This window comes from Flexivirga sp. YIM B11880 (assembly GCF_058148645.1).
The window spans coordinates 114,158-170,081 of sequence record NZ_JBMAMH010000007.1 but is presented as its reverse complement, the minus strand read 5'-3'; the positions used below and the strand labels follow the sequence as shown (position 1 = coordinate 170,081).

57 protein-coding genes (2 of these 57 cut by a window edge) are annotated in these 55,924 nt (G+C 68.7%); 17 read left to right on the top strand and 40 right to left on the bottom strand.

Translation table 11 applies throughout. The features are described from left to right. The 11 genes from infB to ACN8HC_RS12335 all read right to left on the bottom strand — a co-directional run. Positions 1 to 1,795, bottom strand: the 5' portion of a protein-coding gene (gene infB, locus ACN8HC_RS12385) for a translation initiation factor IF-2 (protein ID WP_490075145.1). It extends 1,103 nt beyond the left edge of the window; 1,795 of the gene's 2,898 nt are visible here — the first part of the coding sequence; it begins with the start codon at positions 1,793 to 1,795; the stop codon falls past the left edge of the window. A 204-nt stretch (positions 1,796 to 1,999) separates the two neighbouring features. Continuing rightward, on the bottom strand, positions 2,000 to 2,362 hold the full coding sequence (locus ACN8HC_RS12380; RefSeq protein WP_490075144.1) for a YlxR family protein: 363 nt from the start codon (positions 2,360 to 2,362) through the stop codon (positions 2,000 to 2,002). Next, positions 2,343 to 3,353: a transcription termination factor NusA gene (nusA, locus tag ACN8HC_RS12375; RefSeq protein WP_490075143.1), complete on the bottom strand. Its 1,011-nt coding sequence runs from the start codon at positions 3,351 to 3,353 to the stop codon at positions 2,343 to 2,345. The genes ACN8HC_RS12380 and nusA overlap by 20 nt, the downstream gene beginning before the upstream one ends. Further along, positions 3,353 to 3,892: a ribosome maturation factor RimP gene (rimP, locus tag ACN8HC_RS12370; protein ID WP_490075142.1), complete on the bottom strand. Its 540-nt coding sequence runs from the start codon at positions 3,890 to 3,892 to the stop codon at positions 3,353 to 3,355. The genes nusA and rimP overlap by 1 nt, the downstream gene beginning before the upstream one ends. A 134-nt stretch (positions 3,893 to 4,026) precedes the next feature. Then, on the bottom strand, positions 4,027 to 4,905 hold the full coding sequence (locus ACN8HC_RS12365; protein ID WP_490075141.1) for an ABC transporter permease: 879 nt from the start codon (positions 4,903 to 4,905) through the stop codon (positions 4,027 to 4,029). Beyond that, positions 4,892 to 5,683, bottom strand: coding sequence for an ABC transporter ATP-binding protein (locus tag ACN8HC_RS12360; protein WP_490075140.1), 792 nt, complete (start codon positions 5,681 to 5,683; stop codon positions 4,892 to 4,894). Before ACN8HC_RS12360 ends, ACN8HC_RS12365 begins: the two co-directional genes overlap by 14 nt. Next, positions 5,680 to 6,777, bottom strand: coding sequence for an ABC transporter substrate-binding protein (locus tag ACN8HC_RS12355; RefSeq protein WP_490075139.1), 1,098 nt, complete (start codon positions 6,775 to 6,777; stop codon positions 5,680 to 5,682). Before ACN8HC_RS12355 ends, ACN8HC_RS12360 begins: the two co-directional genes overlap by 4 nt. A gap of 27 nt (positions 6,778 to 6,804) precedes the next feature. Then, on the bottom strand, positions 6,805 to 8,103 hold the full coding sequence (locus ACN8HC_RS12350) for a sulfate adenylyltransferase subunit 1 (RefSeq protein WP_490075138.1): 1,299 nt from the start codon (positions 8,101 to 8,103) through the stop codon (positions 6,805 to 6,807). A 2-nt stretch (positions 8,104 to 8,105) separates the two neighbouring features. Then, a complete protein-coding gene (cysD, locus tag ACN8HC_RS12345; RefSeq protein WP_490075137.1) occupies positions 8,106 to 9,020 on the bottom strand; it encodes a sulfate adenylyltransferase subunit CysD in 915 nt (304 codons plus the stop codon). Between the two features lie 44 nt (positions 9,021 to 9,064). Beyond that, on the bottom strand, positions 9,065 to 9,757 hold the full coding sequence (locus tag ACN8HC_RS12340) for a phosphoadenylyl-sulfate reductase (RefSeq protein ID WP_490075136.1): 693 nt from the start codon (positions 9,755 to 9,757) through the stop codon (positions 9,065 to 9,067). Beyond that, a complete protein-coding gene (locus ACN8HC_RS12335) occupies positions 9,754 to 11,397 on the bottom strand; it encodes a nitrite/sulfite reductase (protein ID WP_490075135.1) in 1,644 nt (547 codons plus the stop codon). Before ACN8HC_RS12335 ends, ACN8HC_RS12340 begins: the two co-directional genes overlap by 4 nt. 117 nt (positions 11,398 to 11,514) lie before the next feature. On the opposite strand from ACN8HC_RS12335, the gene ACN8HC_RS12330 reads away from it, so the two are divergent. Then, the gene (locus ACN8HC_RS12330) at positions 11,515 to 12,441 is read left to right on the top strand and encodes a DUF4439 domain-containing protein (protein ID WP_490075134.1); all 927 of its coding nucleotides are present in this window, start codon (positions 11,515 to 11,517) and stop codon (positions 12,439 to 12,441) included. Then, on the top strand, positions 12,438 to 13,355 hold the full coding sequence (locus ACN8HC_RS12325) for an aminoglycoside phosphotransferase family protein (RefSeq protein ID WP_490075133.1): 918 nt from the start codon (positions 12,438 to 12,440) through the stop codon (positions 13,353 to 13,355). The genes ACN8HC_RS12330 and ACN8HC_RS12325 overlap by 4 nt, the downstream gene beginning before the upstream one ends. Positions 13,356 to 13,436: 81 nt before the next feature. On the opposite strand, the gene ACN8HC_RS12320 is transcribed toward ACN8HC_RS12325, so the two are convergent. Continuing rightward, complete coding sequence (locus ACN8HC_RS12320; protein WP_490075132.1) at positions 13,437 to 14,207, bottom strand: DsbA family protein; 771 nt, start codon at positions 14,205 to 14,207, stop codon at positions 13,437 to 13,439. Between the two features lie 81 nt (positions 14,208 to 14,288). Continuing rightward, positions 14,289 to 14,801 carry a MauE/DoxX family redox-associated membrane protein gene (locus tag ACN8HC_RS12315; protein ID WP_490075131.1) on the bottom strand — a complete coding sequence of 171 codons (513 nt, stop codon included), beginning with the start codon at positions 14,799 to 14,801 and terminating at the stop codon, positions 14,289 to 14,291. Between the two features lie 126 nt (positions 14,802 to 14,927). On the opposite strand from ACN8HC_RS12315, the gene ACN8HC_RS12310 reads away from it, so the two are divergent. The 4 genes from ACN8HC_RS12310 to ACN8HC_RS12295 all read left to right on the top strand — a co-directional run bounded on the left by ACN8HC_RS12310 (position 14,928) and on the right by ACN8HC_RS12295 (position 16,957). Beyond that, the gene (locus tag ACN8HC_RS12310; protein ID WP_490075130.1) at positions 14,928 to 15,779 is read left to right on the top strand and encodes a DUF929 family protein; all 852 of its coding nucleotides are present in this window, start codon (positions 14,928 to 14,930) and stop codon (positions 15,777 to 15,779) included. 6 nt (positions 15,780 to 15,785) lie between these two features. Next, positions 15,786 to 16,298 (top strand): vitamin K epoxide reductase family protein, encoded by a 513-nt coding sequence (locus ACN8HC_RS12305; RefSeq protein ID WP_490075129.1) that lies wholly within the window; start codon positions 15,786 to 15,788, stop codon positions 16,296 to 16,298. Positions 16,299 to 16,406: 108 nt separating this feature from the next. Further along, positions 16,407 to 16,658, top strand: a complete 252-nt coding sequence (locus ACN8HC_RS12300; protein ID WP_490075128.1) for a ribbon-helix-helix protein, CopG family — start codon at positions 16,407 to 16,409, stop codon at positions 16,656 to 16,658. Further along, a complete protein-coding gene (locus ACN8HC_RS12295; RefSeq protein WP_490075127.1) occupies positions 16,655 to 16,957 on the top strand; it encodes a type II toxin-antitoxin system RelE/ParE family toxin in 303 nt (100 codons plus the stop codon). Before ACN8HC_RS12300 ends, ACN8HC_RS12295 begins: the two co-directional genes overlap by 4 nt. Before the next feature lie 129 nt (positions 16,958 to 17,086). On the opposite strand, the gene ACN8HC_RS12290 is transcribed toward ACN8HC_RS12295, so the two are convergent. Together ACN8HC_RS12290 and ACN8HC_RS12285 are read right to left on the bottom strand one after the other, a co-directional pair. Beyond that, positions 17,087 to 17,326, bottom strand: a complete 240-nt coding sequence (locus tag ACN8HC_RS12290) for a hypothetical protein (RefSeq protein WP_490075126.1) — start codon at positions 17,324 to 17,326, stop codon at positions 17,087 to 17,089. A 408-nt stretch (positions 17,327 to 17,734) separates the two neighbouring features. After that, entirely contained in the window at positions 17,735 to 18,067 is a 333-nt protein-coding gene (locus ACN8HC_RS12285; protein ID WP_490075125.1) for a hypothetical protein, read from the bottom strand. A 125-nt stretch (positions 18,068 to 18,192) separates the two neighbouring features. Here ACN8HC_RS12285 and ACN8HC_RS12280 point away from each other — a divergent pair, with 125 nt between their 5' ends. Then, positions 18,193 to 18,777: a hypothetical protein gene (locus tag ACN8HC_RS12280; protein WP_490075124.1), complete on the top strand. Its 585-nt coding sequence runs from the start codon at positions 18,193 to 18,195 to the stop codon at positions 18,775 to 18,777. 325 nt (positions 18,778 to 19,102) lie between these two features. Here ACN8HC_RS12280 and ACN8HC_RS12275 read toward each other — a convergent pair whose 3' ends face one another. Both ACN8HC_RS12275 and ACN8HC_RS12270 read right to left on the bottom strand, forming a co-directional pair. Beyond that, entirely contained in the window at positions 19,103 to 19,804 is a 702-nt protein-coding gene (locus tag ACN8HC_RS12275) for an HAD family hydrolase (protein WP_490075123.1), read from the bottom strand. Beyond that, complete coding sequence (locus ACN8HC_RS12270) at positions 19,801 to 21,576, bottom strand: proline--tRNA ligase (RefSeq protein WP_490075122.1); 1,776 nt, start codon at positions 21,574 to 21,576, stop codon at positions 19,801 to 19,803. The genes ACN8HC_RS12275 and ACN8HC_RS12270 overlap by 4 nt, the downstream gene beginning before the upstream one ends. Before the next feature lie 236 nt (positions 21,577 to 21,812). Here ACN8HC_RS12270 and ACN8HC_RS12265 point away from each other — a divergent pair, with 236 nt between their 5' ends. From ACN8HC_RS12265 to ACN8HC_RS12255, 3 genes are read left to right on the top strand one after another with little or no spacing between them, the layout of a single operon-like run. After that, a complete protein-coding gene (locus tag ACN8HC_RS12265) occupies positions 21,813 to 22,976 on the top strand; it encodes an imelysin family protein (protein ID WP_490075121.1) in 1,164 nt (387 codons plus the stop codon). A gap of 2 nt (positions 22,977 to 22,978) precedes the next feature. Next, the gene (locus ACN8HC_RS12260) at positions 22,979 to 24,202 is read left to right on the top strand and encodes a Dyp-type peroxidase (protein WP_490075120.1); all 1,224 of its coding nucleotides are present in this window, start codon (positions 22,979 to 22,981) and stop codon (positions 24,200 to 24,202) included. Between the two features lie 37 nt (positions 24,203 to 24,239). Next, positions 24,240 to 25,886 (top strand): phospholipase C, encoded by a 1,647-nt coding sequence (locus tag ACN8HC_RS12255; protein ID WP_490075119.1) that lies wholly within the window; start codon positions 24,240 to 24,242, stop codon positions 25,884 to 25,886. Here the strand turns inward: ACN8HC_RS12255 and ACN8HC_RS12250 are convergent. Beyond that, on the bottom strand, positions 25,880 to 27,532 hold the full coding sequence (locus ACN8HC_RS12250) for an acyl-CoA dehydrogenase family protein (RefSeq protein WP_490075118.1): 1,653 nt from the start codon (positions 27,530 to 27,532) through the stop codon (positions 25,880 to 25,882). The genes ACN8HC_RS12255 and ACN8HC_RS12250 overlap by 7 nt on opposite strands. Positions 27,533 to 27,580: 48 nt before the next feature. Between ACN8HC_RS12250 and ACN8HC_RS12245 the strand changes: the two genes are divergently transcribed. After that, positions 27,581 to 28,228, top strand: a complete 648-nt coding sequence (locus ACN8HC_RS12245) for an MSMEG_1061 family FMN-dependent PPOX-type flavoprotein (RefSeq protein ID WP_490075117.1) — start codon at positions 27,581 to 27,583, stop codon at positions 28,226 to 28,228. Between the two features lie 7 nt (positions 28,229 to 28,235). Continuing rightward, positions 28,236 to 29,579 carry a CoA transferase gene (locus ACN8HC_RS12240; protein WP_490075116.1) on the top strand — a complete coding sequence of 448 codons (1,344 nt, stop codon included), beginning with the start codon at positions 28,236 to 28,238 and terminating at the stop codon, positions 29,577 to 29,579. 9 nt (positions 29,580 to 29,588) lie between these two features. Here the strand turns inward: ACN8HC_RS12240 and ACN8HC_RS12235 are convergent, their stop codons facing one another. Further along, complete coding sequence (locus tag ACN8HC_RS12235; protein ID WP_490075115.1) at positions 29,589 to 30,431, bottom strand: GNAT family N-acetyltransferase; 843 nt, start codon at positions 30,429 to 30,431, stop codon at positions 29,589 to 29,591. An 84-nt stretch (positions 30,432 to 30,515) separates the two neighbouring features. Between ACN8HC_RS12235 and ACN8HC_RS12230 the strand changes: the two genes are divergently transcribed. After that, positions 30,516 to 31,079 carry a DUF402 domain-containing protein gene (locus tag ACN8HC_RS12230; RefSeq protein WP_490075114.1) on the top strand — a complete coding sequence of 188 codons (564 nt, stop codon included), beginning with the start codon at positions 30,516 to 30,518 and terminating at the stop codon, positions 31,077 to 31,079. On the opposite strand, the gene ispG is transcribed toward ACN8HC_RS12230, so the two are convergent. After that, positions 31,066 to 32,226, bottom strand: coding sequence for a flavodoxin-dependent (E)-4-hydroxy-3-methylbut-2-enyl-diphosphate synthase (gene ispG / locus ACN8HC_RS12225; protein ID WP_490075113.1), 1,161 nt, complete (start codon positions 32,224 to 32,226; stop codon positions 31,066 to 31,068). The genes ACN8HC_RS12230 and ispG overlap by 14 nt on opposite strands. Before the next feature lie 305 nt (positions 32,227 to 32,531). Here ispG and ACN8HC_RS12220 point away from each other — a divergent pair, with 305 nt between their 5' ends. Further along, positions 32,532 to 34,076, top strand: coding sequence for a nucleobase:cation symporter-2 family protein (locus ACN8HC_RS12220; protein WP_490075112.1), 1,545 nt, complete (start codon positions 32,532 to 32,534; stop codon positions 34,074 to 34,076). A gap of 63 nt (positions 34,077 to 34,139) precedes the next feature. Here ACN8HC_RS12220 and ACN8HC_RS12215 read toward each other — a convergent pair whose 3' ends face one another. From ACN8HC_RS12215 to ACN8HC_RS12155, 13 genes are all read right to left on the bottom strand, one after another. Next, complete coding sequence (locus tag ACN8HC_RS12215) at positions 34,140 to 34,892, bottom strand: class I SAM-dependent DNA methyltransferase (RefSeq protein WP_490075111.1); 753 nt, start codon at positions 34,890 to 34,892, stop codon at positions 34,140 to 34,142. Between the two features lie 46 nt (positions 34,893 to 34,938). Further along, positions 34,939 to 35,526: a mycothiol transferase gene (locus ACN8HC_RS12210; RefSeq protein ID WP_490075110.1), complete on the bottom strand. Its 588-nt coding sequence runs from the start codon at positions 35,524 to 35,526 to the stop codon at positions 34,939 to 34,941. Between the two features lie 92 nt (positions 35,527 to 35,618). Then, positions 35,619 to 36,950 carry a M50 family metallopeptidase gene (locus tag ACN8HC_RS12205; protein WP_490075109.1) on the bottom strand — a complete coding sequence of 444 codons (1,332 nt, stop codon included), beginning with the start codon at positions 36,948 to 36,950 and terminating at the stop codon, positions 35,619 to 35,621. A gap of 24 nt (positions 36,951 to 36,974) precedes the next feature. Next, a complete protein-coding gene (gene dxr, locus ACN8HC_RS12200) occupies positions 36,975 to 38,213 on the bottom strand; it encodes a 1-deoxy-D-xylulose-5-phosphate reductoisomerase (protein ID WP_490075108.1) in 1,239 nt (412 codons plus the stop codon). Then, positions 38,210 to 38,965 carry a hypothetical protein gene (locus ACN8HC_RS12195; protein ID WP_490075107.1) on the bottom strand — a complete coding sequence of 252 codons (756 nt, stop codon included), beginning with the start codon at positions 38,963 to 38,965 and terminating at the stop codon, positions 38,210 to 38,212. The genes dxr and ACN8HC_RS12195 overlap by 4 nt, the downstream gene beginning before the upstream one ends. After that, positions 38,962 to 39,627: a WXG100 family type VII secretion target gene (locus tag ACN8HC_RS12190; protein ID WP_490075106.1), complete on the bottom strand. Its 666-nt coding sequence runs from the start codon at positions 39,625 to 39,627 to the stop codon at positions 38,962 to 38,964. The genes ACN8HC_RS12195 and ACN8HC_RS12190 overlap by 4 nt, the downstream gene beginning before the upstream one ends. Further along, entirely contained in the window at positions 39,624 to 39,911 is a 288-nt protein-coding gene (locus ACN8HC_RS12185; protein ID WP_490075105.1) for a hypothetical protein, read from the bottom strand. The genes ACN8HC_RS12190 and ACN8HC_RS12185 overlap by 4 nt, the downstream gene beginning before the upstream one ends. Positions 39,912 to 39,995: 84 nt before the next feature. Continuing rightward, positions 39,996 to 41,453 carry an NAD-dependent succinate-semialdehyde dehydrogenase gene (locus tag ACN8HC_RS12180; RefSeq protein WP_490075104.1) on the bottom strand — a complete coding sequence of 486 codons (1,458 nt, stop codon included), beginning with the start codon at positions 41,451 to 41,453 and terminating at the stop codon, positions 39,996 to 39,998. A 71-nt stretch (positions 41,454 to 41,524) separates the two neighbouring features. Further along, positions 41,525 to 43,438 (bottom strand): M3 family metallopeptidase, encoded by a 1,914-nt coding sequence (locus ACN8HC_RS12175; RefSeq protein WP_490075103.1) that lies wholly within the window; start codon positions 43,436 to 43,438, stop codon positions 41,525 to 41,527. 10 nt (positions 43,439 to 43,448) lie between these two features. Continuing rightward, positions 43,449 to 44,339: a bifunctional DNA-formamidopyrimidine glycosylase/DNA-(apurinic or apyrimidinic site) lyase gene (gene mutM / locus ACN8HC_RS12170; RefSeq protein ID WP_490075102.1), complete on the bottom strand. Its 891-nt coding sequence runs from the start codon at positions 44,337 to 44,339 to the stop codon at positions 43,449 to 43,451. Further along, a complete protein-coding gene (rnc, locus tag ACN8HC_RS12165; protein WP_490075101.1) occupies positions 44,332 to 45,108 on the bottom strand; it encodes a ribonuclease III in 777 nt (258 codons plus the stop codon). The genes mutM and rnc overlap by 8 nt, the downstream gene beginning before the upstream one ends. A gap of 20 nt (positions 45,109 to 45,128) precedes the next feature. Further along, positions 45,129 to 45,323: a 50S ribosomal protein L32 gene (rpmF, locus tag ACN8HC_RS12160; RefSeq protein WP_183319201.1), complete on the bottom strand. Its 195-nt coding sequence runs from the start codon at positions 45,321 to 45,323 to the stop codon at positions 45,129 to 45,131. 1 nt (position 45,324) lies between these two features. Next, complete coding sequence (locus tag ACN8HC_RS12155) at positions 45,325 to 45,897, bottom strand: YceD family protein (protein ID WP_490075100.1); 573 nt, start codon at positions 45,895 to 45,897, stop codon at positions 45,325 to 45,327. 154 nt (positions 45,898 to 46,051) lie between these two features. On the opposite strand from ACN8HC_RS12155, the gene ACN8HC_RS12150 reads away from it, so the two are divergent. Further along, positions 46,052 to 47,143, top strand: a complete 1,092-nt coding sequence (locus ACN8HC_RS12150; RefSeq protein ID WP_490075099.1) for an ABC-2 transporter permease — start codon at positions 46,052 to 46,054, stop codon at positions 47,141 to 47,143. Here ACN8HC_RS12150 and coaD read toward each other — a convergent pair. From coaD to ACN8HC_RS12130, 4 genes are read right to left on the bottom strand one after another with little or no spacing between them, the layout of a single operon-like run. Beyond that, on the bottom strand, positions 47,082 to 47,576 hold the full coding sequence (gene coaD, locus ACN8HC_RS12145; RefSeq protein WP_490075098.1) for a pantetheine-phosphate adenylyltransferase: 495 nt from the start codon (positions 47,574 to 47,576) through the stop codon (positions 47,082 to 47,084). The two genes, ACN8HC_RS12150 and coaD, sit on opposite strands and share 62 nt — an antisense overlap. Positions 47,577 to 47,601: 25 nt before the next feature. Then, entirely contained in the window at positions 47,602 to 48,177 is a 576-nt protein-coding gene (gene rsmD / locus ACN8HC_RS12140; RefSeq protein ID WP_490075097.1) for a 16S rRNA (guanine(966)-N(2))-methyltransferase RsmD, read from the bottom strand. Continuing rightward, the gene (locus ACN8HC_RS12135; protein ID WP_490075096.1) at positions 48,174 to 50,381 is read right to left on the bottom strand and encodes an ATP-dependent DNA helicase RecG; all 2,208 of its coding nucleotides are present in this window, start codon (positions 50,379 to 50,381) and stop codon (positions 48,174 to 48,176) included. The genes rsmD and ACN8HC_RS12135 overlap by 4 nt, the downstream gene beginning before the upstream one ends. Next, on the bottom strand, positions 50,382 to 51,884 hold the full coding sequence (locus ACN8HC_RS12130; protein ID WP_490075095.1) for a DAK2 domain-containing protein: 1,503 nt from the start codon (positions 51,882 to 51,884) through the stop codon (positions 50,382 to 50,384). A gap of 234 nt (positions 51,885 to 52,118) precedes the next feature. Between ACN8HC_RS12130 and rpmB the strand changes: the two genes are divergently transcribed. Next, a complete protein-coding gene (gene rpmB, locus ACN8HC_RS12125) occupies positions 52,119 to 52,313 on the top strand; it encodes a 50S ribosomal protein L28 (RefSeq protein WP_166118878.1) in 195 nt (64 codons plus the stop codon). A 256-nt stretch (positions 52,314 to 52,569) separates the two neighbouring features. Here the strand turns inward: rpmB and ACN8HC_RS12120 are convergent, their stop codons facing one another. The 3 genes from ACN8HC_RS12120 to ACN8HC_RS12110 all read right to left on the bottom strand — a co-directional run bounded on the left by ACN8HC_RS12120 (position 52,570) and on the right by ACN8HC_RS12110 (position 55,683). Continuing rightward, positions 52,570 to 52,887 (bottom strand): hypothetical protein, encoded by a 318-nt coding sequence (locus ACN8HC_RS12120; protein ID WP_490075094.1) that lies wholly within the window; start codon positions 52,885 to 52,887, stop codon positions 52,570 to 52,572. A 27-nt stretch (positions 52,888 to 52,914) separates the two neighbouring features. After that, the gene (locus tag ACN8HC_RS12115; RefSeq protein WP_490075166.1) at positions 52,915 to 54,582 is read right to left on the bottom strand and encodes a sodium:solute symporter family protein; all 1,668 of its coding nucleotides are present in this window, start codon (positions 54,580 to 54,582) and stop codon (positions 52,915 to 52,917) included. Between the two features lie 123 nt (positions 54,583 to 54,705). Then, positions 54,706 to 55,683, bottom strand: coding sequence for a thiamine-phosphate kinase (locus ACN8HC_RS12110; RefSeq protein WP_490075093.1), 978 nt, complete (start codon positions 55,681 to 55,683; stop codon positions 54,706 to 54,708). A 125-nt stretch (positions 55,684 to 55,808) separates the two neighbouring features. On the opposite strand from ACN8HC_RS12110, the gene ACN8HC_RS12105 reads away from it, so the two are divergent. Continuing rightward, positions 55,809 to 55,924: the 5' portion of an Lrp/AsnC family transcriptional regulator gene (locus ACN8HC_RS12105; protein WP_490075092.1), read on the top strand. 118 nt of this gene lie beyond the right edge of the window; only the first 116 of its 234 coding nucleotides appear in the window; its start codon is at positions 55,809 to 55,811; its stop codon lies beyond the right edge, outside the window.

Sequence of the window (55,924 nt, the reverse complement as noted above, 5' to 3'; positions counted from 1 at the left end):
CGCCATACTCCTCGGCGATCAGGTTGTACTCGGTGAGCTGCTGACGGACCTTGTCCGGGTTGGCGCCCTCGACGTCGATCTTGTTGACCGCGACGACGATCGGCAGATCGGCGGCCTGCGCGTGGTTGAGCGCCTCCACCGTCTGCGGCATGACGCCGTCGTCGGCGGCGACGACCAGGATCGCGATGTCGGTGACCTTCGCGCCACGGGCACGCATGGCGGTGAACGCCTCGTGACCAGGAGTGTCAATGAAGGTGATCGCGCGGTCCTCGTCCTCGTGCTCGACGTGCACCTGGTAGGCACCGATGTGCTGAGTGATGCCACCGGCCTCGCCGGACTGCACGTCCGCGTGCCGGATGGCGTCCAGCAGCCGGGTCTTACCGTGGTCGACGTGACCCATGACGGTCACCACCGGCGGCCGCGGCCGCAGGTCCGCGTCGTTCTCCTCCGCCTCGAGGTCGATGTTGAAGGAGTTGAACAGCTCCTTCTCCTCGTCCTCCGGGGAGACGATCTGGATGTCGTAGCCGAGTTCGGAGCCGAGCAACGCGAAGGTGTCCTCGTCCAGCGACTGCGTGGCCGTGGCCATCTCGCCGAGGTGGAAGAGCACCGTCACCAGCGACGCCGGGTTGGCGTCGATGCGGTCGGCGAAATCGGTCAGCGACGCGCCGCGACGCATCCGCACCACGGTCGAACCGTCACCGTGCGGAACCTGCACACCACCGATGGTGGGTGCTTGCATCTGCTCGAACTCTTGACGCTTCGCGCGCTTGGACTTGCGACCGCGGACCTTTCCGCCGCCTCGACCGAACGCACCCTGCGTGCCGCCACGACCACCCGGGCCACGACCGCCGCCGCCGGGACGACCGCTGAAGCCGCCACGAGGACCGCCGCCACCGGGACCGCCGCCCGGGCCACCACGGCCGCGAGCCGGGCGCTCACCGGGACGAACCGCCGAACGGTCTGGCATCATTCCGGGGTTGGGGCGCGGCGCGCCGGGACGCGGCGCCGCCGGACGGGGACCGCCGGGACGCGGTGCGCCAGCCGGACGGGGACCCGCCGCCCCGGCATTGCCGCCACGAGCGGAGGCCGGACGCGGCATGCCCTGGCTCGGGGCGAACGGGTTGTTGCCCGGACGTGCCGGACCCCCCGAACGCATGCCCTGGCTGGACGAGAACGGGTTGTTGCCCGGGCGCGGAGCGCCGGGACGCGGTGCGCCGCCACGCTGGCCGCCGGGGCGGGCAGCGGCGCCGCCCTGAGCGGCAGGACGCGGACCGGGAGCCGCCGGGCGCGGACCCGCCTTGCGAGCGGCGGCAGGTGGCGGCGTCTCCGCGGGCTTGGCCGCCGGGGCGGCAGGAGCCGGAGCAGCCGGTCCCTGCCGTGCGGCGGGCGCCTGCTGTGCAGCCGGTGGCTGCTGTGCGGCGGGTGCCTGCTGTGCGGCCGGTGCCTCGGGCGCCGTCGACTGAGGTGCGGCCTTCGGGCCGGGCTTGGGCGCAGGCCTGCCCGTCGGCGCCTTCGGCCCCGGTGCCGGAGCCGGTGTCGTCGTCGTGGAACTGGACTTCTGGGCGGTGGGCGGCTTGGCTGCCGCCTGCTTCGCCGGAGCCTTCGTCTCCGTTGCCCCGTCGCCGCCAGCCTTCGCGCCGGCGGGCGGGTTCTCCTTGATCTTGCGCACCACTGGAGCCTCGATGGTCGAACTCGCCGTCTTGACGAACTCGCCCTGCTCCTTCAGGTAGGCAAGCAGATCCTTGCTTGGCATTCCGAGCTCTTTCGCGAGCTCGTGAACCCGAACCTTAGCCACACTTCTCCTTGTCGGAATTTGCGGCGGTCCGGGTCGGCCGGCCAGGTCAGCCGGGCAGCACGAACCGCCAGTTTGGGTGCTTCATCGCTGAGTACTCATCGGGTGCTCATCAGCGTCAAAACCCGCCTTCGGTCGTTTGCTTCCGACAGGAACGTCGCCGCTCCTGCCACAGTTCACTCGTCATACCGGTCTGTATGCCGGGTGTCATCGCCCGGCGATCCGCTCCCGCAGCCGCGTCAGGTCCACCCGGTGGGTGATCCGCAACGCCCGCGGAAAGGCTCGCCGCTGGTCCGCCAGATCGAGGCAGTCCAGCCGGGGGTGCAACCAGGCCCCTCGGCCCGGCAACCGGCCGCGCTCATCGGGGACGAGCAACGCAACGTCGGTCTGTGCTGCGTCATTCCCCGGGAGTGCGACCACCCGCAGCAATGCTGATCGTTCGTCGCGAGTCCGGCAGCCCACGCAGGTCCGCAGCCCGGCGTGCCGGGGCAGGCGAACAGCAGGATTGCGGCGGCCTCGCGTGCGACCGCTCACCACCAGCCTACCGCAGTCAGCGGGCGGGCCCGGCATCGCCGGCCGCGGCGGTGTCGGGTCGTATGTCGATGCGCCACCCGGTCAGCTTCGCCGCCAACCGGGCGTTCTGCCCTTCCTTGCCGATGGCCAGGCTCAGCTGGAAGTCCGGCACGATCACCCGTGCCGAACGCGCGCGATCGTCGACGATCTGGACCGACTCCACTCGGGACGGCGACAGCGCCGCGGCGATGAACTGCGCCGCGTCGTCCGAGTAGTCGACGATGTCGATCTTCTCGCCGCGCAACTCGGTCATCACGGCGCGCACCCGGGAGCCCATCGGGCCGATGCACGCGCCCTTGGCATTGACCCCCTGCTGCTTGGCGTGCACCGCGATCTTGCTGCGGTGCCCCGCTTCCCGGGCGAGCGCCGAGATCTCGACAGTGCCGTCGGCGATCTCCGGCACCTCGAGCGCGAACAGCTTGCGCACCAGGTTGGGGTGCTTGCGCGACAGCATGATCTGCGGCCCCTTCGGGCCGCGCTTGACGCTCACGACATAACAGCGCAGCCGCTCGCCGTGCACGTAGCGCTCCCCCGGGACCTGCTCCGCGGACGGCAGCAGGCCCTCGACCGTGCCGAAGTCGACGTGCACCGCATGCGGGTCGCTGGACTGCTGGATCACCCCGGCGACGACGTCGCCCTCGCGACCCCGGAAGTCGCCGAGGATCGCCTCGTCCTCCACGTCTCGCATGCGCTGCACGATCACCTGTCGTGCGGTCGCTGCGGCCACCCGGCCGAAGTCGCTCGGCGTGTCGTCGAACTCGGGGCCCGGCTCACCGCGGTTGCCGTCCTCGTCGACGGGCGCGTCCTCGCGCGCCCACACCACGACATGACCGGTCTTGCGGTCCAGCTCCACCCGGGCGTTGCGGTAGGTGCCGTCCTCGCGGTGGTATGCCGTCAGCAGTGCCTGCTCGATCGCCGGCACGATCACGTCCATCGGGATGTCCCGCTCGCGTTCGAGCGCCCGCAACGCGGCCATGTCGATGTCCATCAGTCGTCCTCTCCTTCTGAGTCGCTGCTGCGGCCCCACTCGACCTGCACCGCGCCGCGCGGGCTGTCGTCATACGAATAGGACTGCTCGGTCGTGGCACCTTTCGGGCCGCTGACCGTGAGTGTGAAACCGGTGTCGTCGGCGCGGGCGATGCGGCCGGTCACCGGCGCCTGCTCGGCGACGGTGACCTCGACCAGCCGGCCGACGTTGCGCCGGAAGTGTCGTGGCAGCGTGAGTGGACGGTCGGTGCCGGGTGAGCTGACCTCGAGCACGTAGGGCTGCTCCCCCATCGCGTCGGTCTCGTCGAGCCGGTCGCTGATCACCCGTGTCACCTCGGCGACCTGGTCCAGGTCGAGCGGAGGTACGACGTCCGTCGGCCCGGCTGCGTCGGGCACCGTGCGGTCGACGAGCACCCGGACCAGCCGGCGCTTGCCCGCCGGCATCACGGAGAGGTCTTCGAGGACGAGATCGAGCGGACCGAGGGCCTCGGCAAGGTCGGCGGCAACGCGTTCGGCGCGGGCGGACTGGTTCGCGGTCATGGGTCGCCGGCTCCTGCTGTTCTCGATTTGGGAAGTCTCACCTTAGCGTGCGTCAGGCACTGCCCCGTGGACCCTTCCCGTCGGGATCACCCACCGAGAGACATCCCAGGGTTTGAGATGTCAAGCGGCAGCGGTCAGACGCCCGTGGGGGCCAGCCCGCGGTCGCGGAGCACCTTCCGTTCGATCGGCGCGAAGACGCCGAGCTCGACGGCGATGCCGACGCACAGGATCAGCACCATGGCCGCGATGACCGTCGGCATGTCGCTCATGTCCCGGCCGTTCTGCATCACCTGGCCGAGACCGGTGCCGAGCTTCGGACTGTTCACGATCAGCTCCGCGGCCATCAGGGACCGCCACGAGAAGGCCCAGCCCTGCTTGAGCCCGGTGAGATAGGTCGGCAGTGCTGCCGGCACCAGCACGTGGCGGATCAGCGACAGACCCTCTGCCCCGAGGACGGTGCCGGCCCGCCGCAGGATCGGCGGGGTCTGGTCGAGGCCGCCCATCAGCCCGTTGGCGATCGACGGGACGGCGCCGAGCAGGATCACGACATACAGCGCCGAGGGGTTGAGCCCGAGCAACAACACGGCGAACGGCACCCAGGCCACCGACGGCATCGACTGCAGCGCGCTCAGGATGGGCCGGAAACCTTTGCGGAGGAACGAAACGTGGCTGATGACCAGCCCGAGCGCGGTGCCGATGACGAGCGCGAGGAGGAACCCCAGCGCGCCGCGCCGCAGACTGGTCCACGTCGCCGTCCAGGCGGTGCCGTCGGAGACCATGTCCCACAAGCTGCCGCCGACCGTGGACGGCGAGGGTATGACGTACTCCGGCTCGATCGCCGACGCCCAGATCGCCTGCCAGATCCCGACGAACGCGACAACGACGACGACCGGCGCCACGATCGCCACCGGGTCGATCCGACGACGCGGCGTCGGCTGGTCCTCGAGGGCATCCAATCCGTCGCTGATCCGGGCGAATCCGGCTTCCGCGCGATCCTCTTCACGCACCGGCATGGCGACCGATCTCCGCTCGTAGGTTCGTGGTGATCTCCGCCGCCAGGTCGAGCACCGCCGCGTCCTCCAGCGACCGTGGACTCGGCAGGTCGACGTCCCAGGTGCGCAACACACGTCCGGGCCGCGACGAGAGCAGGACGACGCGCTGGCCCAGCCGCACCGCCTCGCGCACGTTGTGGGTCACGAAGACGACGCTGAGGTCGCTCTCCTGCCACAGCTGGGTGAGTTCCTCGTGCAGCACGTCACGGGTGATGGCGTCCAGCGCGGCGAACGGCTCGTCCATGAGGAGCAGTCGCGACCCCTGGGCGAGACTGCGAGCCAAGGCGATCCGCTGCCGCTGCCCACCGGAGAGCTCGTGCACCCGCCGGTCACCGGCGGACCCGAGCCGGACCAGCTCGAGCAACTCCTGGGCACGTTCGGCCCGCTCGCTCTTCGCGACCTTGCCGAGCTTGAGAGCCAGTTCGATGTTGCCGCGCGCGGTGAGCCACGGGAACAGCGCCGAGTCCTGGAACATCAGCGCCGGACGCTCGGTCGTCCGGATCTGTCCGGAGGTCGGGCGGTCGAGCCCGGCAATCAGTTGCAGCAGCGTGGATTTGCCGCATCCGGACGCCCCGAGCACGGTCACGAACTCACCGGGCGCGACGGTCAGGTCGACGCCGTCGAGCGCGGTCACGACCCGGTCGCGTTGGCGGAACTCCTTCCGGACGGCACGGACGACAACCCGTGCATCGGTCTGCGCACCGGGCGTCGGGCGGTCGATCGTCAACAGGTCGGTCATGTGGTCCCCTGTCCCAGCCCCGCATCCGAAACTTGTTGCAGTCCCTGGGACTTCAGCACGCTGTTGAGGATGGAGAGGTCGTAGATGCCCTTCAGGTCGGTCTTTTTCAGCAGACCGATGGATTCCGCGTGCTGCGCGGTGGAGCGCAGTGTGGCGGCATACGGGTTCCAGCCCGGCGTGAGGTTGCGCAGCGCCGCCGCGGTCACCCCTGGCGGCAGGGCACTGCCGGTCAGCTTGGTCAGCGCGGCGTCGATCAGCTTCGCCGAGCCGGAGGGGTCGTCGGCGATCCGCTGGGCCGTCTTGACCTGGCCGAGAATGAGCGCCCGGACGGTCTGCGGATGCTCGGTGAGGAACTTGGTCGAGACGAGCAGGTTGGTGGTCACGAACTGCCCCTGCGGCCAGCGGCTCTTCTCGTTGACCAGGATCTTGCCGCCGCCCTGCCGCACCAGCCGGGTGGCCCAGGGCTCGGGCAGCCACGCACCGTCGATCCGGCCCTGCCGGAAGAGCTGCAACGTCTGGGAGTTGTCCTGCGACACGACGTCGACGTTCTTGGCGCCGTGGCCGTTGACGGTGAAGCCTTCCTGCTTCAGGAAGTACTTCAGGGCGACGTCCTGAGTGTTCGCCAGTTGCGGCGTGGCCAGGGTCGTGCCGGCCAGCTTCGAGACCGAGTTGATGCCTGGCTTGACCACCAGCGCCGCACCTCCGGAGGCGCCGCCAGCGACGATGCGGACGGCACCGGGGCCCGCCTTGGCGAACGCGTTGATCGCCGGGTTGGGACCCAGGTAGACGGCGTCGACCGAGCCGCCGAGCAACGCCTCGGTCGCGGCCGGCCCGGCGTTGAACAGCTGGGTGGACAGCTTCGTGCTGCCCAGGTCCTTGGCGAACTCGCCGTCGGCCACCCCGAGCACCGGCACGGCGTGCGTGACGTTCGGGAAGTAGCCCAGGCGCAGGGTCTGCGCCGGAGTTCCGGCGTCGCTCGCCGACGCCGGAACGTCGGCCGCGACGGCTCTTCGGGAGCAGCCGCTGAGCGACGCGATCGCGAGCGCAGCGACGACGGGCACGGTGACCACAGTCACCCTACGAGACGGATTCATCAGGATGTCCTTGCAAGTCGCCGGGGTTCAGTCGGCGAGCGTGCCGAGCTCGGAGCCGGTCAGTCCGGCTGCCAGCGTGGCGCCGGTGTCGGGGTCGATCACGACGAACGCGCCGGTGGCCCGGTGTGTCGCGTAGTCATCCACCGCGACCGGCTCCGCGAGCTGGATCCGGATCCGCCCGATGTCGTTGAGTTGCAACGGTTCCTCGCTCTGCTGCCACTGTAGGTCGTCCACGTGCCACAGCGCGTGCGGTGCCGCCAGCAGCGCGCGGACCGTCTTCGTCCCCGCCTTGACCAGCACCCGCTGGCGGGGAGTCGGCGGTCGCTCGTCGAGCCAGGTGAGCACTGCGTCGAGCTCCTGAGTCGTCCCGAGCGGCTGTTCGGTCGCCAGCACCTCGCCGCGGCCGACGTCGAGTTCGTCGGCGAGCCGGACCGTCACCGACTCACCGGCCGACGCCGTGTCCTGGTCGCCGGTCGCGCCGTCGATGCCGACGATGGTCGAGCACTTGCCACTCGGGTATGCCGTGACGACTTCTCCGACGCGCACGGTCCCCGAGGCAACCCGACCGGCCAGACCCCGGTAGTCCGGATGCTCCGCCGTCCGCGGCCGGATCACCAATTGCACCGGCAACCGGAAGGGTTCGTCGTCCGCGGCGCTCTGCGCCGGCAGTTGTTCCAGCACGTCGAGGAGTGGCAGACCGGCATACCAGTCCGGACCGGGCGTGGCGACGTTCTCACCGGTCAGCGCACTGACCGGGATGATGTGCGTGGCCTCCAGGCCGACCCGCTCGGCGACGGCACGCACCTCGTCGGCGACGGTTGCGAACCGCTCCTCCGACCAGTCCACGGCGTCCATCTTGTTGATGGCGAAGACGACGTGCGGCACACGCAGCAGCGACAGCACGGCTGCGTGCCGGCGGGTCTGCACCGAGACGCCGTTCCGTACGTCGACGAGCACCACCGCAGCCTGCGCGGTGGACGCACCGGTCACTGTGTTGCGCGTGTACTGCACGTGGCCCGGGGTGTCCGCGAGCACGAAATTCCTTCGTGGCGTCGCGAAGTAGCGGTATGCGACATCGATGGTGATGCCCTGCTCACGTTCGGCGCGCAGTCCGTCGGTGAGGAGTGCGAGATCGAGCTCGGTCGCGCCGCGGCCCTGGCTCGCGTGGAGTGTCGCCTCGAACTGGTCGGCCAGGATCGACTTGGTGTCGTGCAGCAGCCGGCCGACGAGCGTCGACTTGCCGTCGTCGACCGAGCCGGTGATCACCAGTCGCAGCTGGTCCCGCTCGGTCGCGGTCGTCGTGGTGGTCGTGGTGTCGATGGTCATGTCTAGAAGTAGCCTTCCCGCTTCCGGTCCTCCATGGCGGCCTCCGACAGTCGGTCGTCGGCCCGGGTGGCACCACGTTCGGTGAGGGTGCTGACCGAGATCTCCTCGATCACCTGGCTCACCGTCGCCGCGGTGCTGAGCACCGCGCCGGTACATGATCCGTCGCCCACCGTGCGATAGCGAACGCTCAGCGTTTCCAACGACTCTGCGCCACGCGGCCCACCCCACGGCCCGGGTGTGAGCCACATGCCGTCGCGCTGGAAGACGTCACGCCGGTGCGCGTAGTAGATGCTGGGCAACTCGACGTCCTCGGCCTCGATGTAGCGCCACACGTCCAACTCGGTCCAGTTGGAGATCGGGAAGACCCGCGTGTGCTCCCCCGGTGCGTGGCGACCGTTGTAGATGCGCCAGAGCTCCGGACGCTGCTTGCGCGGATCCCATCCGCCGAAGGCGTCACGGACGGAGAAGATGCGCTCCTTGGCCCGCGCTCGGTCCTCGTCGCGGCGCGCGCCGCCGAGCAGGGCGTCGAACTTCTGGCTCGCGATGGTGTCCAGCAGCGGCACCGTCTGCAACGGGTTGCGGGTGCCGTCCGGCCGTTCGGTGAGCCGGCCGTCGGCCAGCCACTCCTCGACCGCCGCGACAACGAGCCGGTGGCCTCCCTCCGCCACGACCCGGTCACGGAACTCGATGACCTCGGGCAGGTTGTGCCCGGTGTCGACGTGGAGCAGCGTGATCGGCAGCGGGGCGGGACTGATCGCCTTTCGGGCCAGGTGCAACAACACCGCCGAGTCCTTGCCGCCGCTGAACAGCAGTGCGGGTCGGTCGAACTCGGCGATCACCTCACGGATGATCTCGATCGACTCGGCCTCCAGCTCCCGCAGGGACACATCGGTGGCGGACAGCGCCGTGGTGGTCATGGAACAGCTCCTCGAAGGTGCTCGGTGTGGTGGTGGACGGGCTGCTAGAGGTGGATGCCGCACTCCGTCTTGCCGATGCCGGCCCAGCGGCCGGAGCGGGAATCGTCGCTGCTTCCGACGCGTCGCGTGCACGGTGCGCAGCCGATGGAGGGATAACCCTGCGAAAGCAGCGGATTCGCGACCAGCTCGTGCTCGGCCGCATAGGCGGCGACATCATCGTCGGTCCACGCGGCGAGCGGCGCCAGCTTGATCATGTCGCGTCGTTCGTCGAACGAGACGACCTCGGTGTCGCGCCGCGACTCCGATTCGGCACGACGCAAACCCGTTGCCCACGCGTCATATTCGTCGAGCACCTCGTCGAGCGGCTGGGTCTTGCGAAGCGCGCAGCACAACTCCGGGTCACGCTCGTGCAGCGCCACACCGTAGTCGGCGTCCTGCTCGGCAACCGTCTGCCGTGGCGTGATGGTCCGCACCCGCACGGCGTATGACGCGGCCGCCCGATCGCGCGTCTGCAGCGTCTCCGCGAAGTGGTAGCCGGTGTCGAGGAAGATGACGTCCACGTCCGGCACGATCACACTGGCCAGGTGCACGAGCACGGTGTCCTGCATCGAGGCCGCGACGGCGATCCGCAGCCCGGAGGCGGCCGCCCACCGAAGCACTTCCGCCGCCGACGCGTCGGCGAGCTGCGCCGCGCCCTCGGCCGCGAGCTCGCGCAGACCGACCTCGGTGACGGTCACAACAGCACTTCCTCGTCGGCGCGGACCGCCCACTCCGAGAAACTCTCGCCCGCCGCACGACCGGCGAGGAAGTTGCGGGTCACCCGCTCGATGTAGTCACCGAGCTCGGCGGAGGTCACCTTGTGGCCACGTAGCTTGCGGCCGAAGTCGGCCTCCTGCCCCAGGCGGCCACCGAGGTGGACCTGGAACCCCTCGACCCGGTTGCCGTCCTGGTCGGTGACGATCTGTCCCTTGAGACCGATGTCCGCCACCTGGACGCGGGCGCAAGAATTGGCGCAGCCGTTGAGATGCACGGTGATCGGCGTCTCCGGCGAGAGATCGGCCAGCCGCCGCTCGAGCTCCGGCAGCAGCGAGTGGGCCCGCTCCTTGGTCTCGACGATGGCCAGCTTGCAGTATTCGACGCCGGTGCAGGACATGATGGTGCGTCGCCACGGAGTCGGATTCGCGCTGAGCCCAAGCGGTTTCAGGGCGTCGACGAGCTGTGCGACGGCGTCATCGCGGACATCGGCCACGATGAGCTTCTGGTATGGCGTGAAGCGGATGCGCCGCGATCCGGCCGCTTCGGCGGCGTCCGCGACGGCGGCCAGCTTGGTGCCGCTGAGCCGGCCGGCGACCGCGGTGAAGCCGGCATACTTGCCGCCGCCGCGCTGCTCGTGAACCCCGACGTGGTCCATGGTGACGCTCGGCTTCGGCGCCGCGGGACCGTCCGGCAGCGGCGCCTTGAGGTATTCGGTCTCCAGCACCTCGCGATACTTGGCGACCCCCCAGTCGGCGACCAGGAACTTCATCCGGGCCCGGTTGCGCTGGCGGCGGTAGCCGTAGTCACGGAAGAGGCGCACGACCGAGACCCACACATCGGGCAGCTGCTCGAGCGTGACGAAGACGCCGAGCCGTTGTGCCAGAAAGGGATTGGTCGACAGTCCGCCGCCGACGAGGAGGTCGAAGCCGGGCCCGAGCTGGGGGTGCTGGACGCCGACGAACGATACGTCGTTGATCTCCGGCGCGGAGTCGGGCAGCCAGGCGATCGAGGTCTTGAACTTGCGCGGCAGATTGGACAGGTCCGGGTCGCCGACATACCGGCGGTTGATCTCCTCGATCGCGGGTGACACGTCGAGCACCTCGTCGACGCTGAGCCCGGCGACCGGTGAACCCATCACCACCCGGGTGCAGTCACCGCACGCCTCCGTGGTCTCCAGACCGACCGCTTCGAGCCGCCGCCAGATCTCGGGGACGTTCTCGATCTCGATCCAGTGGAACTGCACGTTCCCGCGGTCGGTGAGATCGGCGGTGTCACGGCCGAACTCCTGAGAGATACCCGCGATGACGCGCACCTGCTCGGTCGTGAGCTTCCCGCCGTCGATGCGCACGCGCATCATGAAGTACGGCGCCTCAAGTTCCTCTGGGGTCAGCGTGGCGGTCTGGCCGCCCGGAATCCCTTCTCGCCGCTGGGTGTAGAGACCCCACCAGCGCATCCGGCCGCGCAGGTCGTCCGCCGGGATGGAGTCCCACCCCTTCTTCGAGTAGGTCTCCTCGATGCGGGCCCGCACATTGAGGCCGTCGTCCTCGCGCTTCAGCTCCTCGTTCGCGTTGAGCGGCTCGTGCTCGCCGAGCGCCCACTGGCCATTACTCTTCGTCGCCACGTCGCATAACGTTTCATTTGGGCACGCAAAACGTCAAATGATGTTCGCGGAGTGACACACGGTACCGCCGGCGCCGCGGCCCGCGGCCCGTCGGGCACCGCATGCGAGGATGCGAGCATGCCGAACGCCGAACAGCGTGCCGACCTGCGCCGACGCACCGTTCTCGGCGCCGCGCTCGGCGCCGCCGTCGTCGGCCTCACCGGCTGCGGCATCCGGCTGGAACGTGATGCACCTCACATTCCCGGCATCGAGACCCAGGGGCCTCCTGCCGACCAAGCCGTGCTCCGCACGCTGCTGACACAGGTGGAGGCGACGATCGCCGCCGCCACGCTGTCGTCCTCGTCCTGGGCGAAGAGTCTGGCGCACATCCACCGCGCGCAGCGCAGCCGTCTCATCCAGGTGATGGCCACGCAAGGTATGACGCCCGCCCCGACGCGCACGGCGTCCGCGTCGACCGGGACGGTCACCACCCCGGCACACCTGCCGCTCGCCGCCGAGGAGCAGCACTTGGCCGTCCGCATCGGCTCCCTGTCGGCGGTCTCGACGCGGAACCTACCGATGGCCGCCGCCATCGGCGTCACACACTCCGCCGCCGCACAGGTGCTCGGCAAGGCGGTCGGCATCGCCGGAGGTGCAGTGCCGAGAACCGCCGAGGCGACGGCGGTCCTGCCATCGCTGCAGGCGGCCGTCTACGCCTTCGAGGTGATCGTTGCCAAGACGCCACTCCACGCTCGCAAGCAGGCGGAGGCGACGCTCGAGGCGCTGCGCCCTACCCGCAGCGCGTGGGAGGCAGCACTCGGCGACCAGGCACCGCTCCAGCCGGACGGTTACGCGCTGCCGGTCCAGCCGACGACGACCGCCACCCGCACCGAGCTGGCGCGACGCGTGCTGACCGACCTGATCGACGCCTGTGCCGGCCAGGCCGCCGCCACCCACGGCGACCGGCCCTCGTTCCTCGGCCTGACCGGGTTGTGGTCCGACGCCACCGCGCAGCTGTGGCGCTCGGGCGCCGCGCCGGCACCGTTTCCCGGCTTGGTCACGTGACGGATCTGCGCGACTTCGGCCGCAGCATTCCGCCGGCGTTCCGCGAGCTGGTGCAGGGCCGGCCGAGCGAGCCGGAGATCAGCGGCGACGACTGGTTGGACCGCCTCCCGCGTCTGGTGGCGGAGTGCGCGGAGCAGTGGCGCCTGCGCGCCGACGGACCGGTGTGGCACGGCGTCTGCGCCGTCGTCATACCGTGCCACCGCGGCGACGAGCCCGTCGTGCTCAAGATCTCCTGGCCGCACGAGGAGGCGCGGCTCGAGCACCTCGCGTTGCAGTCCTGGGCCGGCGACGGAGCAGTGCGGCTGCTCGCTGCGGACCCAGCACGCTGGGCACTGCTGCTGGAGCCGCTGCAGCACGACCGGCACCTCACCGACGTCGGGCTGCTCGAAGGGTGCGAAGTGACCGGCGGGCTGATGCGACGCCTCGACCGGCCGGCCGGCCCGCAGTTCACCCGCCTCAGCGACGAGATCGGGCGCTGGATCTCGTTGTGCCGCACCGGCTCTCCGCTCGTGCCGCGCCGGCTGACCGATCAGGCGGCCAGCACGCTCGGCTCGCTGCGGGATGACTGTGACGGCCGGCTCATCCACCAGGACCTCCACTTCGACAACGTGCTCGCCGCCGACCGGGAGCCGTGGCTGGCGATCGACCCCAAACCGCTGTCCGGCGAATGGGCCTTCGCCGTCGCGCCGGCGCTGTGGAACCGCTGGGACGAGGCGACGCGTGCCCACAACGTCCGCACCCACTTGCGACTGCGCCTCGGGATCATCGCTGAGGCAGCCGAGATCGACGAAAACCGCGCCCTGGCTTGGAGTTTCGTGCGCATGGTGACGAACGCGATCTGGGAGACACAGGAGAGGGTGCCCGACAAGGACACCCTCTCCCGGTGGATCACCGCCGCGAAGGCGATGACCTAACCCCACGAAGTTCCTCCCCCGCTTCGCTCCTCCGGATACTTCGCGGGGACCCCGGTCGCATTCAGGGCTGCTCAGTAACGATCACTTGTGCTTGGCGAGGACGGTGTCCCAGCTGTCCTTGGTCTGCAGCAGGGTGCTGTAGTCGGCCGTGCTGTTCTTGATCTCCTTGCCGTTGATGAAGATCGTCGGGGTGCCGGTGACGCCGGCCTTACCTGCGTTGTCCATCGTCGCCTTCACGTACTTGTCGTACGTCCCCTTGCCGACACACGAGTTGAACGTGGTCAGCGCGGCACCGGTGATACCGGCCTGTTTGCCGTAGGCCTTGATGTTGGCGATGGTGAAGCTGTCGCCGTTCATCTCCTGGCTCTCGGGGCGCTGCCCCGCGAACGTCGCCTTGTGATACTCGGCGGCCTTGCCGGCGTCGGCTGCGCAGTAAAGGCCGTTCGCAGCGATCGTCGAAGCGGGTTGGTTGTGGAAGTTGTCCTCCAGGAACGTCATCAAGTGCCAGACCAGCTTGATCTTGCCCGCTTTGGCGTCCGCGAGGATCTGCTCACCGTTGGCCTTCTCCAGGTCGTTGCAGATCGGGCACTGGAAGTCCTCGTAGAGGTCCACCGTCGGCGCACCGGACTTCAACTGCACGGTCGGGTAGGCACGCAGACCCTGCGCGTTGCTGGTGCCGCCCTTCGGCACCGGCCCGGAGTAGGCGCCGCTCCCGTTCGCCTGGGTCACGAAGACCGCGACGACGACGATGACGACCAGGACCGCGGCGATGATGCCACCGATCAGGCCCTTGGACGGTCCGTCCTTCGGCTTGCTGGCCGCGAGTCTCTGCGATGCATCAGGGCGTGGCATGAAGTCACCTTAACTAGGGAGTTACTTGAACCTGAAACGACTGTGGGCTGGGAGCGGTTCCGCGCAGCGCGACGGGCCCGGTCACCCCCAGAGCGCGCGATCGGCGCTCAGTCTGGTGCGGGGCCAGATCACCAGCCAGCCGGCGCAGATCAACAGCCCGACGTCGCGCAAGATGTCCCATTTGTATGCCGCAGTGGTCGGCAGCTTGCCGTTGCTGCCGAAGCAGCCGCACTGGATCACGATGCCGCGAGCCCACACCGAGCTGATCCCGATGATGAACGCGATCATCAGCAGCCCGCCGAGAACGGCCGTCATCCGAGTCATCAGGCCGGCGATCAGCAGCAAGCCGAGAAGGATCTCCACGAACGGCATGACCGTGCCCCAGATGTTGCCCAGATCGTAGGGCAGGATTCGGAACGCGCGCGTGTCGAGCCGGGTCGCGTCGAGCTCCCGGGCCTTGAGGACGCCGGCCACCAGATAGGTCACGCCGAGGATGAGGCGAGCGGCGACGCCGATCCACTCCATCGCCGGGTGCTGCTGCCACGGGGTGCGTGCCGCCACGCCGGATGACGCCGAGTCGATCTGCTCTGTCACGCCGGACAGGGTAAACGACTAGTCTGTCGGCGCCGCGTGGCCCACGGCGGCGAACCGTCCGGAGACGCCGGGCGCCTGGCCGTCATACAGCGCGATCCCGATCAATGGAAAGGTCCGCACACCACCATGGCAACACCCACCGGCCGCGAGAAGCTCGCCGCCCTGCAGGCGCAGCAGGCGCGCGCAAACCGCCAGAAGAAGCTGCTCGCCATCACGTCTGCCGCAGTCGTCGTGGTGCTCGTCGCCGTCGCGGTGTTCTTCGTGGTCGGCCAGAACAAGAAAGACTCGGAGAACAAGAAGGCGGTGTCGGCCGCCACCAATGCGGCTTACCTCAACACCGTGCTGTCGATCCCGGCTTCGACGTACAACGCGGTGGGACGCGGCTCGGCCAACACCGCCCCGAAGCAGGTCAGCGGTTCCCTGTTGACCAAGAACGGCAAGCCGGAAGTGCTCTACATGGGTGCGGAGTACTGCCCGTTCTGCGGCATGGAGCGCTGGGCGCTGACCGCGGCACTGTCCCGCTTCGGCACGTTCACCGGGCTCAAGTCGGCCGTGTCGACCGCGAACGACAACCCGGCCAACATCCCGACACTGACCTACCTGGACGCGAAGTACACCAGCAAGTACCTCACCTTCACCACCTTCGAGATGGCGGACCGCGCCGGCAACAAGCTGCAGACGCCGGACAAGGCGTCGACCGCGCTGTTCAGCAAGTACGACGCCGGCGGATCGATCCCGTTCATCGACTACGCCAACCAGGCCGTCTCGGTCGGTGCGACGTTCCAGGGCGCGGGCTTCATGCAGAACGTGCCTGGCGCGTCGATCGCGGACGCCCTCAAGAACCCGAACTCGACTGCCGCGCAAGCGATCATCGGCGCGGCCAACGTGATCACCGGCCGGCTGTGCAGCCTCACGAAGGGCGAGCCCTCCGACGTCTGCGCGTCGACCGGTGTCCTCAAGGCTCAGGCAGGGGTCTAGCGGTCGATGGCCGACGACCTGTTGCACCTGCGCCACCCACGGTGGCTGCCGCCGGTCTCCCTCGTGCTCGCCGTGCTCGGCCTCGCCGACGCCGCATACCTCACCTTCGAGCACTACAGCGGCTCGACGTCGCTGGCGTGCTCCGACAGCGGCGCGATCGACTGCGCCAAGGTGACGACAAGTCAGTGGTCGTCGATCGCCGGGGTGCCCGTTGCGCTGCTCGGCCTGCTGTTCTTCGTGGGTATGACGATCCTCTGCCTGCCGGTCGTCTGGCGCCGTACGACGGCCGCGCTCGACACCGCGCGGATCGCCGCTGCCGGCATCGGGCTGCTGATGGTCTTCTACCTGCTGTGGGCCGAATTCGTACAGATCCACGCGATCTGCCTGTGGTGCACCGGCGTGCACGTCATCACCTTCGTGCTGTTCTTCGCGCTGGTCTTCGGGCAGATCCTGCGCGTGCCGATGGACGACTTCTCATCAGTCGGTGATCCAGCTGCCGACGATCTGCAGGCGCCTTGATGATCCGGAGCTCTGACGCTCCAACTCGAGACGTAGGCACTCGTCAGCCACGTGCGAACCAGCCCACATCTCGGGTATGATTTAGTCATACCAGGTGGAGGTGCTGTTGTGGTTCACAAGGTGGCGATCACGTTGCCCGAGGAGCTCTACGACCTGGTCGAACGGGCCCGAGGCATCGAGCACCGCTCTCGCTCCGAGGTCATCCAAGAGGCGCTGCGGACGCACTTCGGCGAGTCGGTCTACGTTCCGTCCGACGCGGAGCGTCGTGCCCTTGTCGAGGCCCTCGACGAGTTCGACCAGCACCCGGGCGCGCGACGTGAGTGGGACGACGTCCGCCGTGAGCTGTGGCCGAACGAGTGACGGTCGCCCTCGGCGAGCTCGGAGTCGAGGATCTGCGGCGCGCCCGGGACCACTACGCGCGGATCGATCCCGCATTGAGTCAGAACTTCGCCGACGCGTTCGACACCGTGATCTCCCGCATCAGGGCCTTTCCGCACGGCGCGCCACCAGTCGAGGGGTTCGCCGGCCTGCGACGGGCTCGAATGCGGCGATTCCCGTACGGCGTGTTCTACCGTGACGCCCCCGATCAGGATCCCGTCATCCTCGTTGTCCGCGTGCTGCACAGCTCCCGCGATACCAGCGGACACCTCGACGACTGACGGCGGTGCGCTGATCCGGGCCTGACCAGCAACAGCCCCCTCAGCAGCGATGGCCGGCTGTACGCAGGAGTCCGGCTCCGTCGGATCCCTAGGACGCCGCCCCGCATGCCGATCGTTTGCCGGGACGCATCACCTCTCTGCGTCGCGGTTGTGTCTGGCTGTGATCACTTGACGCGCTTGCTTACGGTAGAAGCGCCTAGTCGCCCCCTCTGTGGTGTCCCACGATTTGAAAAACTCGGAGCGCACCTTCGACGACAGAAGAGAAATGCCCCAGCCGTCGACGCGGGATGCCGCGTCGAGTCTAAACAGGCGGCGGGCGAGGTCTTCTACGTCTTGGTCGACCTCGACCTCATCGCCGTTGTCATCCATCCAGTGACTGTGGACTGCAATGCCACCAGCGTCAACGCCGTCTCGCATGAGGATCGCTCGTCGGGACGTTCGTGCGGTATTCACTGCCGACCGCTGTGAGCTCCACATCGGGGCTGTGATCGGTGTCAGTGTGTGACGTGCTGGGCGCGGTGGCTGCGTCGGGTCAAGACAACAGCGGACCGCAGACACCAGAGTGCGATTGCGCCGCTCACAAAGGCCGCGAACGCGATTCCTACCTGTGCCCCGGTCTCGTCGATAATCAGGCCGTACACCGTGTATGCGAACCGTGAGGTCATCAAGACCGCGAACGCCCAGACGAGTACAAGGCGCAAGAAAGTGGGCACAGACTGAACCGCACCGGGAGGGGTGGCCGCTGCCGACCGGTGCAGCACATTCGGCGCAGCTCGGTCAGCAATCGTGTGTTGTGGCACGCTCCCGGGTGACGATCGTTGTATGGTCACCGGGTGGGGTCCAGGATGCCGTCGCATCGTGCACATCCCGCAGCAGCACTCCCGCCGAACGCACACCATCCAGCGATGTGCAATGCCGCCAAGACTCTTCTCCGGCATCACCAGGTACGTAGCGCAGATACTCATACCCACCAGCGCACTCCAGGGGTTCTGGCACACGCAAACCTCGGTCGCGCAGGTGAGACAGCAACCGATGCAGCGTCGGCGTCCACGGGAACGCCGGCCGCCGCACCACATCGCCCGTAATCGTCACCCGCTCGTCGAACGCCATGTTCTGAGGCTAGGCGGCGTCGACACCTCGGGGGTCATTGGACGATCGTCGTACAGGCACACGTTTCGTGGTGTTGAGTTGGCGCTATGTCCTGCGATTTTTGCGGTACGACCCCGGCAGAGGTCGTGCACCATCTCGACGAAGAAAAGACATCGTTCTCGATCTACGGCAAGGGAACGGTCTTCGCCTCATGGATTTCGTACTGCGAACAGTGTGAGGCTCTCTACCGTGATGGTGACGATGAGGCCTTGGTGGCCCGCCAAGCTCGCTGGGAGGAGACCGATCCTGAAGACATCGACGAGACGGTGCGGAATCCGCTAAAAGTCCTACGCGCGGCTGACCTTGGCACGTTTGCGGTCGACGACCTATTGCCGCCCGGCGTGACGCCGTTGCGGGCTCAGGGGTTCACCCCCGTTGAAGAACTCGCCGGCCTCGCCTGCATCGGAGAACTGTGGCCTGTCGATCATCGCAGAGGGCTCCCAGAGACCCGTCCGGACCGGGAAGACGCCTCTCCCGGCGGCGTGTTTTGGCTCGTTCGCTCTCCGTGGGAATGGATCGGCACTGCTGACTTGATCCGCACCATGATGCGATGGGTGGACAGTGGTCTTCCGCCCCAAGGTGGCCAGATTGGCTTGCTGATCCGAGACCGTGTCGCCCGATTTCTTGCGTTCGACGAAGAAACCATCCACCAGATCTCTGACGCCCACTGAGATGACCCCTGACCGCAAGTTCGTGCCAAGTCGCGGTACCACTTCCCGAGTCCCGATAGACGTTCCCTGTACGGCAACGCCGCAGGCCGCCGGGCCATCCAGGCGCGCGACCACGGTGGCTGTCCCGCAGAGGCAGTCCGCCTGGGATCCCGGGACAGGGACCTCAACCGAACACATCGTGGCGCGCCCGATGGCTGTCGCCGATGGCGACGGTCTGAGGATTTGGACAGGTTCATGAGAATGCCTTCTCGTCCATAACTTGTCGCGCCGCAGGTCAGAGCACTGCGCAGGCCGACAGATCGCGACGGAATATATGCACCTCGCCTCAACCGGTCCAGTCGCGGACGACGCGCAGCACGTCGAGTAGTTCGTGGGCGACCGCGTCGGGCGTCGCCTCGGTCGCGACGATCTGTGCCTCGGGGAGCACCGAGTGCGGGATCCAGATCGCCCGCATGCCGACCTGTTGCGGTCCGTGGATGTCCTCGAAGAGGCGGTCCCCGACGTACACACACGCCTCCGGCGATGCGTCGACCGCCTTCGCCGCCGCCAGGAACGCCTCGCGGTGCGGCTTGGTCCACGGGATCTCACTGGAGTAGACGTCGCCGTCGATCAGGTCGAGGACACCGTCGCGCTCGAAGATGCCGCGGTGGTAGTCGCGGTCCCAGATGGTGTTGGACAGCACGCCGACCCGAATTCCATTGTCATGCAAGCCCTCCCAGAGTTGCCGCACCTGCGGGTCGGTCATCGTGTGCGGCTCCCAGAAGCTGCGGTATGCCGTCAGACCGTCCCGGTGTGCGCGCCCGACGAGGTCGGCGCCCGCGTCGCGCAGGATCTGCTCCAGCGTGGCGCTGCTGTGCTCGTCGCGAGCCCGCGCCCAGGCAGCACCGGCCATCTCGAGAAAGCGCGCGGCGAGCCGCCGGTCGCCATACGCCTCGGCATACGACATCGCTTCGGCCTCGAAGTCGATGTCGTGCCACGGGGTCAGCGTGCCGCCCCAGTCGAAGATGACGGCTTCGACGTTGCTCACAGGGTCGGTTGGGGCTCGGCGATCTCGCGAGTCACCTCAGCGACCACGTCGTCGAGGGCGATCTCGCGGCGATTCCCCGAACGGCGGTCCTTGAGTTCGACCTTGCCGTCCGCGAGGCCCTTGCCGACCACCAGAATCGTTGGCACCCCGATGAGCTCGGAGTCCTTGAACTTCACGCCCGGCGACACCTTGCGGCGGTCGTCGAAAAGCACCTCGACGCCGGCCACCTCCAACTGGCGGACGATCTCCTCCGCCTTGACGAAGACCTCCTCGTCCTTGCCGGTGGCCACCACATGCACGTCGGCCGGCGCGACGTTGCGCGGCCAGATGAGACCGGCATCGTCCACGTTGTCCTCGGCGATCGCGCCGACCGCACGGGTCACGCCCACGCCGTACGAACCCATCGTGACGGTGACGAGCTTGCCGTGCTCGTCCAGCACCTTGAGCCCGAGCGCCTCGGCATACTTCGTGCCCAGCTGGAAAATGTGCCCCATCTCGATGCCGCGGGCCAGTTTGAGCCTGCCGTGCCCCGTGGGCGACACGTCCCCCTCGCGGATCTCGGCCGCCTGGATGGTGCCGTCGGCGGTGAAGTCGCGGCCGTGGACCAGGTCGAGCACGTGCTTGCCGTGCTCGTCCGCGCCGGTGACCCACGCCGAGCCGAGGGCGACCGAGGGATCGAGGAGGTAGCGAATCTTGCTGGCCTTCTCCTCCCCCAATGTGCCGGGACCGATGTAACCCTTGGCGAGCATCGGGTATGCGGCGAAGTCCTTCTCCTCGAAGGCTTCCACCTCGGCGGGAGCGACCTTGACCTCCAGCCTCTTCGGGTCGACCTCGCGGTCGCCGGGCAGTCCGATGGCCAACGGCTCGCGGGTGCCGTCCGGATGGACGAGCATCACGATGACGTTCTTGAGGGTGTCGGCAGCGGTCCAGGCCCGGCCGTCGGCCCGCGGGTGGTCCTTGTTGAGCGCGTTGACCAGGGTCTCAATCGTGGGCGTGTCCGGGGTCGGCTCGACATGCGCCGGTCCGGCGGTCACCTCCACCTCGGGTGCCTGCGGGATCTCGACGGCCTCGACGTTGGCCGCGTAGCCGCTCTCGTCCCGCACGAACGTGTCCTCGCCGTGCGGGCTGACCGCGAGAAACTCCTCGGAAGCCGAGCCGCCCATCGCTCCAGAATCGGCCTTGACGATCACGTATTCGAAGCCGAGCCGCTCGAAGATGCGGATGTAGGCCTCACGGTGGGCGTCATACGCCTTCTGCAGTCCAGCGTGGTCGACGTCGAAGGAGTAGGAGTCCTTCATGATGAACTCGCGACCGCGCAGGATGCCCGCCCGCGGACGTGCCTCGTCGCGGTACTTGTTCTGGATCTGGAAGAGCGCGAGCGGCAGGTCCTTGTATGACGAGTACATGTCCTTGACGGTGAGACAGAACATCTCCTCGTGCGTCGGACCGAGCAGCAGGTCGGCGTCCTTGCGGTCCTTGAGCCGGAAAAGGTTGTCGCCGTACTCGGTCCAACGGTTCGTCGCCTCGTAGGGCTCCCGCGGCAGCAGGGCCGGGAACTTGACCTCCTGGCTGCCGATGCGCTCCATCTCCTCGCGGATGATGCCCTCGACCTTGCTCAGGACACGCATGCCGAGCGGCAGCCAGGTGTAGATGCCGGGCGCGACACGACGGATGTAACCGGCGCGCACCAGCAGTTTGTGGCCCGGCAGCTCCGCATCGGCCGGGTCCTCGCGCAGGGTCCGCAGGAACAGGGTCGACATACGCAGTGCCACGGGGGCTCCTTCGGGTGTTTCGAACAGATGTGAAGACACCGCAGGATATCCGTCAGCACCCGGCGGCGCCGAACGCAATAGCGAGCCACGACAGCCGCCGGAAGCTGGGAAGCTCCTGACAGCTCGGCAACGGCCAGGTAAAGCGCTGGGGCGTCTCGCTGAACTTCTCGCAACGGCAACAGATCCGACGGCGCCGACGCCACATCGGAGGCGCTGCCCGTCGATACGTTGGTGCGGTGCCCTGCCGCAGGAAGACGCTGCTCGCCACGACCGGACTTGCTCTCGTCGCGGTGACCGGCTGCAGCACCGGCCAGGCGGCGCGGCCGGGCAACTCACCCGACTCCGCGGTGCCGATGGTGCAGGCGTCCCGCAGCCACTGCGGTCAGGGCTGGACCCGTGCGGAAGCCGGCGAGGTGCAGGTGACGGTGCGCAACACCGACGTCAACGCCGAGGAGGTCTATCTCGCCGACGACGCCGGGAAGCTCTACGGGGAGGTGGACCCGCTCGGCCCGGGCGCAAGCGCAGCGCTGCGGACCTCGCTCGCCGCGGGCACCTACCACCTGGTCTGCTCGGTGAACGACGGCTCTCCGGTCCACGGCCCGGACATCTCGGTCACCGGCGACGCCGCCGGCGCGCCGGGGGTGCAGCCGGTCACGTCGGCGCAGCTGGCTCCGGCTGTCATCGGATACCAGCGCCGGGTGACGGCGCGACTGAAAACCCTCCAAGGCGAGGCGAAGACGCTGACCGCGGCACTCCGGCGAGACGACGGCGTGGCGGCCCGGAGCGCGTGGCGCGCAGCGAACCGGACGTGGAACACCATGGGCGGCGCGTATGGCGCATTCGGTGCCCTCGGCGAAGCGGTCGCCGGCACCGCGTTCCCGTTGCCGGACGGGGTTCATGACGCGCACTGGACCGGCCTGCTGCGCATCGAATACGGGCTGTGGCACGGTCAGTCACCGGCATCGCTGGCCGCCCTCGGCGGCGTGCTCCAGCGGGACCTGACGACACTGCGGAATCAGCTGCAGACAACGCAGTTCCAACCGATCGACGTCGTGAACCGCACCCACGAGATCACCGAGGACACCCTGCAGCAGACGCTCACCGGCCACCACGATTACGGCGCGCACGCCCAGCTATCCGATGCCCTCGCCCAGCTGGACGGCACCGCCGAGTTGCTCGACGTGCTCCATCCCCTGCTGGCGCCCCGGTTCCCCGGACTCGCCGCGGCTGACCGATGGATCGTCAAGACCCGCAATGACATTGACGCGCAAGGCCGATGGAACGCGACTCCACCGAACTCGGTGCCCACCGCCGGCCACCAGCTCGTCGACAGCGACATCTCGCAGCTCGCCGAGCTGCTCACCCCGGTCCCCACCATCCTCGAGCCGAGAACGTATTGACCATGAGTGAAGTCAGCCGCAGATCGATGTTGCGCGCCGGGTTGCTCACCGGCGGCGCGGGCGCAGTTGCGGTCGCCGCGACCGCGGGGCACGCCGTCGCCGAAACATCGGCGCCGCAGGCTCCGGCGCGGCGCGCACTCGCGCCGTTCCACGGCACGCACCAGAGCGGAATCGTCGGCGACCCGCTGTCGGCGGCAACCATTGTCGCGTTCGACCTCACAACCGCCGACCGAGCCGGCCTCATCACACTGCTGCGGACGCTCACCACCACCCTGCGCGCGCTCACGGCGGGCGGCGTCTTGCGATCGCCCGGCATCAGCACGACCGGTGACAACGGGATCCTCGGACCGTCGACTCCGGCCCGCGCCCTCGAGTCCGTCGTCGCGCTCGGATCCGGCGTCTTCACCGACAGATTCGGACTCACCGATGCCAAACCCCGGCGGCTGCGCGCCATGGACACCTTCGCCGACGATCAGCTCGATCCGGCGTGGTGTGGTGGCGATCTGCTGCTCACGCTGCAAGCACACGACCGCGACGTGGTGATCAACGCATTGCGGGAGGTATGCCGGGCCACGCGCGGTGCGATGCAGATCCGTTGGAAACAGGACGGGTTCACCTCCGCTCCGCGGCCGGCCGGCCACCCGCGCAACCTGCTCGGCTTCAAGGACGGCATCGCCGGACCCAATCCCGCGGATGCCGCACAGCTGGACTCGCTCGTCTGGGCAGCGCCGGGCGAGCCGGCCTGGGCCGCCGGCGGCAGCTACTACGTCATGCGCCGGATCCGCATGCTGGTCGAGTTCTGGGACCGTGTGTCGACCTCCGAGCAGGAGCGAATCTTCGGTCGCCGCAAGGACTCCGGCGCCCCGCTGACCGGTGGCTCAGAGCTCACGGCGCCGAACTACACGAACGACCCGAGCGGCAGCGCGATCCCGCTGGACAGCCACATCCGGCTGGCCAATCCGCGCACGTCTGCCACCGCCGGCTCGCAGTTCCTCCGGCGCTCCTATTCGTACGACGCCGGCGTGGACTCCGTCGGCAACCTCGACATGGGCCTGATGTTCGGGGCGTTCAACGCCGACCTGGACCGGCAGTTCGTGACGGTGCAGCGCCGGCTCGCCGGCGAACCGCTCGCCGATTACATCACCCCAGTCGGTGGCGGCTACTTCTTCGCGCTGCCCGGCGTCCGCAGCCCCACCGATTTCTACGGGAGCGCCCTGCTCACGTGACCCAGCCCCCGCAACACCCACCCCGGAAGGAAGAACTGTGCACAAGAAGCCCGCTCTGCTTGCCGCGTCGGCAAGCGCCGTCATTCTCGCAGCCGGAACGACCGTCGCCATACAGTCCAGCGCGCATGCCGCGGACGCATCGCATCCGCGCCCTCATCCGCCGCACACCCGGACCACGACACCGATCAAGCACCTCGTCGTGCTCTTCGACGAGAACGTGTCCTTCGACCACTACTTCGGCACCTACCCCCACGCCGCCAACACCGACGGCACGACGTTCACCGCTGCCCGTCACACACCGCGGGCGAACACCGAGCAGAACGTGGGCCTCATCCGGTCGAATCCCAACCTGTACAAGCCGTTCCGGCTCTCGCCGGACCAGGCGGTCACCTGCGACCAGAACCACGCCTATCTGCCGGAGCAGAAGGCGGTCGACGGCGGCACGATGGACAAGTTCATCGAGAACACCAGTGTGGACACCTGCACCGGCGAGTTCGGTGCGCCGGGACTGGCGATGGGTTACTACGACGGCAACACGGTCACGGGGCTGTGGAACTACGCGCAGCACTATGCGATGAGTGACAACTACTACGGCTCCAACTACGGCCCCTCGTCACCGGGAGCCGTCAATCTGGTGTCGGGCAACACGTGGGGCATCCACGCGGTCGATCCCAAGACCGGCGCGCCCACCTCGGACAGCTATGTCGTGTCCACGCCGAACGCGCAGGGCGTCGGCACCATGACGAACGACCCGGACCCGGCATACGACGACTGCTCCGGCCACAACCACACGTCGACCAACAACCTCGGCGCCATGGAGGGCAAGAACATCGGCGACGAGCTGAACGCAGCCGGTGTCTCGTGGGGATGGTTCCAGGGTGGCTTCACGCCCAACACCCCGTACGCCGGGGACGGCACGTACGCGCAGTGCACCACCTCCCACGCCAACGTGGGCGGCGGCACATCGGTGGACTACAGCCCGCACCACAATCCGTTCGAGTACTACAAGTCGACGTCCAATCCGCATCACCTACCGCCGAAATCGCTCGCGGAGGTCGGGCACAACGGTCAGGCCAACCACCAGTACGACCTGAGCTGGTTCAACGACGCGCTGAAGGCAGGTGACCTCCCGGCCGTGTCGTTCCTCAAGGCGCCGTCCTACCAGGACGGACACGCCGGCTACTCCGACCCGATCGACGAACAGCACTTCCTGGTCGACGAGATCAACGCGATCCAGCAGTCACCGGACTGGAAGAGCACCGCAATCGTGGTGACGTATGACGATTCGGACGGCTGGTACGACCATCAGTTCGCGAAGATTCGCACCGGGGCGCGCGACGCGTCGCTCAACGAGCCGATGTGCACCAGTGTCCCCGAGCCGGTCACGAGCACGGGACCGCAGGACGACCGGTGCGGGCCCGGGCCGCGGCTGCCGTTCCTGGTGATCTCGCCGTACTCCAAGGTGAACGCGGTCGGTCACCAGCCGCTCGAGCAGGCCTCGGTGATCAAGTTCGTCGAGCAGAACTGGCGGCTGCCACAGCTCGGCAACGGATCGTTCGACGCGCGGGCGAAGTCGTTCGCGTCACTGCTGAGCTTCCGGCGGCCGACGGCGTCGACGGTGCTGCTGAAGCAGGATGGTTCGGTCGCCAGCGTGACGCCGCCCCGCCGGCACCAGGGTCACTGAGGGACGCCGGCGCGTTCCACGATCGCGGCAGCGTCGAGCCCGGCCGGCAGGGTGCCGAACACCCCCGCGTGCTGCCCGAGCACCCGGGAGGCGAGGAACGCGTCGGCCACTGCCGCCGGGCTGTGCCGGATCAGCAGCGAGGCCTGCAACAGCACGGCCATCCGCGCGGCGAGCCACCTCGCGACATACTCGGCGGATGATGGATCCGTAAGACTGGCAATCGTCTTGAGCACCTCGACGGCCCCGTCGTGCAGCTCCGGCGAGTCCGCCGTCTCCACCTCGTCGCGCCAGGCGTCGACGCCTTCCGGCTGCCGCTGCAGCACCCGCAGCACATCGAGCGCGTTGACGTTGCCACTGCCTTCCCACACGGAGTTGAGCGGCGACTCGCGGAACAGCAACGGCAGGCCGGACTCCTCGACGTAACCGTTGCCGCCGAGCACTTCCAGCGCTTCGGCGACGTGGAACGGCGTCCGTTTACAGACCCAGAACTTCGCCAGTGGCAGCCCGATCCGGCGCAGTGCCCGTTGCCGGGGGTCGTCGGGAGACTCCACCGCGCGTGCCAGGCGCAGACCCAGCGCCGTGGCCGCCTCGGACTCGATCGCCAGATCTGCCAGCACGTTTCGCATCGCCGGTTTGTCGACGAGCAGCCCACCGAACGCGCGACGGTGCTTCGCGTGCCAGATCGCCTCGGCCAGACTGCGGCGCATCAGGGACGCCGACCCCAGCACGCAGTCCAGCCGGGTGGCGGCAACCATCTCGATGATGGTGCGCACACCGTCGCCCTCCCCGCCGAGGCGCTGGGCGAACGCGTCGACGAACTCCAGCTCGCTGGACGCGTTGGACCGGTTACCGAGCTTGTCCTTGAGCCGCACGATCCGCAGCCCGTTGCGGGTGCCGTCCGGCAGCACCCGCGGCACGACGAAACAGCTCAGCCCGCCGGGCGCTTGCGCAAGCACCAGGAAGAGGTCGTTCATCGGCGCCGAGGTGAACCACTTGTGCCCGGTGAGCCGGTAGCCGTCGGCGGTCTGCGTCGCGACCGTCAGGTTGGTCCGCACGTCGGAGCCGCCCTGCTTCTCGGTCATCCCCATGCCGGCCAGCAGGCCCTGCTTCTCGGCCATGGGCCGCAGCCCGAAATCGTAAGTCTTCGAAGCCAACCCGGGGGTCAGCTGCTCGGCCAGAGTCGCGTCGGCACGGAGCGCCGGCACGGCGGCATACGTCATCGTCATCGGGCACGCGTGCCCCGGCTCCACCGCGGTCCAGGCGATGTATGCCGCCGCCCGGCGCACGTGCGGCATCGGCTCGCCGGACGTCCAGGGCGCGCCGGTCAGACCGAAGCCGACCCCCTGTTGCAGCATCCAGTGCCAGCTCGGGTGGAAGTCCACCTCGTCGATGCGTGCGCCGTAACGGTCGACCGGGCGGAAGACCGGCTCGTGCTGGTTCGCGAGCATCCCGTGCTCGCGAGCCTCGGCCGAACCCGCGCTCTCCCCCAGCGGGAGCAACGAATCGAGGACGCGGTCGGCTGCGTCACCGGCCTGGGCCCGCACCGCCGTGAGAAGGGCGTTGTCACCGGTCACGGTGTTGTGGCCGGTCAGCGGAGGCGGCTGATTGCCCGGAACGTGCGCGACGGAGTCCGACGGTGGCGCCATACAGCTCAGGGTACGCACGAGGACTGCGGCACGCGTTACGGTCGACGGGTGCGAGCAGCCAATCCCTACCGCGATCTCCCGACCGTCACCACGGTGCAGGAGCTCGAGACGTTCGGAACACCGGACCCGCCGATCCGCGACAAGGTGCGCGACCGGCTGCACCCGTTGGACAAGGACTGGCTGGCGGCCTCGCCATTGGTGTTCGTCGGCACCGCCTCCCCGGACGGCCGGTGCGATGTCTCGCCGAAGGGCGATCCCGCCGGCATCGGCCGCGTGCTCGACGATCACACCCTGGTGCTGCCCGAGCGAGCCGGCAACAAGCGGATGGATGGCTTCCGCAAGCTCCTGGCCAACCCGCACGTCGGCCTCAACTTCGTCATTCCCGGCCGCCCTGACACCTTGCGCATCAACGGAATCGGCCAGCTCGTCACCGACGGACCGTTCTTCGACGACCTGGTCGTCAAGGGCCATCGGCCGCGACTGGCCCTCATCGTGCACATCGAGGAGGTCTTCTATCACTGCCCGAAGGCGTTGCTGCGTTCCGGCGCGTGGCAGCCGGAGACCTGGCGACCCGAGTCGGTCACCCGGTATGCCGATGTCGCCAAGCAACTCTGGCGCGCTGATGACGACCCGACGGTGGTCGAGGAGCACTACCGCGAGGACCGCTACGCCGCCTCGCTCTACCCGGGGGCGTGAGCGGGCGATGAGCTGGCCGGCGCTACCGCTGCCGTGGGCCACTGACGATCTGGTGCGCGGCCCGCGTCGCTGGTGGCCAGGACCCCTCGACGTCGAAGGCCTCGCGGTCGGCAGCGTGGCGGCCGCGGCCTCGGCGGCCAACGCCATTGCGCGGGCGCGAGATTCGTCGTGGCGGTGCTTCGTTGCCAGCGGCCTGGTCGGTGCGTCCTTCGGCTCGATCGGCCGGCTGCGGATCGACGGCGAGCCGGTCCGGCCCTGGGGCGAGCTGTCCGGGTTCTTCCGCACGCGGGACGGCTGGATCCGGCTGCACGGCAACTACCCGCATCACGCGGAGGTGATCCGTGCCGTGCTCGGCGCCGCGGACCGTGCGCAGGCGGTGGCCGCCACCCGGGACAGGGACGCCGAGGAACTCGAGCGGACCGTGCGCGCCGCAGGAGGTATCGCCGGGGCGCTGCGAACGCCGGAGGTATGGCGCTCTCATCCGCACCACGTCGCAGCCGTGGCCGATCGACCGCTGGTCACTCTCGGCACCCCGACCGGTGCCGGACGACCGCTGGATGGGTCGAACTCGTTGCCCTTGCAAGGGATCCGGGTCCTGGATCTGACGCGCGTCATCGCGGGACCGACCGCAGCACGCTTCCTCGGTGCCCTCGGTGCGGACGTGCTGCGCGTCGACCGCCCGGCGCGACCGGAACTGCTCGACCAGCACCTCGACACCGGCTTCGCGAAGCGCACCACACTGCTCGACCTCGGACAGCCGGAGGAACTCGAGGTTGCCCGGCAGCTCGCCGGCAGCGCGGACATCGTCCTCACCGGTTACCGGCCGGGCGCCATGACCCGCTTCGGCCTGGACCGGGCGACGCTGCTCGCGGAGCACCCGCACCTCGTCGTCGTCGAGCTCTCGGCCTGGGGCGACTCGGGACCGTGGGGCGCGGAACGCGGTTTCGACAGCATCGTGCAGTCGGTCTGCGGCATCGCGACGACCTATGCCGACGCGGAGGGCCGCCCCGGTGCACTCCCGGTGCAAGCTCTCGACCACGCGACCGGTTATCTGATGGCGACGGCCGCCATGCGGCTGCTTGCCCGCCGCCCGCACGAGGGCGGCTCCGGCGCACGGCTGGCCCTCGCGCGCACCGCCGAGTGGCTGTTGCAGCATCCGAGCCCCGACGTAGCCCTGGCGGACACCTTCGAGGCACCCGAGTCACCACTGTGGCTCGCGTCGAGCGAATCGCCATACGGCAGAATCGATTACATTCGGCCGCCGCTCTTCGCCGAGGACGTGCCGCTCGACTTCCCCTCCGCTCCCCGGCGCTACGGGCAGGATCCGCCGGAGTGGTGGAGCGCCGACTGACCGGCCCCCTCAGAGGATGATGGTCGCGAACTTGCCCACCTGCCGGAACCCCGCGGCGTGGTAGGTCCGCAGCGCCGGCTCGTTGAACGAGTTGACGTAGAGCGTCACGGTCGGTGCCACGGTCTCGATGATCTGCTGCACCACCGCGCGCATGGCCGGCGTCGCCATCCCCTGACCGCGTCGTTCCGGAGCGACCCAGACGCCCTGGAGCTGGGCGACCCCCGCCGCGAGCGATCCGATGTCGGCCTTGAAGACCACCCGGTGCCCCTCGGTCACCACGAACGTGTGGCCCGCACCGATCAGCGCGGTGACCATCCGCCGGTAGTCGCGATCCGAGCCGACATACGGCGGGTAGCCGATCTCCTCGGTGAACATCGCCGCCGACGCCGGCAGCACCTGGTCGACCTCGTCGAGGCGGGCCCGGCGCACCCGCCGGTCGATGGCGCCGGAGCCGGGGGTGGGAACGGTCGAGACGGCCATCATCGGCTGGTCCGGCCGCACCGAGCGTGCCTCTCCCCAGTGCCGCTCGAGGCGCGCCCAGAGGCCGAGCACCTGGTCGGCGTCACCGAAGATGGAGGAACATCTGCGCCGTTTGCGGCGCAACCGGGACGCGAACGAGTCCAGCGCAGCGCCGTCCGCGCCGATCGGCACCACATTGGCCGACGTCCAGCACATCGAGCGCAACCGATGGCCCTCTTCCACGCCGAGCAGGGCGCCGGCGAACGCCGGCCCACCTTCCAGCAGGCGCGCCGCGACGAAGACGTTGGCCAGCGGGTCGACCGCACACAGATCCAACGCCGCGGAGAAATCACCCGGCCCGAGGGACCGCGCGCCGCTGAGCGTCCGTAACACGGCTCCAGCCTTTCATCCACCGCCGGGCGGCACACCGAAAACCACCGATCGATTCGTCGTACTTCACCGATACAGTGCGTCCTGATGACTGCCCCGGATCGGACCACTCCCCGCGGAACGATCGTCCACGCCGACTACCGCAAGTGGGACGGCTCCCCGCACTGGCAGAGCGTGGGCTTCCTGCTCGGCGTCGACGAACACGGCAGCTGGGTCGCCTATCCCGAAGGTACCCATTTCGAGCGGCCCGGTGCCGCGTTCGACCTCGAGTGCGACTCGGTATCACTCTTCCCCGACGCAGGCTTCACCCCGGCGTTCAACGCCGCCACCGGCGCCGACCAGGTGCAGGTGTATGTCGACACGACGACCCGGCCGCGGTGGTCGCGTGCCGGTGGCGAGCTGCGCGTCACGATGATCGACCTCGACCTGGACGTGATGCAGCGCAAGAACGGCTTCAGTTACGTCGACGACGAGGACGAGTTCGTCGCACACCAAAGGAGATTCGGCTATCCGCCCGAAGTCGTCGCTCGTGCCGAGGCGGACACCCGGATGGTGTTCGCGGCCCTGCGCGACGGCCGCGGGCCCTTCGACGGCACCGGTCTGCGGTGGCTCGACCTGGTCCGCGAGCGCGCAGATCTCAGCCGACGCTGACGCTCGGGCCGCCTGCTGCGTCCTCGTCGATCGGCTCGCCCATCTCCTCGGCGATCCGCATCGCCTCCTCGATGAGCGTCTCGACGATCTGCGACTCCGGCACGGTCTTGATGACCTCGCCCTTGACGAAGATCTGGCCCTTGCCGTTGCCGGAGGCGACGCCGAGGTCGGCCTCACGCGCCTCCCCCGGACCATTGACGACACAACCCATGACGGCAACGCGCAACGGCACCGTCATACCCTCCAGGCCCGCGGTCACCTGCTCGGCCAGCGTGTAGACGTCGACCTGGGCGCGGCCGCACGAGGGGCAGGAGACGATCTCCAGCTTGCGCGGCTTCAGATTGAGCGACTGCAGGATCTGGTTGCCGACCTTGACCTCCTCGACCGGCGGAGCGGACAACGAGACCCGGATGGTGTCCCCGATGCCCTGCGACAGCAGCGCACCGAAGGCGGTCGCCGACTTGATCGTGCCCTGGAAGGCGGGCCCGGCCTCGGTGACCCCGAGGTGCAACGGCCAGTCGCCGCGCGCGGCGAGCAACTGGTAGGCGCGCACCATGACGACCGGGTCGTTGTGCTTCACCGAGATCTTGAACTCGTGGAAGTCGTGCTCCTCGAAGAGACTGGCCTCCCAGACGGCGGACTCCACCAGAGCCTCCGCGGTCGGCTTGCCGTACTTCTCCAGCAGTCGCCGGTCGAGCGACCCGGCGTTGACGCCGATGCGGATGGACACCCCGGCGTCCTTGGCCGCGCGGGCGATCTGCTTGACCTGGTCGTCGAACCTGCGGATGTTGCCGGGGTTGACCCGCACGCCGGCACAACCGGCGTCGATCGCGGCGAAGACGTACTTCGGCTGGAAGTGGATGTCGGCGATGACCGGGATCTGGGACTTCTTGGCGATCGCGGGCAGCGCGTCGGCGTCGTCCTGACTGGGGCAGGCGACCCGCACGATGTCGCAGCCGGCCGCGGTCAGCTCGGCGATCTGCTGCAGGGTCGCGTTGATGTCGGTGGTCGGGGTGGTGCACATCGACTGCACCGAGATCGGGGCGTCACCCCCGACCTCCACCTTGCCGACCTTGATCTTGCGGGACTTGCGGCGGGGAGCGAGCACCGGCGCCGGGGCGCTCGGCATACCGAGGGAAACAGTCACCCTCTCAGTATTACTCGCGCAGCGCGGGCTGATCGCACCGGCCGTCCTGCAGCGCCGACCACATTTTCAACAAACTGTTGACGGATGGTATGTGCTGTGTCACCCTTTCACGTACTGAAATGAATATTCCACATTGCGAGAAAGCGGGCCCTGTCTCCCGAACAGGGCGGGCCGTTGCGCCACCCGCTCCTTTCACGTCATCGTTGTTCATCCAACAGAGGGAGCCCATCCTCATGATCGACAAGCTCAAATCCCCGCCCCGCGCCCGGCACCGCGTGCCGCGCGACTGCTGAAGGGTGAGCGCCGTGAAACTCCTACGACGCGCGGGTGATTCCAGGTATCAAGGTCGTCCCGAGGACACGATGTACGGTCCCGGCCGCCTGCTGACCTACGGCACCCAACACATCCTGACGATGTATGGCGGAGTGATCGCCCCACCCCTCATCATCGGCGGAGCTGCGCACCTCAAACCGACCGACATCGGGCTGCTCGTGACCGCCGGTCTGTTCATCAGCGGCGTGGCCACTCTGCTGCAGACGCTCGGTGCCGGACCGGTCGGCAGCCGGCTGCCCATCGTCCAGGGCGTGTCCTTCGCCAGCGTATCGACGATGGTGTCGATCGCCAGCAAGGACGGACTTCGGCCGGTCCTCGGCTCGATCATCGTGGCCGGCCTCATCGGCGTCATCGCATCGACCTACTTCGCACGCATCGTGCGGTTCTTCCCAGCGGTTGTGACCGGGTCGATCATCACCGTCATCGGAGCCTCCCTGCTGCCGACCGCGTTCATGTGGTGCAGTGGCGGCAACCCGGGAGCGAAGGACTACGGCTCACCGACGAATATCGGCCTCGCGGCGATCACCCTGCTGATCATCGTGCTGATCAGCAGACTCTTCCAGGGTGCGATCTCGCGGCTGTCGATCTTGATCGGCATGGTGATCGGCACGCTGATCGCCGTCGTGACAGGCCACGCCGACTTCTCCTCCGTCAAGGACGCCAAGGTCGTCGAACTGCCCCAGTTCCTGCATTTCGGCTCCCCCCAGTTCCAGATCGGCGCGATCATCTCGATGACCATCGTGATCTTCGTGATCATGACCGAGACCACCGCCGACATCCTGGCCATCGGCGAGATCGTGGAGACCGAGGTCGACGACAAGCGGGTGGCCGCCGGCCTCCGTGCGGACATGGCAGCCACGACCGTTGCCCCGCTGTTCGGCAGTTTCCCGGCCAGCGCCTTCGCGCAGAACGTCGGGCTGGTGGCGCTCACCGGGATCAAGAGCCGGTTCGCCGTCGCCGCCGGTGGTGGCGTGCTGGTCGTGCTCGGCCTGCTGCCGGTGGTCGGTGCGGTGATCGCCGGCATCCCGTTCCCGGTGCTGGGTGGCGCGGGAATCATTCTGTTCGGTTCGGTGACCGCGAGCGGTATCCGCACGCTGGCGAGGGTCGACTACAAGAACGGCCTGAACCTGGTGATCGTCTCGGTCGCCTTCGCCTTCGGCATGATCCCGGTCGGTATGCCCACCTTCTGGGACAAGTTCCCGGACTGGTTCGGCGTCATCATGGACTCCGGCATCAGCTCGGCCGCGATCAGCGCGGTGTTGCTCAACATCTTCTTCAACGAATGGAAGTGGGGCAACAAGCCGGGGGCGTCCGTCTTCGCCGAGCGCGAGGACCGCGTCGAGCAGTTCGGTGACCGCCTCGAGGACGACATCCGCCGGTCGGAACCGCATCGTCGCCACCGGTCCGGCGCCGACGAGGCCGGCGTCGAGCCGGGCTCGGCTCAGGGCTCCGCGCTCGCGGGCGAATCAGCAGGTGGCGCCGAGAGCTCTGCCGGCGGTGGAGTCACCACCGAATAACGGCGGAGCACCGTTGAACCCCGTCATGCCGGTCCACCTGGAGTGGGCCGGCATGACGGCATTTCAACGACCGGAAGATCGTCGGCCCGGCATGCGCCACACCGACACGTGCGACTCGCTCTCTGCGGTGAACTGGCTGCCGTGCCAGTCGGCGACCCGCTGCTCGAGCGTCATACCGGCGAGCTGTGCCATCAGGTCGCATTCGGCCGGCCAGACGTAGCGGAAGTTGCTGGTGCCGTAGCGAAAGCTGCCATCGGCGGCCCGCGTGTAGTGGTGCGACGTGCCCTGTTGCGTCACCAGGTCGTAGGTGTCGAAACCGGTGTGCTGCTCACTGACGTGGAACGGCACCGCGGTCTGGCCCGGTGGCATTCGCCTGATCCCGGGGATCCACAACTCGATCACGAAGCGACCAGCCGGCGCGAGATGTCGCGCGGCATTCCGGAACACCTCGACCTGCTCGGCCTGGGTCCGCACATTGCCCAGGCTGTTCCAGACCAGATAGACCAGCGAGAACTCACCGTCGACGACAGCGGTCGCCATGTCGCCGACAACCACCGGCAGGTCGGGACGTTTCGCGTGGAGCTGCTCGACCATCGCTGCGGACAGCTCGATGCCGGAGACCGGGATCCCCTGGTCCAGCAAGGGGATCGCGACGCGCCCGGTGCCGATCGCGAACTCGAGCACCGGTCCTTCGCCCGCCAGTCGGGCGAGAAAGTCGACCGCCGGGTCCAACACCTCCGGCGCGAACATGAAGGAAGAGCTCTCGTCATACCGCTCCGCGGTGTCGGCGTCCCACAGGTCACTGCTGCTCGTCATGACCACGACCTTGCCGTGACCCGCGGGTCGGCGCCGGCCGATTTCGTTACGCGCCAATAGTGCCCGGCGCCGCGACGAAGGGCTGGAAGAACTGCGACGGCGCAGCGCCCTCGAGCGTGAGCACCAGCGCGGGCACTGAAGCGCCGTCGATCTGTTCACGGATGATGTCCGCGTGCCCGGCATGCCGAGCCAACTCCTCGACCACGTGCACGAGCAGATAGCGCGTCTTCGCCGGGCGCGCGTCGAAGATCCCGTCCCATGGAGCCGGCGGTTCGGTGATGCTCGCGTCGGGGTCGGTCTCCGCCAGTTTCGCGGCGAACGCTGCACGGGCGGCGTCGAACTCCTCCAAGACGGCATTCACGGACTCATCCTCGCCGACGACCAGACTGCCCATGTATGCCGAAAACCCTTCCTGATCAAGGGCTCTGGTGTTCCCATCCAGCCGGTCGACATTGCCGCGCAGCACGTACGCCGCGTGTTTGACCAGGGCCGCGACGGACAGCGTGCTGCGGCACGGGGTCGACTTCGCCTCCGCCTCGGTCAGCCCGTAGACCGATGCCCGGAGGTGGTCGAGCTGCTGCTCGATGTAACCGGTCAGTCCGGTGATCTCGTCGTGCTCAGCAGGTGCGTACATGGGCTGGCTCCTGAAAATTCGTCGGCGGTGTTGCGAACGGAATCAGCCTGCCGGCCCTTGCGGACAGGACCGGTCCGCTGTGCCGGCAGGGCTCAGCCGAGTTTCACCGGGTTCACGATGTCGGCATAGGCCAACAGCGCGAACATGACGAGCAGCACGATCGACACGCCGTACGCCAGCGGGAGCGCCTTCGCGACATCGACGTAGACGGGACCACGGATGCCCCTGGCCCGCGCGATCGGCCGCTTCACCGCCTCCCACAGCGCACCGGCGATGTGCCCACCGTCCAGCGGCAGCAGCGGCACCATGTTGAAGACGAACAGCGCCAGGTTGAGCGACGCGATGATCATCAGCAGGACGACGATCTTGTCCTGCGTCGTCGTGTACTTCGACTCGGCGACATCGCCCGCCGCGCGACCGACCCCGACCACCGACTGCGGGCTGTTCTCGTCCCGGGTCCCCCCGCTGAAGGCGGCGTTCCACACGCCGATCATCTTTTGCGGGATCTTCAGGAAGACCGACGACGTCTGCTTCAGGGCGCTGCCGAACGTGCCGAACGCCTCGGGGATCGACTGCCGCTCGTCACGGTAGGTCCCGCCGATCGAGGCACCGACGACCCCGACGTCGGCATACTCCACGTTGCCCTTCCAGTTGACGACCTCGGTGCCGTTGCTGTCGAGCTTGGGCATGCGCTGCAGTTTGGGAGTCACCTGGAGGTGCACGAGCCGACCGTCCCGCTGCACCACCAGCGGGATCGGGTCGCCGGGATGGGAGCGGATGACATCGGTGAATTGCGTTGTCGTGGTGATCTTCCGCCCGTCGGCGGACACCATCCGGTCCCCCGCCTGCAGACCGGCTGCGGCAGCAGCGGTGCGCCCGGACGCCGGGCAGGCCTTCGGGGCGGCCGAAGCCGCGGTCGGCGAACAGCGCTGGACAGCGGCGATGTCGGCCGTCTGCTGCGCCGGCAGCCCGATGCCGCTGGCGATCACGAGGAGCAGCACCAGCGCGATCAGGAGGTTCATGAAGGGGCCGCCGAACATGATGGCGACCTTCTTCCAGGTCGGCAACTTGTAGAACACCCGGTTCGCATCGCCCGGCGCGATGTGCTCGTAGGCGTCCTCGCGCATCTGGTCCGCCAGCTGGCTGAACCTACCTGTGGACGAGGCGCGGACGTAGCCGTCCTCTTCGCCCGGCCGCGGCGGGAACATCCCGATCATCCGGATGTAGCCGCCGAGTGGGATGGCCTTCACGCCGTACTCGGTCTCCCCGCGCCGCCGCGACCAGATCGTGGGCCCGAAGCCCACCATGTATTGGGTGACCTTGACACCGAAGAGCTTTGCAGGCGTCAGGTGCCCGAGCTCGTGCAGCGCGATGGAGACGCCGATGCCGAGCAGCAGGATGAGCACGCCGAGCAGGAACAACACGCCTACCAGCGTCTCATGCGGAGCTTAGGAGCGAGCGAGGATCTCCTGTGCGTGGGCGCGGGCCCACGCCTCCGCGGCCAGGACGTCGTCCACCGTGAGCTCGCCGGAGGACGCGTCGTGGTCGTCCACGACGCGTTGCACGGTGCCGACGATGTCCGGGAAGCCGACCCGGCCGCCGTGGAAGGCGGCAACGCATTCCTCGTTGGCTGCGTTGTAGACGGCGGGGTATGTCGAGCCGGCCAGACCGACCTGCCGCGCCAGCCGCACCGCCGGGAAGGCGTTGTCGTCCAACGGCTCGAACCGCCAGTCCGCGGCCTTGTCCCAGTCGATCGGCGTCTCCGCGTCCGGGACCCGGTCCGGCCAGCCGAGGCCGAGCGAGATCGGGACCAGCATCGTCGGCAGGCCGATCTGTGCCACGACGGCGCCGTCGACGAACTCCACCATCGAGTGGATGAACTGCTGCGGGTGCACGACCACATCGATCCGCTCGAACGGCACGTCGAAGAGCAGGTGCGCCTCGATCACTTCGAGGCCTTTGTTGACCAGGGTCGCCGAGTTGGTCGTGATGACTTTGCCCATGGCGAAATTCGGGTGGGCCAGCGCTTGCTGGGGCGTGACCTTCGTCAGCTCCTCGAGCGGCATGCCGCGGAACGGCCCGCCGCTCGCCGTGATGACGAGGCGGCGCACTTCGCGCTCGGTGCCGGCACGCAGGCTCTGTGCGATGGCCGAGTGTTCGCTGTCGACCGGCACGATCTGCCCGGGCGCCGCGGCCCGCTTCACCACCGGCCCGCCGACGATCAGCGACTCCTTGTTGGCGAGCGCGAGCGTCGATCCGGTCCGCAGCGCGGCCAGCGTCGGGCGCAGCCCGATCGAGCCGGTGATGCCGTTGAGGACCACGTCGGCACCGCACCCGGCCACCCGTTCGGACGCGTCCGACCCCACGAGGATTTCCGGCGAGTATGACGTGACACCGGCAGCCGCCGCCTCCTCCTGAAGGATCGCGATGAACTCCGCCGGCTCGCCGGCGGCAAGACCGATCAGCGGCACCCGCATCTGCACGGCCTGCCGCGCGAGCAGGCGCGGCTGGCTGCCACCGGCGCTCAAGGCGGCGACCTCGAACCGGTCCGGGTTGCGGCCGACGATGTCGATCGCCTGGGTCCCGATGGACCCGGTCGAGCCGAGGATCGCAACGGTGCGCGGCGCCGACGGCACCGCCTCCGCCGTCGCGACAGGCGTGGACGGGTTGGCTGCGGAGTCGGTCACGCTCTCATTAAATGCCATTGACGGGGCGGTTCCTCGGTGTCCTCCTCGATCAACAGCGTCCGTGCGATCGCCTCGCCGACGTCAGCGGCCCGGATCGGCGTCAGCTCGACGGTCCGGCCGTCCTGGCCGGGACCAGCGACGCGGTGCACGCGCCAGCTGGCCGAGCTGCCGAGCAGGAAACCGAGCACCGGCGCCGGCCGGTCGCTCGAGGCAGCGGCTCGCCATACGGTGGCATCGAACTGGGCAACGCCGTCTCCCCACAACTCGGCGGCCGAGTCCCCGCGGGCGAAGGAACGCTCCGGCAGCAGCACCGGCTCGCCGGCTCCGTCGGCTGCTCCGTCGACCGCGCAGAACGACCGCAGCGCGTCGGCGAGGTCCCGATGCGCCACGAGCCGGAACTCGTGTGCTCCGGCGTCGCTCACATCCTCCAGCACCACGGTGTCGTCCCCCAGATGGTGATAACGCATCACGCCGGCGTCGGCGGTTGCCTTGCTGACCACGAGGACGGCGGTGGCTGCGGCCCGCAGGCGCAGCATGGTGACGTAGGACTCGGGCAACTCGATCCCGGCGCCGCCATCGACGGCGACGGCGCCGTGCGAGCAGAGCGATCGGTAGGCGACCTGCGCCGCGAGTGCGCGTTGGGCGGGCTCCAGTGAGCTGAGGTATGGCGTGTCGACCACCGGATGGTCCGCCCCGAGCAGCAGCAACTCCTCGTCGGTGAACTGGACCAGCGGTGCAATCTCGAAGCTCATGCCGGCGCCACCGCGGCCATCGGCGCCACCGGCACCGGTGCGGCGAGCGCCGGCGCCGGAAGCGGCATCCGGTGCCGGTCCCAGGCAGGCGGTCTGACCGGCCCGGTCCATCGTCCCGGCGGCGGCAGTGGCAGCCGACCCCGCTGCAGGCTGTCGGGTGGACGCACCGGACCGGTCCATCGTCCCGGCGGCGGCAGCGGCAGCCGACCCCGCTGCAGGCTGTCGGGTGGACGCACCGGACCGGTCCATCGTCCCGGCGGCAGGACCAGACGCAGCCGGATCTGGTTCAGTGCGGACTCCACGGATCGCAGCCGGCGGCCGAACCTGACGCGGGCCGGCGCCAGCTCGTCCTCGGCGACAGGTCGAGCGCCTTCGTGGTGGCCCGCGAACCGGGCGCGCGCCTGAGCGTCCGCCACCTCGTGGCCGAAGGCGCGGATCAGGGCTGCCAGATGCTCGACGGTCCGGCGGGTGTCGGCGACCGACCGGCGATGATCTGCCACCCCGGCCCGAAACATCGCCGCGGCCGTCCCGGACCAGCGCATCCCGTGGTCTCCGGCCACGCCGTCGAGTGTCGATTCGATCGCCGAGAGCTGGACCGCGAGCGCGGTGCACCGCAGGGCCGACCGCGCCAGCAGGTCGGAGTCGGTCTCCGCTGGTCTCATGCGTCGCCACCCGCGGCGACCCGCGCGATCCAGTCCGCCCGGCGGTACGCCGCTGCAGCAGCGCTCAACCGGTCACCGATGAGCGGGACGTGCTGGCCGAGCAGATCGACCAGCTGCGGCAAGGCAGCACCGAATTCGCTCATTACATCCGGGTGGCCGCCGCACCCCTCGACGAGGTCGTCGACGATCGCGCGGGCCAGCCGCGTCGGGCCGTCGTCATACGCTGCCCGCAACAGCGTCGCCGCGGTCTCCAGCGTCCCGGGTCCGACGTCCAGATCCTGCATGGCCTGCTCCTTCCCTCGTGGGCACGAGAGTAGGAGCAGGCGCTCACCGGCCGCAGAAGTTGTCCACAGGCTCGGGCAGCCGCCTCAGAGGGCGAGGCCGACGTACTTGGTCTCCAAGTATTCGTCGATGCCTTCGAACCCGCCCTCACGACCGAAACCACTGGCCTTCACCCCACCGAACGGCGCCGCGGGGTTGGACACCACACCCTGGTTGACGCCGACCATGCCGTAGTCGAGGCCTTCGCTCACCCGGATGACGCGAGCGTAGTCACGCGTGAAGAAGTAGCCGACCAGACCGTACTCGGTCTCGTTCGCCCGCCGGATCACCTCGTCCTCGTCCGTGAACGTCTGGATCGCCGCGACCGGACCGAAGATCTCCTCACGGGCCATGTCGGCGTCCCCGGGAAGGTCGGTGATCACCGTCGGCGTGAAGAAGTAGCCGGCGCCCTCACCCTTGCCGCCACCGGTCACCACTCGCGCCCCTCGACCGGTGGCGTCCTCGACGAGCACGGTCACCTTGTCGACCGCCTTGGCGTTGATCAACGGGCCGACGTTGACGCCGTCCGTCATACCGTCGCCCATCGTGAGGGCCGCCATCCGTGCCGCGAACTTCTCGCTGAACTCGCCCACCACGTCGGCGTGCACGAAGAACCGGTTGGCCGCGGTGCACGCCTCGCCGATGTTGCGCATCTTGGCCAGCATGGCGCCGTCGACCGCCGCATCGAGGTCCGCGTCCTCGAACACGATGAACGGTGCGTTGCCGCCGAGCTCCATCGACACCCGCAGCACCTGCTGGGCCGACTGCTCGATGAGCTTGCGACCCACCGGGGTCGAGCCGGTGAAGGTCAGCTTCCGCGACCGCGGGTCCTTGATCAGCGGCTCCATGACCCCGCCGCTGTTGCTCGTGGTGATCACGTTGAGCACACCTGCCGGCAGTCCCGCCTCATGCATCACCTGCGCCAGGTAGAGCATGGTCAGCGGCGTCTCCGCCGCCGGCTTGACCACCATGGTGCAACCGGCCGCGATCGCCGGGCCGATCTTCCGGGTGCCCATGGCCAGCGGGAAGTTCCACGGCGTGATCATCAGCGTCGGGCCGACCGGCTGTTTCATCGTCATCAGCCGGGTGGCGCCGTTCGGCGCGACCGAATAGCGGCCGGAGATGCGCACCGCCTCCTCCGCGAACCAGCGGAAGAATTCCGAGCCGTAGGCCACCTCGCCGCGTGACTCCGCCAGCGGTTTGCCCATCTCCAGCGTCATCAGCTCGGCGAAGACGTCGGTGCGTTCGACGATGAGTTCGTAGGCTCGCCGCAGGATCTCGCTGCGATCGCGGGGCGCCGTCCGGGCCCACTCCGCCTGGGTGTCGGCGGCCGCGGTGAGCGCCGCCTCGCCGTCCGCGACCGACGCGTCGGCAACCTGCGCCAACTCCTTCCCGGTGGCCGGATTGTCGACCTCGAGCGTCTTGCCGCCCTCGGCATCACGCCACTCGCCACCGATGAAAAGCTGTTTCCTGACCTGGTCAACGACCGAAGAGTTCTGCGCCATGTGCCCAGGTTCTCACTGCTCAGCGGCGCCGTGTGGCGGGGGTCGTGCAGCCGGTCAACGGGAGGGTGTCGTCACTCCGCCAGCCAGGCCGCGTAGGCGTCGAACGTGTAGGGCCGGCCGAGGAACTCCGCGACCAGGTCCGCGGCGTCCTTGCTGCCGCCCGGCACGAGCACCGAGTCGCGGTAGCGGCCGGAGACCTCCTCGTCGAAGAGATCATCCCGGTCGAACGCGCTGAACATGTCTTTCGCGATGACCAGCGACCACATATAGGTGTAGTAACCGGAGCTGTAGCCGTCGAGATGCCCGAAGGCACAGTGGAAATGAGTGTCCGGCACATACGGGAAGACGGAGTACTTCGCCTGCAGGTCACGCACGACCGCGGTCAGGTCGTCATACCGGCGCAGGTGCAGGTTCAGCGACAGCGCGGCGTAGAACATCTGCGTGCGGGCCTGGAAGCCCTTCCCGAAGTCGTCGGCGCGACGCATCTTCGCCACCAGTTCGGCTGGGATCGTCTCGCCGGCCTCGTTGGTGGCGAAGGTCGCCAGCACGTCGGCGTCCCAGGCCCATTCCTCCAGCATCTGGCTCGGCGCCTCGACGAAGTCCCACTCGGTCGCGACGCCGGAGAAGGTGATCCATTCCTGGTCGCCGCCCAGCACGTGATGGATGAGGTGGCCGAACTCGTGGAAGAGCGTCACGACCTCGTCGTGCTCCATCAGTCCACGACCGAAGTTGCACATGAGCACGCCCTCCGGCAGCTGCCGACCGCGCACCCCGCCGCGCAGATCGAACTGTGCCGCGTGCTTGTACTTGCCGTCCCGCGGGTGCAGGTCGAGATAGATCCGGCCGATCCGTTCGCCCTCGCGCACCACGTCGTATGCCGCCACATCGTCGTGCCAGGTCGCCGCGTCGACCAGCTGGAAACCGATGCCGAAGAGGCGGCCGGTCACGTCGAGGAGGCCCTGCCGGACCTTCTCGAAAGTGAAGTAGGTGCGCACCAGCTGGGCATCGACGGCGTACTGCTCCTTGCGCACCAGCTCGGAGTAGTACGTGAGATCGGCCGACGAGATGTCCGTCGCCTCGGGCACGTCCTGCCGGAACCGCTCGAGAAGCACGCCCTTGTCCCGCAACGCGCTGTCGGTCGCGGCTTCGGTGATCCTGTCGATGAACTCGCCGATGGCGGAGGCTTTTCCGATCATCTTCACCTCGGCGTCGTAGTCGGCCCAGGTGTCGTAACCCAGCAGTTTCGCGTGCTCCGCGCGCAGCTCGAGCAGTCGCTGGAGCACGGCGTCATTCGCCGGCCAGGCCACGTTGAGCCGCTCCAGCGTCATCGCCATACGGGTTGAGGCGTCGCTGCAGAAGGTGATCAGTGGGATCGCATCGGGATAGTCGGTGGTGACCGTCACCAAGCCGTCGTCGCCGGCCGGATGCGCGTCGAGCCAGTCCTGCGGCATGCCGGCGAGCGCCTCCGGCGGCACCGCGATGGAGCGCACGCCCTCCCGGATGTTCTTGCTGTGCTCCTGGCTCGCCTTCAGCTCCAGCTCGGCCAGCTCAGTGAGGCGCGCCCGGGTCGCGTCGTCGCGGTCGACCCCGCTGCGGCGGAAGTCTCGCAGCACCCGGTCCAGGAAGCGACGCGCGTCGTCGTCCAGGTTCGACGGATCGACGGCGTCGAGGATGGCGAACGCATCACGGTCCATGCCGAGCTGGGTGGAGTAGGCGTCCAGCCGTTGCATGGCTTCGTCGGCCGCCGCCCGCACCGCGCTGGACGGGTCGGCCTGGGAGTAGACCCCCGCGATGCCTGCGGCGTCGGCGAGCGCGATGTGGATGTCGTTCCACGCCTGCAGCACCTGCCGGGCATCGGCAGGAGGATCGGCCTTGAAGGCCGTCACCAGCGAGCTGGCCCGCTCGAGCCCGCCGTCGCACGTGCGCGCGACCCAGTCGAGGGACTCGTCGGCGGTGGGCAGGACCTGCGGTTCCAGTTGGCTCATGAAGAGCAACCTAACCCCGCGGGCGGCGCTGGCACCTGGGGCAGCTGAACGACGATCGGTTCATGAACGCCTCGCGGATCATCGGCGTCCCGCACCGACGACACGGCTTCCCTTGCCTACCATAGGCGTTCAGCGATCGCTCGAAGTAGCCGCTCGCGCCGTTCACGTTGACGTAGAGACTGTCGAAGCTGGTGCCGCCGTGGCCGAGCGCCTCGGTCATGACGTCGGCGGCGTGCCCGAGCACTTCGCGCACAGCCGCGGCGGTGAGCTTGTCGGTCGCGCGCTCGCCGTGCAGCCGGGCACGCCACAACGCCTCGTCCGCATAGATGTTGCCGATGCCGGACACCAGCGCCTGGTCGAGCAGCGCCCGTTTCAGCTGGGTCCTGCGTCGACGGATCGCGCGACCGACCGCCTGCTGATCGAAGGCCGGCTCCAACGGGTCGGGCGCGATATGCGTGATGATCTGCGGCACCGTGCCGGTCCCGAATCGGTCCGCCACCAGGGGCACCAGCTGCAGACCGCCGAACGTGCGCTGGTCGACGAAGCGCAGTTGATGGCCGTCGGACAGGTCGAAGAGGGCGTGGGCGTGCTTCTCCCGCGGCGCCTCCGGGGCCTCGACGAGCAGCTGACCGCTCATGCCGAGGTGTATGACGAGGGCCTCTCCGTCCTCGCCGCTACCGGCCCCCGCCGCCACGTCGTCCAGCTCCAGCCAGAGATACTTGCCGCGTCGTCGCGCAGCGGACACGACGCGACCGCGCAGCCGATCGGCGAGGTCCACTGGTCCGGGCAGGTGCCGTCGGGCGACCCGATGACCCGACACCTGGACGTCGGTGAAACTGCGGCCGACCACATGTGCCGCGACCCCACGGCGGACGACTTCGACCTCGGGCAGTTCAGGCACTGTCGGCAGTGGCGCGCGACGTGAGGGCGCCGGACGTGTCGGCCCGATCCTTCAACGCTTTCCACGCGATTTCGGCCGCTTGCTGCTCGGCGGCCTTCTTGTTGCGGCCGATGCCCTGGCCGAGCGCTTCGCCGGAGATCACGACGGTTGCGGTGAACTCCTTGTCATGGTCCGGGCCGTCCTCGTCCACCCGGTAGGACGGCACGCTGAGCCCGAGCGTCGAGCAGATCTCCTGCAGCGACGTCTTCCAGTCCAGGCCGGCACCGAGGGTGGCAGACCGTTCGATGAGCGTGTCCATCAGGCTGTGGATGAGTGCTGTGGCACCAGGAATGCCGCTGGAGAGGTAGACCGTGCCGATGACGGCCTCCATGGTGTCGGCGAGGATCGAGTCCTTGTCGCGTCCACCCGTCGTCGCCTCGCCCCGGCCCAGCAGAAGGTACGACCCGAGCTCGAGCTGCCGGCCGACCTTGGCGAGTGCACGCGAATTGACCACGGCGGCCCGGAACTTCGCCAGCTGGCCCTCGGGCAGGTCCGGGTGCTCCCGGTAGAGGTGGTCGGTCACGACCAGGCCGAGCACCGCGTCGCCGAGGAACTCCTGGCGCTCGTTGTGCGGGATCCCGCCGTTCTCGTAGGCGTAGGACCGGTGCGTCAGCGCACGCGAAAGCAGCGACTCGTCGACGTCCTGACCGGATCGCTCAGCGAGGATTCGGGCGAGGTCGGCGACGGGCCGCTGCGCCAGTTCGGGACGTTGCCGCTTGCTCGGGCTCACGTCGTCGAAAAGCCGGGCCGTCAGGCCTGGTGCTCGGTGCGCTCCGCGGCGCTGTAGTGACGGTCCTTGTAGACACCGCAGGCGGGGCACGCGACGTGCGACTGCTTGGGCGCACCGCACTGCGGACAGGTCGACAGCGCCACCGGCGTCGCCTTCCACTGCGCACGGCGGGACCGGGTGTTGGAGCGCGACATCTTCCGCTTCGGGACAGCCACGTCAGTTCCTCTCGTCGGGTTCGGTGTCGTCGTCACCGGCGAGGTCCGCCAGCGCCGACCACCGTGGGTCGATCACTTCGTGGTGGTGCGTCGGGTCGTCCGCGAGTCGTGCTCCGCACTCGGAGCACAGACCCGGGCAGTCGTCCCGGCATACCGGCTGGAAGGGCAGTGCAGGCACCACCGCATCCCGCAGCACGGGCTCCAGGTCGGCGAGGTCGCCGTCCAGCTCGTGCACGTCTTCGTCACTGTCCTCCACCGCATGATGGCGGGCAGCGCGATCGGCGTAGGCGAACAGCTCCTGAAACGGCACGTCGATCGGCAGATCGACGGGCTCCAGGCACCGCACGCAAGCACCGGTCGCCGTGGCTTCGACCGTGCCGGTCACCAGGACGCCCTCCATGACCGACTCCAAGCGCAGCCGCAAGGTCATCTGCTGACCTTCCGGCACGCTGATCACGTCGGTGCCGAAGTGTTCCGGTGCCGCCACCTGCAGCTCGCCCTCCAGCATCCGGCCGGGTCGCCGCGGAAGCTCCTTGGTGTCAAGGGCCAGCGGGCGTCGCGAATCGGTGTGCATCTTTCCGGAGTTTGTCGCAGGAGACATGGCACGATCTCGCCAGAGACGACAAGACCGAAGGTCAAGGTTACCGGGTCGGGTGCCCCTCTCCCAAACCGGTGGCAGGCGTATGCTTACTACATCTGTAGAAATTGACGCGCGAAGGATGACAGGCATGCACCACGGCAAGCACGAAGCGGGCACCGTCGAGCCGGACGCACCACCCACGACGTTCAGCGGGGAGCTCCGGCGCACCGCGGCCCCGCGCACTCTGTTGCTGATCGTCGGCGTGCTGCTCCTGCAGATCGCCTTCATCTTCAGCTATGTCGGCGCCTTCCACTCCCCCACGCCGCACCAGATCAGCGTCTCGGTGGCCGCGGGCCCGAAGACCGGCCAGGTCGTCGCGCAGCTCAACGGGCTCGACGGCCGTCCGCTCAAGGCCTCCGCGGCCACCGGCCCGACCGACGCGAAGCAGCGGGTGATCCGCGGTGACAGCAAGGCCGCCCTCGTCATGTCCGGCACGAGCAGCACGGACACGCTGTATGTCGCGAGCGGTGGCGGCTCCGCCACGGTGACCGCCGTGGAGCAGACGATCGGCCGGGTCGAGGGAGCGCAGCACCGGACGGCACACAGCGTCGATCTGGTGCCGCTGCAGGCCCACGATGCCCGCGGTCTGACCGGTTTCTACGTCGTCATCGGCTGGATCGTCGGCGGTTATCTGGTCGCGGCCGCCATCGGCATCCTCGGCAGTCCCCGTCCCCGCGGCCTCGGTGCCGCAGCCGGCCGACTGACCGTCCTGATCCCGTATGCCGTGCTGAGCGGCCTGCTGGGCACGCTGGTCGTCGACCAGCTGCTCGGCGCCCTCACCGGGCACTTCTGGGCCCTCTGGGGTGTCGGCACCCTGCTCGTCCTCGCCAGTGCCACGGTCACGATCGCGATGGAGGCGCTGTTCGGGATCGTCGGCATCGGGGTGACGATCCTCGTCTTCGTGATCCTCGGCAATCCCTCGGCAGGGGGCGCCTACCAGACCGATGTGCTGCCGGGCTTCTGGCGGGTGATCGGGCCGTTGATCCCCAACGGCGCCGGCACCACCGCCCTGCGCAACATCGTGTACTTCGACGGTCGTCACCTCGGCGGTCCAATCGTCTGCATCGTGGTCTACATCGTGGTCGGCGTGCTCGCCACGCTGGGTGCGACGGCGTGGTTCAGCCGCGGCCGAGGCGATCGAGCAGCCGACCGAGCACCGGCTCCGGCACCATCGCACTGACGTCGGCACCGCGCTGGGCGATGAGCCGGATGAGCGAACTGGAGTAGTGCGTGAGCGCGGGATTGCCGGGCAGCAGCAGTGTCTCGACGCCCGACATCTCGCGGTTCATCAGCGCCATCGGCAGCTCGTACTCGTAGTCGGTGAGTCCCCGGACGCCCTTGACGATGACGGCGGCATCGAGTTCGCGGCACACGTCGACGATCAACCGATCACCGAAGGCGAGCGCGCGCACGTTGGGGAGGTTCGCGGTGGCCGCCGCGATCAGCTCGATCCGCTCCTCCACGTCGAACGTCCCGTGCTTGGCGGTGTTGTGCAACACCGCGACCACCACGTCGCCATACAGCGCGCTCGCGCGGGCGATCACGTCGAGGTGACCGTTGGTGATGGGGTCGTAGGACCCGGGGCAGACGCATCGCCTGGGATCGCCGGTCATGCACCGCACTCTAAATCACCGGGCATCATGCCGGGTCGCCGTCGGGGACGAACTCGGCGAACCAGCAGGTCGTTTCGCCGTAGCGGCGAGGGCCGATGAGCTCGACACCCGGGGGCCAGATCGGCTCGGCGGACCGGCTCGACCGCTCCACCACCAGCACCGCGGAGTTTGCCAGCGAGCCGTGCTCGACCAGCGCCGTGAGTACGGCGGCGAGCGCCTCGTTCTCGACGGCGTATGGCGGGTCGGCGAAGACCAGGTCCGCCGCCGGGGTCAGCGGCGCGCCGACCACTGACTCGACCGTCGCGGTCCGGACTCTCGCACTCGGCAGCCGCAGGTGCTCGATGTTCCTGGCGATGGTCGCCGCTGCCTTCCGGTCGGACTCGACCAGGAGGGCCGACGCGGCTCCCCGCGACACCGCCTCCAGACCAAGTGCGCCGGAGCCGGCATAGAGGTCGACGACGTGGCTTCCGGTGATGGCGTCGAGGTGTTCGAGCCGGCCGAAGAGGGCTTCGCGCACCCGGTCGGAGGTGGGCCGGGTGCCGGCACCGGACGGGGTGAGCAGCCGGCGTCCGCCGGCGGAACCGGCGATGATGCGGGTCATCCGCGCTCCAGGAACGCGGCTTGCTCCTCGCTGATCCGCTCGTCGACGAGTTGCGCCAACCGCGGATGCTTCACCAGGCCCGGGTCGTCCTCGACGATCGCAGTGGCGTCGTGCCGGGCGAAGTCGATCAGCTCGACATCGGAGGGGTGACTGAGCCGCAGCAGCCGCAGTCCGGAGCGGGTGCCGCTCTGCGCGGCGCCGAGTACGTCGCCCTCGCGCCGCAGCGAGAGGTCGAGGTCGGCCAGCCGGAAGCCGTCGGTGGTCGCCGCGACCGCCTCCAGCCGCTCGACCGTTGCGGGGTTCTCGGTCTCGGTGACCAGCAGGCAGAGACCGGCGGCGGAGCCACGTCCGACCCGGCCACGCAACTGGTGCAGCTGGGAGATGCCGAACCGGTCGGCGTCCATGACGACCATCACGGTGGCGTTGGGCACGTCGACACCCACCTCGATCACCGTGGTGGACACCAGCACGTCGATGTCGCCCGCGCCGAACGCCTGCATCACGGCGTCCTTGTCCTCCGCCGGCATCCGGCCGTGCAGCATCTCGATCCGCAGACCCTGCAGCGCCGGCTCAGCGCACAGCCGCTCCAGCTGCTGATGGACCCCGATCAGCTCACGCTGGACCTCGGGCTCCTCACCCGCGTCGTAGGTCTCGCCGGCCGGTGGCTCGTCGTCGTCGAAGCCCTTCTCGAGCACCGCGTCCATCGGGTCGCCGATCCGTGGGCACACGACGTAGGCCTGATGACCGGCGCGGACCTCTTCGGCGACCCGCTGCCAGGTGCGAACCATCCACGACTCGCGGTTGCCGGGCACGACGTGGCTGGTGATCGGCTGCCGCCCGCGCGGCAGTTCGTCGAGCACGGAGGTGTCCATGTCGCCGAAGACGGTCATCGCGACCGTGCGCGGGATCGGTGTCGCAGTCATCACCAGAACGTGCGGTGGTCGAGTTGCCTTCGTGCGCAAGGCATCGCGCTGCTCCACCCCGAACCGGTGCTGCTCGTCGACGACGACCAGGCCGAGGTCGGCGAACATCACCTGCTCCTGGATCAGCGCGTGGGTGCCGATCACGATGCCGACCGGCCCGGTCGCGATGTCGAGCAGCACCTTCTGCCGCTGCGACTTGGTCATCGAGCCGGTCAGCAGCACCACGCGCGTCGCGTTGTCGGCGCCGCCGAGCATGCCCGCCTGCCCCAGCTCACCGAGCATTGCGCTGATCGACCGCTCGTGCTGCTGCGCGAGCACCTCGGTCGGTGCGAGCAGGGCGGCCTGGGCCCCGGCGTCGATCGCGGCCAGCATCGCCCGGAGAGCCACGATGGTCTTGCCCGAACCGACCTCGCCCTGCAGCAGGCGGTACATCGGGTGGCCCTGTGCCATGTCGTGCGCGATCTGCGCGCCGACCCGCCGCTGCCCCTCGGTCAGCTCGAACGGCAGCTTGGCGTCGAACGCCTCCAGCAGCCCACCGCTCACCGCGCCGCGCGGCGTCGCCTCCAGCGTCCGGGCCTCCGCCCGCCGCTGCGCGAGAACCGTCTGGATGACGAGCGCCTCGTCATAGCGCAGCCGGCGCTTGGCGCGGCCCCAGTCGACGTCCTGCATCGGGAAGTGCAGACAGCTGTATGCCGCGTGCAGGTCCAGCAGCTTGCGCCGGCGACGGACGTCCTCCGGCACCGGGTCGTCCAGCTCCACCTGCTCCAGCACCAGCCGGATCGCCTGGGACAGCTGCATGTCGGTGACGCCCTTGACGGCGGGATAGAGCGGGATCAGTCCGCCGCGGTAGACCGGATCGTCCTCGCCGCCGGAGAAGAGCGTGTAGTCAGGGTGCGCCAGCTGCAGCTCATGGCCGTAGGTCTGCAACTTGCCGCGGAAGACCCCGTGCGCGCCCTGCACCAGCCGGTCGGCGTGCCCATAGGCGCTGAAGAAGACCAGTGAGGCCCGTTGTCCGTCGGCGTCCTCGAGCACGGCGGTGAGCATCTTCTTACCGTTGCGCCCGCGCATCGGTCTGGTCCGCGCCGCGACGATGGTCGCGACGAGGACAGCGTCCTGGCCGAGCTGGAAATCGGCGAGCCGGCCGCTCTTGCTCGCGTCCAGGTAGCGCCGCGGCAGGAAGTCGAGCAGGTCCCCGACCGTGCGCAGTCCGCGTTGCTTCTCCAGCTTGGACGCCATCGTGCCGACGACGTCCGGCAGACGGCTGTCCCGGGTGATCGTCACTCACTCCACCCCGACCGTGAGCAGGGCGTCGTCGCCGGCGCCGGTGACCTGCGCGATGTCGAGCTGCGGGCGCTCCGCCCGCACGGTGTGGACCAGGTGTGCCAGCCGCTCGTCGGACAGCCGGGCACCGGCGACCAGCGTCAGCAACTCGGCCGCCGGCCGGTCGCTGAGCAGGGCGGACACCAGATGCATGAGGGCATCCTGCCCGGGGTCACCGACAACACGTTCGCTGCGGATGTCCGCGACGGCGTCGCGTGCCGCCCGGCACATCCGGTCGAAGTCGCTGCTCGTGTCGATGACGGCGGCCGCCGCCGCCACGTCCACGACGTTGTCGCCGATGACCTCGATCCGGTGGTCCACGGAGAGCCGGTCGGCCACCTCACGCGCTGCCGGACTACCGCACAGCAGCAGCGTCCGGGTGGCGAGCAGCGGTCGCAGCAGTTGCGCGTCCTGCCAGTCCAGCACCGGTCGGACGCCGGTGCTCGAGACCAGCTCCGCCATACCCGTCCCGGAGACCAGGGCGAGCACCACGCAGGTGACGTTCGGCGAGAGGAGCGGGCCGTCCGCGAACCGGGTGATGCGGAAGCGGTGCGGGCGGCCGGCGTCCGCGCCGGCGTTCAGTGCCGCCGAGACATCGTCGACGTGCACGTGCACGGAGTAGCGGTCGGGACCGCCCGCCACGACGAGCGAGTCACCCAGTCCGTCCAGCGCTGTCTTGAGCGTCGCGACCGTCTCGGCGGTCGCCTCGTCCAGCAGGAACATCACCTCGTATGACGGGCCGCCTCCGGCGGCCTCCGCGGCACAGACGTTCCCGGCGTCCGCCGGATGCTCGGCGCGGCTGATCCGCAGCCACTCCGGAACGGTGCCCGCCGTCGTCGCCAGGCCGCCCGAGCCGTGCACCACCCGCTGCAGCGCCTCCAGCACGAGCAGGTAACCCGCACCGCCGGCGTCCACCACGCCGGCCCGACGCAGCACGTCGTTCTCCGTCCGCGTGCGCAACAGCGCCTGCGCCGCACCGGCAACCGCCGCGTCGACCACGTCGGACAGGGCTCCGTTGATCTCGCTCGCCGCTTCGGCGGCAGCCGCGGCGACGGTCAGGATCGTGCCGGGGACGGGAGCCGACACGCCGTCCTGCGCGAGCCGGGCTGCGCGCGCCAGAACGGCAGCCAGTCGGGGTCCGTCGAGCGGCTGGTGTCCGACCTCGGCAACGACCTCCGAGACCCCGCGGGCCAGCTGGCTCAGAATCACGCCCGAGTTGCCGCGTGCCGCGACCAGCGTCGCGCGCGCCATGGCGGCGGTTGCCGCTCCGACGTCGTCCGGCGCCTCCTCGTCGAGCGCGTCCACCGCATCGCTCATCGTCATGAGCAGGTTGCTGCCGGTGTCGCCGTCGGGCACCGGAAAGACGTTGAGGCGGTTGAGCTCCTCGGCATACGCCTCCAGGTCGGCCCGTGCGGTGATCACCCATCGGCGCAGCGCTGCCAGGTCGAGTTCGGCGAGTGGCATGGGACGCTGGGCACCTTTCCGGTCGACGGCACGAGCACGCTGAGCCTATGGCACCGGCGACAAGGCTCCCTGGGAACGCCGTACGGTGGTGGCACCCGCGCCGGTCGGCGGCGGCCGCCCGTTTTGGAGAGCAGCGGCGCCCTCGGCTACGATTGGGCGGTTCCCGCGTACAACACGTCCTCGCGGCGTGCCCGCGGGCCGGAACGTTCAACCATTTATCCAAGGAGATTCACCGTGGCTGCCACCTGCGACGTCTGCGGCAAGGGACCAGGCTTCGGTCACAACATCTCGCACTCGCACCGCCGCACCAAGCGTCGTTGGAACCCCAACATCCAGCGCGTCAAGGCGCTCGTGGGCGAGGCCGGTGTGACCCCGAAGCGACTCAACGTCTGCACCTCCTGCCTCAAGGCGGGCAAGGTCAAGCGCTGAGGTCTCGTACCTCGCCCTCAGCGCTTGCCTCGATGTCCTCGGCGGCCTCCGGCCGCGAGCGCTGAGCGCACTCCGCACTGACGAACGGCGGGCCGTCCCGGATGGGACGGCCCGCCTTCGCGTCACCCCGACCTCCTCGCCGAGAGGCTCACAAACACACTGACAGGCTCAGAACGGCGGCTGTTTTCCAGCCGCCGTTCTGAGCCTGTGGACTTTTACTGAGCCTCTCGGCCGGGGGTCGACCGTCCTCAGCCCGTCAGTCGTCGTCCTTGATCGGGTTCGGGTTCTCCAGCTCGGCGGCGGCCTTGTCGCGCTCGAGCTGGACCTCGTCCACCACGATCGGCCGCAGGTAGGCCCACAGCGCCATCAGGACGGCGAAGACGAAGATGCACAAGCCGGACCAGAGGTTGAGGTTGACGCCGTCGGCCTTGTGCTTGTCGGTGTCGGTGAAGTTGACCAGGCCCATGATGAACAGCACCACCCCGTAGATGCCCATCAACGCGGCGATGATGTTGCGCACGTCGAAGATCCCGGCGGTGTGCTTCCGCGGAGCGGACGTCGTGTCAGCGGTCATGATCTCTCAGCTCCTTTCGTATGCCGGTCAGTGGAAGACCGCGTTGAGGATGATGACGAGCGCCAGCGAGACGCCGGCCAGCTTCACCGGGGACAGCCACCAGTGGGCGACCGCGGCCTCCGCGTGGTCCTCTCTCGGTGTCAGCGACTTGACCAGGCCGCGCAACTCCGACTCCGGCTTCGGCACCGTGAAGCCGGTGACGACCACGCTCACGATGATGTCCACGACGAACGCCGCACCGGCGCACACGAAGCTGGCGCCCTGACCGGACAAGCCGACCCAGCCCTGTGACAGGCCGCCGAGCGCGTCCTTCGACGCGATGCCGACGACGACGGCGCCGAGGGTTCCGGCGACGAGGCCGGTCCAGCCGGCGGCCGGGGTCATCTTCTTCCAGAACATGCCGAGGATGAAGGTGGCGAACAGCGGCGCGTTGAAGAAGCCGAACAGGGTCTGCAGGTAACCCATGACGTTGTTGTACTGGCTGGCGAACGCCGAGGTTCCGATCGCGATGATGGTGGCCACCACGGTCGCGATGCGCCCGAACTGCAGGTAGTACTTGTCGTCGCGGTCCTTCACCACGTAGTCCTGCCAGATGTCATAGGACACCACGGTGTTGAACGCGGAGATGTTGGCCGCCATACCTGCCATGAACGCGGCGAGCATGCCCGCGATCGCGACGCCGAGCAGACCGTTGGGCAGCAGGTCGCGCATCAGGAAGAGCAGCGCGTTGTTGTAGTCGTGCTTGCCCGATCCGGAGAACGCGCCGAGGCCGGCGGCCGCCATACCGGGAATGATGATGATGAACGGGATGAACATCTTGGGGAAGGTGCCGATGATCGGCGCCCGCCGGGCCGAGTTCATGTCCTTGCTCACCATCGCGCGCTGGACCTCCACGAAGTTGGTGGTCCAGTAGCCGAAGGACAGCACGAAGCCGAGGCCGAAGACGATGCCGATGACCGACAGGGTCGCGCTGCCGAAGCCGGTGAGCCCTTGTCCCGGCCACGACGTCATCGGGTCGTGTGGGTAGTGCATCGAGTGCAGCTTGTGTGACAGCCCGCTCCAGCCGCCGATCTTGTGCATCGCGATCAGCGTCAACGGCAGCAACGCCGCCACGATCACGAAGAACTGCAGCACCTCGTTGTAGATCGCCGCCGACAGGCCGCCGAGGGTGATGTAGGACAGCACGATCGCCGCCGCGACGATCGTCGAGATCCAGATGCTCCAGCCGAAGAGCGTGTTGACGATGGTGGCCAGCAGGTAGAGGTTGATGCCCGCGATGAGCACCTGGGCGACCGCGAAGCTGATCGCGTTGACCAGGTGCGCGGGCGACCCGAAGCGGCGGTACATGAACTCCGGCACGCTGCGTACGCCGGAGCCGTAGTAGAAGGGCATCATCACCACGGCGAGGAAGAGCATCGCGGGGATGGCGCCGATCCAGTAGTAGTGGAAGGTCGCCATGCCGATCTGCGCGCCGCTGGCCGACATACCCATGATCTCGGTCGCACCGAGGTTCGCCGAGATGAATGCCAGGCCAGTGATCCACGCCGGCAGCGAGCGCCCGGACAGGAAGAAGTCGACGCTGCTCGAGACCTGACGTCGGGCCACGAGGCCGATGCCGAGGACGAAGACGAAGTAGAGCGCGATGAGGATGTAGTCGACCGGTCCGGCATCGAGTCTCAACGCGGACGAATCCATGAGCATGGGTCACCTGCGGCTTTCGTTCGGGTCCACCGAGCACTCGATGGGACGGGGCGGAATTGCGCAACGAGCCGACCCTACTCCCCAGCTGACAAATTCCAACGTTGAGTGTTGAGCGTTTCAGTCGATCTTTGCCGATCCGAAATGGTCCCAGCCGTGGTGTGCGGCCTCATCGCCCCCAACGGTCACTCCGGTTCCGTCGCGGACGGCGCCGATCACCCGCCAGCCGACAGGGACGGTGTCGGCGCGAGGGAAGGTCGCGAGCAGGGTGTGTTCCTCTCCGCCGGCGAGCACGCAGCTGCGAGCCTCGGCCTCGCCGACCGCAGCGGCGAGTGCCGCGACGTCGCCGGCCAGTGCCGCCGGACCGAGGTCCAGGCGCACCTTGCTGGCGCGGGCGATGCGGCCGGCGTCCCGCAGCAGGCCGTCGGAGATGTCGAGCATCGCCGTGGCGCCGGCCCGCGCGGCGAGCGGTCCTTGTTCGTATGCCGTGGAGGGGCGACGTTGCGCCGCGACGAGGTCCGGCGCCAGGTCCGGTGTTCCGCGTTGCAGCAGCACCAGCCCCGCGGCCGCCCGCCCCAGCGTCCCGTGTACGGCGACGAGGTCGCCCGGCCGCGCGCCGGAGCGCAGCACCGGCGCGACGTCGTCCAGCTCGCCGAGCGCGGTGATGCTGACCATCCGCACGCCCTCCGGCGCCGAGGAGAGGTCGCCGCCGACCACGACCGCGCCGGCCTCCCGAGCAGCTGCTTCGACGCCGGCGCTGAAATCCCCGGCCCACTGCAGAGGCGTGTCCTCGTCGGCAACGAGCGTCACGAGCAGTCCGGTGCACCGGCCACCCATGGCGGCGATGTCCGCGATGTTCTGCACCACGAGTTTGTGCCCGACGTCGGCCGCGGAGGACCACTCGTCCAGCCAGTCCCGGCCGAGCACCATGGTGTCGGTGGTTGCGAGCGCCTCACCGGACCGCACGCGCAGCAGTGCCGTGTCGTCGCCCGGACCGACCAGGACCTCGTCGCTCGTCGCGAAGCGCGGGAGCACGGTGTCGAGCAGGTCCTGCTCCTCGACCTCGGCCAGCGTGCGGGCCGCGGGTGTGTCCGTCATACGTCTGGTTCCGCCCTTCCGCACCGCTCCATAGCGACTGCACGGTAGCGTCTCCCGGAACGCGGCGTCCGTGCCGCACACCCGCCGACCGCGGGATTCGCGTTGAGACCCGGGAGACGATCCTCATGGTTCAGGCCTACATCCTCATCCAGGCGGACCTCGGCAAGGCGACGGAGGTCGCCGCCGCGGTGCGTGCGATCCCCGGCGTGCTGTCGTCGGAGGACGTGACCGGTCCCTACGA

Bases quoted from the DNA above. Each gene is read 5' to 3' on its own strand.
- ACN8HC_RS12120 (WP_490075094.1), bottom strand. From the start codon at position 52,887: ATGACCGCTGACACGACGTCCGCTCCGCGGAAGCACACCGCCGGGATC.
- ACN8HC_RS12185 (WP_490075105.1), bottom strand. From the start codon at position 39,911: ATGCAGGATCTGGACGTCGGACCCGGGACGCTGGAGACCGCGGCGACG.
- cysD (WP_490075137.1), bottom strand. From the start codon at position 9,020: ATGACCACCACGGCGCTGTCCGCCACCGATGTGTCCCTGCGGGAGCTG.
- ACN8HC_RS12250 (WP_490075118.1), bottom strand. From the start codon at position 27,532: ATGGCGCCACCGTCGGACTCCGTCGCGCACGTTCCGGGCAATCAGCCG.
- ACN8HC_RS12215 (WP_490075111.1), bottom strand. From the start codon at position 34,892: ATGACGAGCAGCAGTGACCTGTGGGACGCCGACACCGCGGAGCGGTAT.
- rsmD (WP_490075097.1), bottom strand. From the start codon at position 48,177: ATGACCCGCATCATCGCCGGTTCCGCCGGCGGACGCCGGCTGCTCACC.
- ACN8HC_RS12310 (WP_490075130.1), top strand. From the start codon at position 14,928: ATGGCAACACCCACCGGCCGCGAGAAGCTCGCCGCCCTGCAGGCGCAG.
- ACN8HC_RS12150 (WP_490075099.1), top strand. From the start codon at position 46,052: ATGCACCACGGCAAGCACGAAGCGGGCACCGTCGAGCCGGACGCACCA.
- ACN8HC_RS12190 (WP_490075106.1), bottom strand. From the start codon at position 39,627: ATGAGACCAGCGGAGACCGACTCCGACCTGCTGGCGCGGTCGGCCCTG.
- ACN8HC_RS12285 (WP_490075125.1), bottom strand. From the start codon at position 18,067: ATGGCGTTCGACGAGCGGGTGACGATTACGGGCGATGTGGTGCGGCGG.
- nusA (WP_490075143.1), bottom strand. From the start codon at position 3,353: ATGGACATCGACATGGCCGCGTTGCGGGCGCTCGAACGCGAGCGGGAC.
- ACN8HC_RS12380 (WP_490075144.1), bottom strand. From the start codon at position 2,362: ATGCCGGGCCCGCCCGCTGACTGCGGTAGGCTGGTGGTGAGCGGTCGC.
- ACN8HC_RS12155 (WP_490075100.1), bottom strand. From the start codon at position 45,897: ATGCACACCGATTCGCGACGCCCGCTGGCCCTTGACACCAAGGAGCTT.
- ACN8HC_RS12320 (WP_490075132.1), bottom strand. From the start codon at position 14,207: ATGCCACGCCCTGATGCATCGCAGAGACTCGCGGCCAGCAAGCCGAAG.
- ACN8HC_RS12195 (WP_490075107.1), bottom strand. From the start codon at position 38,965: ATGAGCTTCGAGATTGCACCGCTGGTCCAGTTCACCGACGAGGAGTTG.
- ACN8HC_RS12330 (WP_490075134.1), top strand. From the start codon at position 11,515: ATGCCGAACGCCGAACAGCGTGCCGACCTGCGCCGACGCACCGTTCTC.
- ACN8HC_RS12180 (WP_490075104.1), bottom strand. From the start codon at position 41,453: ATGGCGCAGAACTCTTCGGTCGTTGACCAGGTCAGGAAACAGCTTTTC.
- ACN8HC_RS12365 (WP_490075141.1), bottom strand. From the start codon at position 4,905: ATGCCGGTGCGTGAAGAGGATCGCGCGGAAGCCGGATTCGCCCGGATC.
- ACN8HC_RS12350 (WP_490075138.1), bottom strand. From the start codon at position 8,103: ATGACCATCGACACCACGACCACCACGACGACCGCGACCGAGCGGGAC.
- ACN8HC_RS12130 (WP_490075095.1), bottom strand. From the start codon at position 51,884: ATGCCACTCGCCGAACTCGACCTGGCAGCGCTGCGCCGATGGGTGATC.
- rimP (WP_490075142.1), bottom strand. From the start codon at position 3,892: ATGACCGCGAACCAGTCCGCCCGCGCCGAACGCGTTGCCGCCGACCTT.
- ACN8HC_RS12260 (WP_490075120.1), top strand. From the start codon at position 22,979: ATGAGTGAAGTCAGCCGCAGATCGATGTTGCGCGCCGGGTTGCTCACC.
- ACN8HC_RS12360 (WP_490075140.1), bottom strand. From the start codon at position 5,683: ATGACCGACCTGTTGACGATCGACCGCCCGACGCCCGGTGCGCAGACC.
- ACN8HC_RS12115 (WP_490075166.1), bottom strand. From the start codon at position 54,582: ATGGATTCGTCCGCGTTGAGACTCGATGCCGGACCGGTCGACTACATC.
- ACN8HC_RS12290 (WP_490075126.1), bottom strand. From the start codon at position 17,326: ATGGATGACAACGGCGATGAGGTCGAGGTCGACCAAGACGTAGAAGAC.
- ACN8HC_RS12355 (WP_490075139.1), bottom strand. From the start codon at position 6,777: ATGAATCCGTCTCGTAGGGTGACTGTGGTCACCGTGCCCGTCGTCGCT.
- ACN8HC_RS12240 (WP_490075116.1), top strand. From the start codon at position 28,236: ATGAGCTGGCCGGCGCTACCGCTGCCGTGGGCCACTGACGATCTGGTG.
- coaD (WP_490075098.1), bottom strand. From the start codon at position 47,576: ATGACCGGCGATCCCAGGCGATGCGTCTGCCCCGGGTCCTACGACCCC.
- ACN8HC_RS12210 (WP_490075110.1), bottom strand. From the start codon at position 35,526: ATGTACGCACCTGCTGAGCACGACGAGATCACCGGACTGACCGGTTAC.
- ACN8HC_RS12305 (WP_490075129.1), top strand. From the start codon at position 15,786: ATGGCCGACGACCTGTTGCACCTGCGCCACCCACGGTGGCTGCCGCCG.
- ACN8HC_RS12110 (WP_490075093.1), bottom strand. From the start codon at position 55,683: ATGACGGACACACCCGCGGCCCGCACGCTGGCCGAGGTCGAGGAGCAG.
- ACN8HC_RS12175 (WP_490075103.1), bottom strand. From the start codon at position 43,438: ATGAGCCAACTGGAACCGCAGGTCCTGCCCACCGCCGACGAGTCCCTC.
- ACN8HC_RS12230 (WP_490075114.1), top strand. From the start codon at position 30,516: ATGACTGCCCCGGATCGGACCACTCCCCGCGGAACGATCGTCCACGCC.